At 35.4% G+C, this 57,671-nt stretch carries 61 protein-coding genes and 1 pseudogene (1 of these 62 running past the window's edge); 22 read left to right on the top strand and 40 right to left on the bottom strand.

The window, feature by feature from the left end; genetic code table 11:
- Positions 1 to 36 precede the first annotated feature (36 nt).
- From JUJ52_RS06705 to JUJ52_RS06765, 13 genes are all read right to left on the bottom strand, one after another.
- On the bottom strand, positions 37 to 204 hold the full coding sequence (locus JUJ52_RS06705; protein ID WP_228088848.1) for a DUF4372 domain-containing protein: 168 nt from the start codon (positions 202 to 204) through the stop codon (positions 37 to 39).
- 227 nt (positions 205 to 431) lie between these two features.
- Entirely contained in the window at positions 432 to 1,961 is a 1,530-nt protein-coding gene (locus tag JUJ52_RS06710; RefSeq protein ID WP_121605136.1) for an acyl-CoA carboxylase subunit beta, read from the bottom strand.
- A gap of 17 nt (positions 1,962 to 1,978) precedes the next feature.
- Positions 1,979 to 2,761: an enoyl-CoA hydratase gene (locus tag JUJ52_RS06715; RefSeq protein WP_034679972.1), complete on the bottom strand. Its 783-nt coding sequence runs from the start codon at positions 2,759 to 2,761 to the stop codon at positions 1,979 to 1,981.
- A gap of 47 nt (positions 2,762 to 2,808) precedes the next feature.
- Positions 2,809 to 3,018, bottom strand: coding sequence for an acetyl-CoA carboxylase biotin carboxyl carrier protein subunit (locus JUJ52_RS06720; RefSeq protein ID WP_034679970.1), 210 nt, complete (start codon positions 3,016 to 3,018; stop codon positions 2,809 to 2,811).
- Between the two features lie 12 nt (positions 3,019 to 3,030).
- Positions 3,031 to 4,386 carry an acetyl-CoA carboxylase biotin carboxylase subunit gene (locus tag JUJ52_RS06725; RefSeq protein WP_166530304.1) on the bottom strand — a complete coding sequence of 452 codons (1,356 nt, stop codon included), beginning with the start codon at positions 4,384 to 4,386 and terminating at the stop codon, positions 3,031 to 3,033.
- Between the two features lie 10 nt (positions 4,387 to 4,396).
- Positions 4,397 to 6,031, bottom strand: coding sequence for an AMP-binding protein (locus tag JUJ52_RS06730; RefSeq protein ID WP_166530305.1), 1,635 nt, complete (start codon positions 6,029 to 6,031; stop codon positions 4,397 to 4,399).
- 24 nt (positions 6,032 to 6,055) lie between these two features.
- Positions 6,056 to 7,198 (bottom strand): acyl-CoA dehydrogenase family protein, encoded by a 1,143-nt coding sequence (locus tag JUJ52_RS06735; protein WP_166530306.1) that lies wholly within the window; start codon positions 7,196 to 7,198, stop codon positions 6,056 to 6,058.
- 67 nt (positions 7,199 to 7,265) lie between these two features.
- Complete coding sequence (locus JUJ52_RS06740; protein WP_205389767.1) at positions 7,266 to 7,910, bottom strand: TetR/AcrR family transcriptional regulator; 645 nt, start codon at positions 7,908 to 7,910, stop codon at positions 7,266 to 7,268.
- A 592-nt stretch (positions 7,911 to 8,502) separates the two neighbouring features.
- A complete protein-coding gene (parC, locus tag JUJ52_RS06745; RefSeq protein WP_205388560.1) occupies positions 8,503 to 10,956 on the bottom strand; it encodes a DNA topoisomerase IV subunit A in 2,454 nt (817 codons plus the stop codon).
- A gap of 29 nt (positions 10,957 to 10,985) precedes the next feature.
- Positions 10,986 to 12,935 (bottom strand): DNA topoisomerase IV subunit B, encoded by a 1,950-nt coding sequence (gene parE / locus JUJ52_RS06750; RefSeq protein ID WP_034679985.1) that lies wholly within the window; start codon positions 12,933 to 12,935, stop codon positions 10,986 to 10,988.
- A gap of 639 nt (positions 12,936 to 13,574) precedes the next feature.
- Positions 13,575 to 13,991, bottom strand: a complete 417-nt coding sequence (locus JUJ52_RS06755) for a CoA-binding protein (RefSeq protein WP_026683167.1) — start codon at positions 13,989 to 13,991, stop codon at positions 13,575 to 13,577.
- Between the two features lie 13 nt (positions 13,992 to 14,004).
- Positions 14,005 to 15,534 (bottom strand): ABC transporter permease/substrate-binding protein, encoded by a 1,530-nt coding sequence (locus tag JUJ52_RS06760; RefSeq protein WP_205388561.1) that lies wholly within the window; start codon positions 15,532 to 15,534, stop codon positions 14,005 to 14,007.
- A complete protein-coding gene (locus JUJ52_RS06765) occupies positions 15,531 to 16,598 on the bottom strand; it encodes an ABC transporter ATP-binding protein (protein ID WP_121605140.1) in 1,068 nt (355 codons plus the stop codon). Before JUJ52_RS06765 ends, JUJ52_RS06760 begins: the two co-directional genes overlap by 4 nt.
- Before the next feature lie 587 nt (positions 16,599 to 17,185).
- Here JUJ52_RS06765 and plsY point away from each other — a divergent pair.
- From plsY to JUJ52_RS06785, 4 genes are all read left to right on the top strand, one after another.
- On the top strand, positions 17,186 to 17,767 hold the full coding sequence (gene plsY, locus JUJ52_RS06770) for a glycerol-3-phosphate 1-O-acyltransferase PlsY (protein WP_026683165.1): 582 nt from the start codon (positions 17,186 to 17,188) through the stop codon (positions 17,765 to 17,767).
- 83 nt (positions 17,768 to 17,850) lie between these two features.
- Positions 17,851 to 18,783 (top strand): GTP cyclohydrolase FolE2, encoded by a 933-nt coding sequence (gene folE2, locus JUJ52_RS06775; RefSeq protein ID WP_205388562.1) that lies wholly within the window; start codon positions 17,851 to 17,853, stop codon positions 18,781 to 18,783.
- 14 nt (positions 18,784 to 18,797) lie between these two features.
- On the top strand, positions 18,798 to 19,037 hold the full coding sequence (gene yidD, locus JUJ52_RS06780; protein WP_121605142.1) for a membrane protein insertion efficiency factor YidD: 240 nt from the start codon (positions 18,798 to 18,800) through the stop codon (positions 19,035 to 19,037).
- Between the two features lie 22 nt (positions 19,038 to 19,059).
- The gene (locus tag JUJ52_RS06785) at positions 19,060 to 19,356 is read left to right on the top strand and encodes a HesB/YadR/YfhF family protein (RefSeq protein WP_026683184.1); all 297 of its coding nucleotides are present in this window, start codon (positions 19,060 to 19,062) and stop codon (positions 19,354 to 19,356) included.
- A gap of 89 nt (positions 19,357 to 19,445) precedes the next feature.
- Here JUJ52_RS06785 and JUJ52_RS06790 read toward each other — a convergent pair whose 3' ends face one another.
- The 7 genes from JUJ52_RS06790 to JUJ52_RS06820 form a co-directional block, all read right to left on the bottom strand.
- Positions 19,446 to 19,745: a hypothetical protein gene (locus JUJ52_RS06790; protein WP_121605143.1), complete on the bottom strand. Its 300-nt coding sequence runs from the start codon at positions 19,743 to 19,745 to the stop codon at positions 19,446 to 19,448.
- Positions 19,746 to 19,747: 2 nt separating this feature from the next.
- Positions 19,748 to 20,170 (bottom strand): acyl-CoA thioesterase, encoded by a 423-nt coding sequence (locus JUJ52_RS06795; RefSeq protein WP_026683162.1) that lies wholly within the window; start codon positions 20,168 to 20,170, stop codon positions 19,748 to 19,750.
- A gap of 121 nt (positions 20,171 to 20,291) precedes the next feature.
- Positions 20,292 to 20,525: a small acid-soluble spore protein Tlp gene (gene tlp, locus JUJ52_RS06800; RefSeq protein ID WP_026683161.1), complete on the bottom strand. Its 234-nt coding sequence runs from the start codon at positions 20,523 to 20,525 to the stop codon at positions 20,292 to 20,294.
- A gap of 121 nt (positions 20,526 to 20,646) precedes the next feature.
- Positions 20,647 to 20,793, bottom strand: coding sequence for an FbpB family small basic protein (locus tag JUJ52_RS06805; protein WP_080668784.1), 147 nt, complete (start codon positions 20,791 to 20,793; stop codon positions 20,647 to 20,649).
- A gap of 48 nt (positions 20,794 to 20,841) precedes the next feature.
- Positions 20,842 to 21,435, bottom strand: coding sequence for a redoxin domain-containing protein (locus tag JUJ52_RS06810; protein ID WP_026683160.1), 594 nt, complete (start codon positions 21,433 to 21,435; stop codon positions 20,842 to 20,844).
- Between the two features lie 206 nt (positions 21,436 to 21,641).
- Positions 21,642 to 24,353: an aconitate hydratase AcnA gene (gene acnA / locus JUJ52_RS06815; RefSeq protein WP_026683159.1), complete on the bottom strand. Its 2,712-nt coding sequence runs from the start codon at positions 24,351 to 24,353 to the stop codon at positions 21,642 to 21,644.
- Positions 24,354 to 24,704: 351 nt separating this feature from the next.
- Positions 24,705 to 25,826, bottom strand: coding sequence for an ATP-binding protein (locus JUJ52_RS06820; protein ID WP_034679965.1), 1,122 nt, complete (start codon positions 25,824 to 25,826; stop codon positions 24,705 to 24,707).
- Positions 25,827 to 26,081: 255 nt separating this feature from the next.
- On the opposite strand from JUJ52_RS06820, the gene JUJ52_RS06825 reads away from it, so the two are divergent.
- The gene (locus JUJ52_RS06825) at positions 26,082 to 26,555 is read left to right on the top strand and encodes a DUF2621 family protein (RefSeq protein WP_205388563.1); all 474 of its coding nucleotides are present in this window, start codon (positions 26,082 to 26,084) and stop codon (positions 26,553 to 26,555) included.
- Positions 26,556 to 26,583: 28 nt separating this feature from the next.
- Here the strand turns inward: JUJ52_RS06825 and JUJ52_RS06830 are convergent, their stop codons facing one another.
- From JUJ52_RS06830 to JUJ52_RS06870, 9 genes are all read right to left on the bottom strand, one after another.
- Complete coding sequence (locus tag JUJ52_RS06830; RefSeq protein ID WP_026683156.1) at positions 26,584 to 27,063, bottom strand: CcdC family protein; 480 nt, start codon at positions 27,061 to 27,063, stop codon at positions 26,584 to 26,586.
- Positions 27,064 to 27,093: 30 nt separating this feature from the next.
- Entirely contained in the window at positions 27,094 to 27,465 is a 372-nt protein-coding gene (locus JUJ52_RS06835) for a response regulator (RefSeq protein ID WP_026683155.1), read from the bottom strand.
- Positions 27,466 to 27,479: 14 nt separating this feature from the next.
- The gene (locus JUJ52_RS06840) at positions 27,480 to 27,908 is read right to left on the bottom strand and encodes a Na(+)/H(+) antiporter subunit B (RefSeq protein ID WP_026683154.1); all 429 of its coding nucleotides are present in this window, start codon (positions 27,906 to 27,908) and stop codon (positions 27,480 to 27,482) included.
- A 62-nt stretch (positions 27,909 to 27,970) separates the two neighbouring features.
- Complete coding sequence (locus JUJ52_RS06845) at positions 27,971 to 28,675, bottom strand: cytochrome c biogenesis CcdA family protein (protein ID WP_026683153.1); 705 nt, start codon at positions 28,673 to 28,675, stop codon at positions 27,971 to 27,973.
- A 180-nt stretch (positions 28,676 to 28,855) separates the two neighbouring features.
- On the bottom strand, positions 28,856 to 29,077 hold the full coding sequence (locus JUJ52_RS06850) for a YneF family protein (RefSeq protein ID WP_026683152.1): 222 nt from the start codon (positions 29,075 to 29,077) through the stop codon (positions 28,856 to 28,858).
- 45 nt (positions 29,078 to 29,122) lie between these two features.
- Entirely contained in the window at positions 29,123 to 29,581 is a 459-nt protein-coding gene (sirA, locus tag JUJ52_RS06855) for a sporulation inhibitor of replication protein SirA (protein ID WP_026683151.1), read from the bottom strand.
- A 596-nt stretch (positions 29,582 to 30,177) separates the two neighbouring features.
- Complete coding sequence (gene tkt, locus JUJ52_RS06860) at positions 30,178 to 32,178, bottom strand: transketolase (RefSeq protein ID WP_026683150.1); 2,001 nt, start codon at positions 32,176 to 32,178, stop codon at positions 30,178 to 30,180.
- A 106-nt stretch (positions 32,179 to 32,284) separates the two neighbouring features.
- Positions 32,285 to 32,521 (bottom strand): DUF896 domain-containing protein, encoded by a 237-nt coding sequence (locus JUJ52_RS06865; protein ID WP_026683149.1) that lies wholly within the window; start codon positions 32,519 to 32,521, stop codon positions 32,285 to 32,287.
- A 117-nt stretch (positions 32,522 to 32,638) separates the two neighbouring features.
- On the bottom strand, positions 32,639 to 33,277 hold the full coding sequence (locus tag JUJ52_RS06870; protein WP_121605147.1) for a YneB family resolvase-like protein: 639 nt from the start codon (positions 33,275 to 33,277) through the stop codon (positions 32,639 to 32,641).
- 282 nt (positions 33,278 to 33,559) lie between these two features.
- On the opposite strand from JUJ52_RS06870, the gene lexA reads away from it, so the two are divergent.
- The 4 genes from lexA to JUJ52_RS06890 all read left to right on the top strand — a co-directional run bounded on the left by lexA (position 33,560) and on the right by JUJ52_RS06890 (position 35,294).
- Positions 33,560 to 34,183, top strand: a complete 624-nt coding sequence (gene lexA, locus JUJ52_RS06875) for a transcriptional repressor LexA (RefSeq protein ID WP_121605148.1) — start codon at positions 33,560 to 33,562, stop codon at positions 34,181 to 34,183.
- A gap of 174 nt (positions 34,184 to 34,357) precedes the next feature.
- Positions 34,358 to 34,537 (top strand): polysaccharide deacetylase family protein, encoded by a 180-nt coding sequence (locus JUJ52_RS06880; RefSeq protein ID WP_034679961.1) that lies wholly within the window; start codon positions 34,358 to 34,360, stop codon positions 34,535 to 34,537.
- A 182-nt stretch (positions 34,538 to 34,719) separates the two neighbouring features.
- Positions 34,720 to 34,905 (top strand): hypothetical protein, encoded by a 186-nt coding sequence (locus tag JUJ52_RS06885; RefSeq protein WP_121605149.1) that lies wholly within the window; start codon positions 34,720 to 34,722, stop codon positions 34,903 to 34,905.
- A gap of 95 nt (positions 34,906 to 35,000) precedes the next feature.
- Positions 35,001 to 35,294 carry a hypothetical protein gene (locus tag JUJ52_RS06890; protein WP_226983517.1) on the top strand — a complete coding sequence of 98 codons (294 nt, stop codon included), beginning with the start codon at positions 35,001 to 35,003 and terminating at the stop codon, positions 35,292 to 35,294.
- An 89-nt stretch (positions 35,295 to 35,383) separates the two neighbouring features.
- Here JUJ52_RS06890 and JUJ52_RS06895 read toward each other — a convergent pair whose 3' ends face one another.
- Positions 35,384 to 35,947: a CBO0543 family protein gene (locus tag JUJ52_RS06895; RefSeq protein WP_205388564.1), complete on the bottom strand. Its 564-nt coding sequence runs from the start codon at positions 35,945 to 35,947 to the stop codon at positions 35,384 to 35,386.
- Positions 35,948 to 36,189: 242 nt separating this feature from the next.
- Between JUJ52_RS06895 and JUJ52_RS06900 the strand changes: the two genes are divergently transcribed.
- The gene (locus tag JUJ52_RS06900) at positions 36,190 to 36,789 is read left to right on the top strand and encodes an undecaprenyl-diphosphatase (RefSeq protein ID WP_026683143.1); all 600 of its coding nucleotides are present in this window, start codon (positions 36,190 to 36,192) and stop codon (positions 36,787 to 36,789) included.
- Between the two features lie 854 nt (positions 36,790 to 37,643).
- Here JUJ52_RS06900 and JUJ52_RS06905 read toward each other — a convergent pair.
- From JUJ52_RS06905 to JUJ52_RS06915, 3 genes are all read right to left on the bottom strand, one after another.
- Positions 37,644 to 37,955 (bottom strand): DMT family transporter, encoded by a 312-nt coding sequence (locus JUJ52_RS06905; protein WP_026683141.1) that lies wholly within the window; start codon positions 37,953 to 37,955, stop codon positions 37,644 to 37,646.
- Positions 37,937 to 38,293: a DMT family transporter gene (locus JUJ52_RS06910; protein WP_166530310.1), complete on the bottom strand. Its 357-nt coding sequence runs from the start codon at positions 38,291 to 38,293 to the stop codon at positions 37,937 to 37,939. Before JUJ52_RS06910 ends, JUJ52_RS06905 begins: the two co-directional genes overlap by 19 nt.
- Before the next feature lie 516 nt (positions 38,294 to 38,809).
- The gene (locus tag JUJ52_RS06915; RefSeq protein ID WP_166530311.1) at positions 38,810 to 39,163 is read right to left on the bottom strand and encodes a YxeA family protein; all 354 of its coding nucleotides are present in this window, start codon (positions 39,161 to 39,163) and stop codon (positions 38,810 to 38,812) included.
- Between the two features lie 376 nt (positions 39,164 to 39,539).
- Between JUJ52_RS06915 and JUJ52_RS06920 the strand changes: the two genes are divergently transcribed.
- From JUJ52_RS06920 to JUJ52_RS06940, 5 genes are all read left to right on the top strand, one after another.
- Positions 39,540 to 40,022, top strand: a complete 483-nt coding sequence (locus JUJ52_RS06920; RefSeq protein ID WP_121605152.1) for a MarR family transcriptional regulator — start codon at positions 39,540 to 39,542, stop codon at positions 40,020 to 40,022.
- The gene (locus tag JUJ52_RS06925) at positions 40,015 to 40,422 is read left to right on the top strand and encodes a nuclear transport factor 2 family protein (protein WP_166530312.1); all 408 of its coding nucleotides are present in this window, start codon (positions 40,015 to 40,017) and stop codon (positions 40,420 to 40,422) included. Before JUJ52_RS06920 ends, JUJ52_RS06925 begins: the two co-directional genes overlap by 8 nt.
- Before the next feature lie 534 nt (positions 40,423 to 40,956).
- The gene (locus JUJ52_RS06930; protein WP_166530313.1) at positions 40,957 to 41,208 is read left to right on the top strand and encodes a hypothetical protein; all 252 of its coding nucleotides are present in this window, start codon (positions 40,957 to 40,959) and stop codon (positions 41,206 to 41,208) included.
- A 235-nt stretch (positions 41,209 to 41,443) separates the two neighbouring features.
- Positions 41,444 to 41,677 carry a hypothetical protein gene (locus JUJ52_RS06935; protein ID WP_121605154.1) on the top strand — a complete coding sequence of 78 codons (234 nt, stop codon included), beginning with the start codon at positions 41,444 to 41,446 and terminating at the stop codon, positions 41,675 to 41,677.
- A gap of 591 nt (positions 41,678 to 42,268) precedes the next feature.
- Entirely contained in the window at positions 42,269 to 43,126 is an 858-nt protein-coding gene (locus tag JUJ52_RS06940) for an AraC family transcriptional regulator (RefSeq protein WP_121605156.1), read from the top strand.
- A 228-nt stretch (positions 43,127 to 43,354) separates the two neighbouring features.
- Here the strand turns inward: JUJ52_RS06940 and JUJ52_RS06945 are convergent, their stop codons facing one another.
- Both JUJ52_RS06945 and JUJ52_RS06950 read right to left on the bottom strand, forming a co-directional pair.
- Positions 43,355 to 44,113: a class I SAM-dependent methyltransferase gene (locus tag JUJ52_RS06945; protein ID WP_121605157.1), complete on the bottom strand. Its 759-nt coding sequence runs from the start codon at positions 44,111 to 44,113 to the stop codon at positions 43,355 to 43,357.
- 416 nt (positions 44,114 to 44,529) lie between these two features.
- Positions 44,530 to 45,411, bottom strand: coding sequence for a sulfite exporter TauE/SafE family protein (locus tag JUJ52_RS06950; RefSeq protein ID WP_226983518.1), 882 nt, complete (start codon positions 45,409 to 45,411; stop codon positions 44,530 to 44,532).
- A 115-nt stretch (positions 45,412 to 45,526) separates the two neighbouring features.
- On the opposite strand from JUJ52_RS06950, the gene JUJ52_RS06955 reads away from it, so the two are divergent.
- Positions 45,527 to 46,414, top strand: coding sequence for a LysR family transcriptional regulator (locus tag JUJ52_RS06955; RefSeq protein WP_026683129.1), 888 nt, complete (start codon positions 45,527 to 45,529; stop codon positions 46,412 to 46,414).
- Positions 46,415 to 47,193: 779 nt separating this feature from the next.
- Here the strand turns inward: JUJ52_RS06955 and JUJ52_RS06960 are convergent.
- From JUJ52_RS06960 to JUJ52_RS06970, 3 genes are all read right to left on the bottom strand, one after another.
- The gene (locus JUJ52_RS06960) at positions 47,194 to 47,466 is read right to left on the bottom strand and encodes a hypothetical protein (RefSeq protein WP_026683128.1); all 273 of its coding nucleotides are present in this window, start codon (positions 47,464 to 47,466) and stop codon (positions 47,194 to 47,196) included.
- A 465-nt stretch (positions 47,467 to 47,931) separates the two neighbouring features.
- Complete coding sequence (locus JUJ52_RS06965) at positions 47,932 to 48,747, bottom strand: lipid II flippase Amj family protein (protein WP_026683127.1); 816 nt, start codon at positions 48,745 to 48,747, stop codon at positions 47,932 to 47,934.
- Between the two features lie 282 nt (positions 48,748 to 49,029).
- Positions 49,030 to 49,491, bottom strand: a complete 462-nt coding sequence (locus tag JUJ52_RS06970) for an aminoacyl-tRNA deacylase (RefSeq protein ID WP_026683126.1) — start codon at positions 49,489 to 49,491, stop codon at positions 49,030 to 49,032.
- A gap of 154 nt (positions 49,492 to 49,645) precedes the next feature.
- Here JUJ52_RS06970 and JUJ52_RS06975 point away from each other — a divergent pair, with 154 nt between their 5' ends.
- Positions 49,646 to 50,089 (top strand): cell wall hydrolase, encoded by a 444-nt coding sequence (locus JUJ52_RS06975; RefSeq protein WP_205388565.1) that lies wholly within the window; start codon positions 49,646 to 49,648, stop codon positions 50,087 to 50,089.
- Positions 50,090 to 50,286: 197 nt separating this feature from the next.
- Here JUJ52_RS06975 and JUJ52_RS06980 read toward each other — a convergent pair whose 3' ends face one another.
- Entirely contained in the window at positions 50,287 to 50,538 is a 252-nt protein-coding gene (locus tag JUJ52_RS06980) for an alpha/beta hydrolase family protein (RefSeq protein ID WP_205388566.1), read from the bottom strand.
- Between the two features lie 969 nt (positions 50,539 to 51,507).
- Here JUJ52_RS06980 and JUJ52_RS06985 point away from each other — a divergent pair.
- The gene (locus tag JUJ52_RS06985; protein WP_205388567.1) at positions 51,508 to 52,287 is read left to right on the top strand and encodes an alpha/beta fold hydrolase; all 780 of its coding nucleotides are present in this window, start codon (positions 51,508 to 51,510) and stop codon (positions 52,285 to 52,287) included.
- A 447-nt stretch (positions 52,288 to 52,734) separates the two neighbouring features.
- Positions 52,735 to 54,066 carry an MATE family efflux transporter gene (locus JUJ52_RS06990; RefSeq protein ID WP_026683123.1) on the top strand — a complete coding sequence of 444 codons (1,332 nt, stop codon included), beginning with the start codon at positions 52,735 to 52,737 and terminating at the stop codon, positions 54,064 to 54,066.
- A 351-nt stretch (positions 54,067 to 54,417) separates the two neighbouring features.
- Here JUJ52_RS06990 and JUJ52_RS06995 read toward each other — a convergent pair whose 3' ends face one another.
- The gene (locus JUJ52_RS06995; RefSeq protein WP_034679495.1) at positions 54,418 to 54,633 is read right to left on the bottom strand and encodes a hypothetical protein; all 216 of its coding nucleotides are present in this window, start codon (positions 54,631 to 54,633) and stop codon (positions 54,418 to 54,420) included.
- An 803-nt stretch (positions 54,634 to 55,436) separates the two neighbouring features.
- On the opposite strand from JUJ52_RS06995, the gene JUJ52_RS07000 reads away from it, so the two are divergent.
- The 3 genes and pseudogenes from JUJ52_RS07000 to JUJ52_RS07010 all read left to right on the top strand — a co-directional run.
- Positions 55,437 to 55,820, top strand: a complete 384-nt coding sequence (locus tag JUJ52_RS07000; RefSeq protein ID WP_026682507.1) for a four-helix bundle copper-binding protein — start codon at positions 55,437 to 55,439, stop codon at positions 55,818 to 55,820.
- A 591-nt stretch (positions 55,821 to 56,411) separates the two neighbouring features.
- Positions 56,412 to 57,083 carry an ArsR/SmtB family transcription factor gene (locus JUJ52_RS07005; protein WP_121605158.1) on the top strand — a complete coding sequence of 224 codons (672 nt, stop codon included), beginning with the start codon at positions 56,412 to 56,414 and terminating at the stop codon, positions 57,081 to 57,083.
- Between the two features lie 332 nt (positions 57,084 to 57,415).
- Positions 57,416 to 57,671: pseudogene (locus JUJ52_RS07010) on the top strand (MFS transporter); it runs 1,008 nt beyond the window's last position.

Here is a 57,671-nt window from a genome sequence, read left to right on the forward strand (position 1 = left end):
TAATTTTTTCTTGTGTCGTACCTTAAAACTAATCTCTTAAAGACTTGATAACTGTTTCAATTGAGCATAAATAAATAATTTGGTGAAGGTGAGGCTATCTAGTTTTTTAACATACTTATCAATCTTCAACTGATTAGAAATGACTTTCATTTCTGTTGGTTGAATATATTCCTTAAAAACTGATTTTGTGTTATTCTTGTCCATGAGAACTCCTTATAATTAGTGTATGGACAGGACTTTGAACCTTCTGTCATCTAATTATAAGGATTTTTTTATATCTTTGAAGACTACAAATTCCCTTTAATTACATTTATTTGAAATTAATTAATACTTGACATTTTTGTTTTTTTAATGCAACGATAGTGAATTTCCTTAATTTCCTAAACCATTAAAATGACAGAGAGCATCAGTCTCTCTGTCTTGATAATCTATTATACCGGGTATACACCGTGTTTTCTCTCGGTAAACGTAACGTTCTTCGAATCATAGATAGAATAACGTTTAATCAATTCTTCTCTTAATTGCTCTGGTTCAATAACCGCATCAATTACCATCTCTGAAGCAAGTCGATATATATCAATATTTTCCTTATATTCTTCTTGTTTTTCTTTGATAAATGGAGGTCGTTCCGCTTCTGGTAGCTCTTGGATTTTATTTGCATAAACCGCATTAACTGCTGCTTCTGGACCCATAACAGCTATTTGCGCGGTAGGTAGTGCTAAACAACAGTCTGGTTCAAATCCAGGCCCAGCCATTGCATATAAACCCGCTCCATATGCTTTTCGAACAATAACGGAGATTTTCGGGACGGTTGCTTCACTCATTGCTGCGAGCATCTTTGCTCCATGTCGTATAATTCCTGCTCGTTCTACTTTTGTTCCAATCATAAATCCAGGTACATCAACTAAGAATAATAATGGTATATTAAAAGCATCACAAAGCTGCATAAACTTAGCCGCCTTGTCCGCAGAATCAGGAAAGAGCACGCCACCTTTCATTCGTGGCTGATTCGCGATAATGCCAATCGATTTTCCTTGCATTCTAGCAAGACCAGTAATTATTTCTGGAGCAAACTTTTTCTTGATTTCACAGAAGCTATCCTCATCAATAATGTGCGTTATTAAATCATGCATATTGAAAGGAGCATTCTGATTTTCTGGAATCAAATCTGTAATACGCTTCTCTAACTTTTTGCTGTCTTTGGGAGTTTTGACATTTGGCTTTTTTCTAAAATTAGCAGGAAAATAATTCAAGTATTTTTGTGTGTATTCGATTGCCTCTTGCTCGCTTTTAACTAATACATCACCAACGCCAGAAACGGAGCAATGCATGTTTGCTCCACCCATTTCTTCAAGGGTTACCTTTTCTCCAATGACTTTTTCTGCCATTCGTGGCGACCCTAGGTACATGGAAGCATTCCCATCAACCATAATGACAATATCACAGAATGCGGGGATATACGCTCCTCCTGCTGCAGATGGTCCAAATAATAAGCAGACCTGTGGTACACGGCCAGATAACTTTATTTGATTATGAAAAATCCTTCCAGCGCCTCTTCTGCCTGGAAACATTTCTACTTGATCTGTTATTCTCGCACCAGCAGAGTCAACTAGATAAATCATCGGAACCTCTAATTTTTCTGCCGTTTCTTGAATACGTAGTATTTTTTCAACCGTTCGCTTCCCCCATGAACCAGCTTTAACTGTAGAATCATTTGCCATCACACATACCGATTGACCATTAATCTTACCGATACCAGTAACAACGCCATCTGAAGGAAGTGATCCATCCATACAATTGGCGAAAAAAGCATCCTCGATGTCTATATCTTGATCAAATAATCGCTTTAGTCTTTCCCTAACAAACAATTTGCCATGTTGTTCATTTTTTTGATGATATTTTGCTTGACCACCTTTTTCAATTTTATTAACTCTTTCTTGAAACTCTTCCAAATACGACATTTTGTAGCCTCCTGGTTTTAGTTTCCTTTGTAATTTGGAGTTCGTTTTTCACGAAATGCTTGTAAACCTTCTAATCTATCATGCGTGGGTATGGTTTGCTGATAAGCAAGGTTTTCCAGCATTAATCCTGTTGTAATATCCGTTTGTACACCCTTATTGATCGCTGTTTTGGCTTGTTTTAGAGCAATTGGTCCGTTTTTAGAGATGGCCCTTGCCAGTTGAAGTGCAGAATTCATAAGTTCGCTTGATTTTACTACCTCTTCAACTAGTCCTATTGCTAATGCTTCGTTCGCGTTTATACGCTGAGCACTGTAGATTAATCGTTTTGCTTGTCCGATACCAATTAATCGAGGCAGTCGCTGTGTTCCGCCTGCCCCCGGGATAATCGCCAACGATGTTTCTGTGAGTCCCATATTTACATGGTTAGCGGCAATTCGAATATCCGATGCTAATGCCAGTTCTAAACCACCACCAAAGGCAACGCCATTAATCGCGGAAATAACAGGCATGGACATATTCTCAACCATTGTGACTGTTTTTCCTATATATTCCACAGCATGAATGACTTCCTGATTAGACATTCCTGATCTTTCCTTCAGATCTGCACCTGCACAGAAGGCTTTTTGACCAGCTCCGGTAATTACTGTACAAGTGACTGTTGGATCTTGTTCTATGGTATGGACGGTGGCTTGCAGTTCTTGCAATAACTTTTTCGACATTGCATTCGCTGCTTCTGGTCGATTTAGAGTCACCATAGCTACTCCGTTATTGATGTCTAAGTTGACTAGACTAGTACTCACTGAAATCCCCCCCTACGAATAATTTTTCAGATGCTATCACGGAATTATTATTCGATGATAGCAATAATATCCCCTTCATTAACAAAATCTCCTTCGGCTACTTTCATTTCCTTTATCGTGCCTGAAGACTCTGCAATAATAGGTATTTCCATTTTCATAGATTCTAGGATTACAACATCCTGTCCTTCTTCAACCGCTTCTCCGTGTGTCGCTGTAATTTTCCATACACTACCTGCCATTGATGCTTTTAATTCCATTATTTATTCCTCCTATTTTTTATTCAATTGAGTTAAATAGTTTGTTTCTACAAAATTTGTTGTTGTATTTCCTGATCTAAATGCTTGATGTTTCATTATTGAAAGAAGCATGGGGAGATTTGTTTTAATCCCTTCAATCTTATATTCTTGAAGAGCTGTTTGAAGTAATGAAATTGCTTCGTTTCTCGTTTGACCATGTACAATTAATTTTCCAATCATCGGGTCGTAAAATGGTGTGACATCATAATTGTTACAAACCGTGATTTCATTTCTTATTTTTTCTCCTTCTGGAGGTTCAAACCTATGAATATGCCCCGGTGAAGGGAAGAAAGTAATTGGATCTTCTGCATAGATGCGTGCCTCAATTGCATGCCCGTTTAAGTGGAGATCAGCTTGTTTTATATCTAACGCTTCTCCATTAGCAATTTGAATCTGTTTCTCTACAATATCAATACCGGTTATTTCTTCTGTTATTGGGTGTTCTACTTGAATACGTGTGTTCATTTCTAAAAAGTAGAAGTTTTCTTGTTCATCTACTAAAAATTCAATGGTCCCAGCATTTGTATAACCTAATGTCTTAACCGCTTGAATGGCTTTATCTCCCATGTTTTTTCTTGTCTTTTCGGAAATAAACGGGGAAGGGGCTTCTTCAATAACCTTTTGATTTCTTCGTTGAATCGAACATTCTCGCTCAAACAGATGAACAGCATTACCATAATGATCTGCCAGTACTTGAATTTCAATGTGTCTAGCATTTTCTACCTTTTTTTCTATAAACATAGAGCCATCCCCAAAAAAATTCAGAGCACGTTTAGAATTGTTTTCAAAGGCCTTTGAAAGCTCTTCCTTCGAGTGAACCATCTGCATCCCGATACCACCACCACCAGCGGATGCTTTCAGCATGATTGGATAACCGATAGCTTCTGCAATGGATGCTGCTTCTTCCGCAGATGTTACCGCTCCTTCGGTGCCCGGTACTACAGGTACACCAGCTTGCTGCATCATGGTTCTTGCTGCTATTTTACTACCCATTTGACGAATAACCTTGCTCTTTGGGCCAATAAAGATGATATCCTCCGATTCGCATTTTTCAGCAAATATATCACTTTCACTCAAGAAACCGTAACCAGGGTGAATGGCATCTGCTTTGCATTCTTTTGCAACTGAAATAATTTTTTCGATATTTAAATAGCTCTCGTTAACTCTAGGTGGTCCTATTAAGTAGCTCTCATCAGCCATTTGTACATAAGGAGCATCTTTATCTGCTTCTGAATAGATACTAACAGCTTGTATATTTAGCTGTTTGCAAGTTCGGATTACTCTTGCCGCAATTTCCCCACGATTAGCAATAACTATTTTGTTTATCATACGGTTCCCCCTATCGTTGTAACTGTTGTAAAGCTAACTCTTTAAGTTTATATTTTTGAATCTTGCCACTTGCAGTCATCGGATACTCCTGGACAAACTCAATATATCTTGGGATTTTATGTTTCGATATTTTCCCATAACAAAATTTTTGTATGTCCTTTGCTGTGTGTACTTTACCTTCTTGCAAGATAATCCAAGCCATAATTTCTTCCCCATACTTTTGGTCTGGAACACCAACGACTTGTACATCAAGTACATCGGGATGCTGATATAAAAATTCTTCTATTTCTCTCGGATAAATGTTTTCACCACCACGAATAATCATATCCTTCATTCTTCCGGTGATTTCTAAATAACCGTTATGATGGATAACGGCTAAATCACCTGTATGTAACCATCCGTGTTCATCTATTACTTCATTTGTTGCAGCCGTATTATTATAATAGCCTTTCATGACATGATAGCCTCTTGTTAGTAACTCACCTGGTACGCCAATTTCTTGATCATCATCTGTTCCTGGTATAATTACCCTAACTTCTACATTTGGGTGTGGCTTTCCTACGGTACTTACGCGTAATTCAATAGGGTCGTCTGTTTTCGTTTGTGTAATTACTGGGGAGGACTCTGTCTGTCCATAAGCAATTGTTATTTCTTTTGCACCCATCTTTTCCATTACATTTGTCATCACTTCCATTGGACAGGTAGACCCTGCCATTATGCCAGTTCTTAGACTAGATAAATTATATTGCTTGAAGTTTGGGTGATTTAATTCAGAAATAAACATCGTTGGCACGCCATGAAGTGCCGTACATCTTTCGCTAGAAACAGCGGATAAGACTTTCTCAGGATGGAATTGTTCTAATAAAACCATTGTTGTTCCTTTTGATACAGCAGCTAATACTCCTAATACACAGCCAAAGCAGTGAAAAAAAGGAACAGGAATACAAAGTCTATCTTCAGACGTCAGTTCCATACAATCAGCAATCTGCTTTCCGTTATTGACAATATTATAATGTGTTAGCATGACACCTTTAGGGAATCCAGTTGTGCCAGATGTGTACTGCATATTAATAACATCATTAACTTGTAGACTTTCTTTCCGTTCAAGTAGCATTTGCTCACTAATGATGTTTCCATATTGCATTACTTCATTCCAGTTGTAGGCAAATGAATACGTGTTCTCACCAATAACGATTATATTTTTAAGATTTGGTAAGGTTTTTGATTGAAGCATACCTTTTTCAGCCATTTCTAGCTCTGGACAAATCTTTTTAAGTATATCGATATAAGATGTGCCTTTATAACTTTCCGCGAGAATTAGCGTTGTCGATTCTGACTGTTCTAGTAAATAGTGAAGCTCGGATGCTTGATAACTGGTATTTACAGTAACTAATACTGCACCCATCTTTCCGGTTGCAAATTGAGTTGTCAGCCACTCAGGCTTATTATCTGCCCAAATCGCTACATTTTCTCCTTTTTCAATACCTAATGCCATAAATCCCTTTGCTGCTTCATTCACCATTTCATTGAATGCTTTGTAGCTTTTTCTCAAGTGTAGTTCTGGATAAATAACGGCTTCATGATCAGGATATAATTCTACTTGCTTTTCTAAAAGCTCTCCAACAGTAAAATTTAAAAGTGTCATGGACGTTTTCCTCCCCCTACTAAACTAGCAACCTAATTGTCTAGCGATAACTAAACGTTGAATTTCTGAAGTACCTTCTCCAATTTCAAGTAGTTTTGCATCCCTTAGGTAGCGTTCTACTTCATACTCACGCATATATCCATACCCACCATGAATTTGAATGGCTTGATTCGCTGCACGAGATGCTGTTTCGGATGCAAAAAGCTTTGCATAGGCTGCTTCTTTACTAAATGGCTTATCATTATCCTTTAACCAAGCTGCTTTATGAACCATGTTTCGTGACAGCTCTACTTCCATTGCCATATCAGCTAATTTAAATTGGATAGATTGGAAATTAGAAATAGATTGGCCGAACTGTTTTCTTTCCTTTGCATAGTTTAATGCTTTTTCTAAAGAAGCTTGAGCAATACCTACTCCAAGTGCAGCTATTGAAATTCTTCCACCATCTAATGTATAGAGGAATTGCTTAAACCCTTTTTCCGGATCACCCAGTAGATTTTCCTTTGGAACACGTACTTGGTCAAGTACGATTTCCGCTGTATCGGATCCGCGTACACCCATCTTGTCATAATTGCTAGTAATTTTAACTCCTTTTGTATCTGTTGGAACGATAATCGCTGAGATAATATTTTTTCCTTTCTCATTTTTACCTGTGACAGCGGTTACAATTAATGTTTTAGCAAAACTAGCGTTAGTTATAAAGCACTTCTCTCCATTAATAATATATTCATCGCCCTCTAATTTAGCAGTTGTTTTTGTTCCACCTGCATCTGATCCGGCATTAGGCTCTGTTAATCCGAATGAACCAAGTGCTTTTCCTTGAGCTAAAGGAGTTAGGAACGCTTTCTTTTGTTTTTCTGTTCCGAAATAGTAAATGGGACTTGCTCCCAATGAAACTGCGGCAGCATAGCTTAATCCTGTACTACCACAAACACTGCCAATTTCTTCTACAGCTAAAGCGTACGATAATGTGTCACCACCGGAACCACCATACTCCTCAGGGAAAGGAATGCCGAGTATGCCAAGCTCTCCAAGCTGATCGAAGATATCAATAGGGAATTTTGCCTCCTTATCAATTTCGATTGCTCTAGGTTGAATCACATTTTCCGCAAAATCCTTTACCATTTTTTTAATCATTAATTGTTCCTTTGATAATTCAAAATTCATGTTTTCCTCCTATCCCATGCTGAAAGACCGACTGGTTGGTCTGTTCAAAGCATTATACATGTAATTATTACATATTATCGTCTATCAACGCTTCATATGCATCATCGTGTATATTTCCGTGATCTAAGACAGCATGTAAAATGAGATCTACGAAAATGTCACTGATTTCATTAATACTCTTCGCACCACCTTGCTTATACCATTTATATGTCCAGTTTACCATCCCTAATATTGCCATTCCTGTAATTTCAACCGGTAATGCCTGACGAAATTCACCAGTTTGCTTACCTTCATAAATGACTTGAAATATGAGCTGTTTAAACTGGTCACGCTTTGCTTTGATTAAAGACTCATACTCAGGTTTTAAATATACTGTTTCCTGATAAAACACGGAAATATGTGGCTTATAAATATCAAAAACCTTAACAAAATCCTTAATAATTACGCTTAGCTTCTCTGTCGGTGAATGATACATTTTATTGGCACGGATGGCTTTATCAAGTACATAAGATATAAACGTATCATGGATTAAGTATAGTAGCTCATCTTTAGAAGAGAAGTGATGATAAAACCCCCCCTTAGAAGTACCTACATCAGCGACAATTTGATTCACTGTTACTCCGTGATATCCATACTTTTCGAAATGTAGCAATGAAGATTGAATTATTTTTTCACGTAATTCCGTTCTAAATCCCTCCTCTTCATTAGATATTTTAACACTATCATATTTATCTGAAAATATAAAGTCTTGGCAAGAAATGCAAAGCGTTAGTTGAATAAAAAGGTATTTATAAATAAACCCAAACCACCAGTGGGAACTAGTAGCCTGCTCTGCGGCTAAAGGTTTTTATTACCGTTTTCAGCCTTCAATGTCCGCTGAAAGGGTTTCCTGTCTGCATCAAAGATCTCTTACTTTTCCTGTAAATGGATCAAAAGTCACTACAATATATACGCGTGTGCTATAAAAATACAATAGGAATTTAGAGAAAAGGTTCGTATCCGCTGCGGTTCAGAAACGATTATTTTAAAATTGCTTTATGAAGAATGGAATAGATGAGCGTATCTCCAGTAATACTTGCAGATTCCGTGTGTACTACGTACAATTCCATGCAAAATAGTGAGTCTAAGTACGGGTTGAATACTTAATTGTATGCTATTTTTGTTCTCAAAGTGAGGGATAATAATTTCGACCCTTTGTTTTAAAGTAGGCTAGCAGAGACAGGGAGACTTCTCAGCCATTAAAAAAATGACAGGCAACCTTCTTGGCTTACCTGTCATATGAATAGCTAGAAAATATTACTACATTATGCTTTATTTGTATCTTCAAATGGTTTCTGATAATGAGCCTGCTTCCATGCTTCTACTACCTCACCATGCGTGTCAGCATCAATAATAAATGAACCATTACTGTATCGATCACTATTGGAAAGTTCTAGTGGAAATATACTGTGTGTCGTACCGTCACTTGTTTGGAAGTCTAGTGTATCATCTTCATTAATAAGGAAAAATCCTCTAATTCGATGAGGTTTACTCTTCAGCTCACGAAGCATCAATAACCCACGCTTCGCACGTGTCGATTTTTCAAACTCTTGCAATCTCATACGTTTGCATGCCCCTCTTTGTGTTAGAACCACCAGAGATGGATCAGAGAGATCATCAAATACCTGTCCGTTAACAACGTATTCATCTTTTTTCAGTTGAATTGCTTTAACACCAGCGGCTCGTTGCCCCACTATCGATATATCTGCTTCATGATACCAGAGGCCGTAACCTTTATTAGATGCTATGAATACATCTGTATGACCATTTGTTTTGTGGACATTCACTACTTCATCATCAGCTTTTAGGTTTAGGGCAATTAAAGCCTTCGAGTATCGCTGAGCGTCATATAACTGTAATGGACTCCTTTTAACCATGCCGTTTTTTGTGAAAAACAATAGGAAGTTATCCTCTTTAAAATCACGGACAGGTATGCATTCAATAATACGTTCATCCTTATCGATGGAAACTATATTAGATATATGCTGTCCAATATCCTTCCAACGTATATCTGGAAGTTCGTGAACAGGTAAATATAAATACTTTCCTTTATTCGTAAAGACGAGAACTTTATCCGTCGTATTTAATTCGATTAAACCAACAATATGGTCATCTTCTTTCATTGCAAAATCTTCGCCATTTGATGCACTATACGAACGAAGGCTAGTTCGCTTTACATAACCATCTCTGGTAACAGATACAAGAACATCTTCACTAGCGACCATAACCTCGATATCAATCTTTAATTCCTCTATCTCATTTTCAACAATTGTTTTTCTAGGAGTTGCAAATGTTTTTTTGATTTTTCTCAAGTCTTTTTTGATCGTTTGAAGCAGCTTTTTCTCGCTCTGTAATATATGCTCTAGTTCCTTAATTTTTTCTCGAAGTGTTTCAGCTTCTTGCTGAAGTGTAGTGATGTCAGTGTTTGTTAAGCGATAGAGCTGAAGCATTACAATAGCTTCTGCTTGTGCTTCTGTAAATCCATAGTTTGCGATTAATCGTTGTTTAGCGTCTTGCTTATCCTTAGATGATCGAATAGTTGCGATAACTTGATCAAGGATGGATATAGCTTTCATTAGCCCCTCTACGATATGTGCACGGTCCTTGGCCTTCGTTAAATCAAATACTGTTTGTCTAGTTACAACTTCCTTTTGATGTCTAATGTAGGCATCAAGCATTTCATTTAATGAAAGGAGCTTAGGGGTTTTGTCTTGAATGGCAACCATATTAAAGTGATAAGTAACCTGTAAATCTGTATTTTTGAACAGATAATTAAGAACACCTTCACTATTTACATCCTTTTTTAGTTCGACGACTACCCTTAACCCGGTACGATCTGTCTCATCACGGACTTCGGCAATTCCCTCTACCTTCCGATCGATTCTCAATTCATCAATTTTTTTAACCATGTTGGCTTTATTTACTTCATACGGTATTTCATCAATGACTATTTGCTGACGATTGCCACGTACCTCTTCTACTTTTGTTTTACCACGAACTACTATTTTGCCGCGCCCTGTTTCATACGCCTTTTTTATGCCCTCCACACCTTGAATGATTCCTCCAGTAGGAAAATCGGGACCTTTAATAACTTCCATTAATTCTTCTGTAGTGACTGCAGGCTTATCAATTTTTAATATAACTGCATCAAGCACTTCTTCTAAATTATGTGGAGGTATATCCGTAGCGTAACCTGAGGATATTCCTGTTGAACCATTAACTAGTAAATTCGGGAACTTTGCAGGAAGGACCACAGGCTCCATAATGGTATCATCAAAGTTTGGAATAAAATCAACCGTATCCCTATCAATATCACGTAATAACTCAGAAGCGATACTTGATAATCTAGCTTCTGTATAACGCATTGCAGCAGGTGGATCGCCATCGATACTACCATTATTTCCGTGCATTTCTACTAAGACATTCCTTACCTTCCATTCTTGACTAAGACGAACCATCGCTTCGTATACAGAGGAATCACCATGTGGATGATAATTCCCAATTACGGTACCAACGGTTTTTGCTGATTTACGAAAATTTTTATCATGCGTGTTTTTCTCTTCATGCATAGCATAAAGAATTCTTCTTTGAACAGGTTTCAACCCATCTCTTGCATCAGGTAATGCTCTGTCTTGAATAATATATTTACTATACCTTCCAAATCTGTCTCCAATTACTTCTTCTAACGGAAGGTCTAAATACGTTTCTGGTTGTGACAAACCAACCCCCCCTTATGGTTATACTTTAATTATTGTTGTTGTTCTGTATGAATTTTATCATTTTCTAAAATATTTGATTCATCATCTAAGCCAAACTCTACATTGCCTTCAATCCATTTTCTCCGCGGCTCTACCTTGTCCCCCATTAATGTTGTTACACGTCGTTCTGCTCTAGCTAAGTCATCAATGGTTACACGGATAAGCGTTCTAGATTCAGGATTCATGGTTGTTTCCCATAGCTGATCTGCATTCATTTCACCAAGACCTTTATAGCGCTGCAGCGTATACCCATTCTTGAACGTAAGTGTCGCTTTTTTCATTTCTTCCTCATCCCATGCATATACAACCTTCTCTTTTTTTCCTTTTCCTTTAGAGATCTTATATAAAGGTGGGAGAGCGATATAAATCTTTCCTGCTTCCACTAGCTGGCGCATATAGCGGTAGAAAAACGTTAGTAATAATACTTGAATATGTGCCCCATCTGTATCAGCATCCGTCATAATAATGATTTTATCATATTGCACATCATCTAAATCAAAATCTCCGCCTACTCCCGCACCAATGGTGTGGATGATGGTTGAGATTTCTTCATTTTTAAATACATCTTGAAGCTTCGCTTTTTCGGTATTGATTACTTTACCACGTAGAGGTAATACAGCTTGGAATTTCCTATCTCTACCCTGCTTTGCAGACCCTCCAGCCGAATCACCCTCAACTAAATATAATTCGTTACGTTTTGGATTCTTTGATTGCGCAGGTGTTAATTTCCCGCTTAATATGGTATCTTTTCTTTTTCTTTTCTTACCAGTACGTGCCTCTTCTCTCGCTTTTCGGGCAGCTTCTCTTGCTTCTTTCGCTTTGATTGCTTTCTTTATTAACAGTCCCGAGACGTCCGGATTTTCTTCAAGGAAATAGGATAACTTCTCAGAAACAATGGCGTCAACAGCTGATCGTGCTTCAGGTGTACCTAATTTTCCTTTCGTTTGACCTTCAAATTGAAGTTTTTCCTCTGGCACACGAACAGAAACGATTGAAGTAAAGCCCTCTCGTATATCTGTTCCTTCCAGATTCTTATCTTTTTCTTTAAGTAATCCTGCCCGACGCGCATAATCATTAAACGTTCTAGTAATTGCTGTGCGAGCACCAGATTCATGTGTTCCACCGTCCTTTGTTCGGACGTGATTAACAAAAGACAGCATACTTTCGGCATAGCCATCGTTAAACTGAAATGCAAAATCAACTTCTATCCCTTGTTGCTCTCCTTCAAATGCAACTACAGGATGAAGCGTGTCCTTTTCCTCATTTAAATAATGTACAAAAGCCTTGAGACCATCTGGAAATTGATATTCTTCATGTTGATTATTACGAAGGTCAGATAGTTGAATTTTTAGCCCTTTTAACAAAAAGGCTGCCTCGCGTAACCGTTCCGACAAGGTTTCAAAATCATATACAATGGTTGTAAAAATACCAGGATCTGGTTTAAAGTGAATGGTCGATCCTTTCTTTTTCGTTGTCCCCTTTTTTTCAAGGGAACCAACCGGCTTACCACCGTTTTCGAATCGTTGAAAATAGGTGTGCCCCTCTCGATGAATAGTTACCTCTAACCATTCAGAGAGTGCATTGACAACAGAAGCGCCAACCCCATGTAGTCCACCACTTGTTTTATAGCCTCCCTGACCAAACTTTCCTCCTGCATGTAATACTGTAAAAATGACCTCAGGTGTGGACTTTCCAGTACGGTGCATTCCAGTTGGTATACCTCGACCCTTATCCACTACTGAAATACTATTATCTTTATGTATGGTTACTTTTATCGTTTCACCAAATCCTGCTAAAGCTTCATCTACAGCATTATCAACAATTTCAAATACGAGATGATGTAAACCACGGAGATCTGTACTTCCTATATACATTCCAGGTCTTTTTCTGACTGCTTCTAATCCTTCAAGTACCTGTATTGAGTCATCACTATATTGCATAGGTTGTTGAGCCAATTCAAAACTGCTCCCTTCTTACGTAGATTACTTTGTTCGAATCATTACCAGTGAGTAACGCTCTGCCCTTTGCTCATGCAAAACCTAACTTTCATTTATTTAAGTCGTAGTATCTTGCATCTGTTCTCAACTAAATTCATTATGTTGCGCACATTCATCTATTAATTCTTAGTATAATATAAAAAGTATATCCAGATTTTCTCTCACTATAATAGAACGAATGTTTGTTTCTGTAAAGACTAATTATATTTTGCGTATATACTATATCCTTAAGAAAGAAAAATGATAGGTATCCCTATCTGTCATGCCGCATCAATTTTAAATTTTTACCAACTTGTAAAGCCTAAGTCTCCTCTTTACGTAGCCAACATCGCTTACCGAGGTTTTGTGCTATCTATCATATGATGAGCTGATAATGCTTTGTACTTGCCAGTATTAACCATAAGCGGTGTACTTAAGTATACTACACTTCCTTTTATCTTGCATGGGTCAACTATAGTTAAGTAGCTTTGAGACACTATTTTAACTTACTACATCTCTTTAATGGCATTATAGCATTCCAAAAGGTGTATACCTTTTGGAAAAGGAAGAGGATGGCATGAATATGCCATCCTGTAAGCTTCGTTATTTTACTAATACGGCATGTACAACTTTAATGCATAAATCCATAATAACCGTGAAATCATGTTTCTTCAAATAATCATAGGCATCCTCATTACTTATCCCTTGCTGTGCCCAAAAAACACTACAATTGGTTTGTACAGCTTCTTTAGCGATATCAAGTAAATGCTCTGGCCTACGAAACACATTAATAATATCGATCTGCTCTTCAACATCTGTTAATGAAGGATACGATTTTTCTCCAAGCACCTCACTTATTGTAGGATTTACAGGAATAATTCGATACCCTTGCTTTTGCATAATTTGAGCAATTTGATATGAGGTTCTATCTGGGTTAGAAGATAAACCTACAACAGCAATTGTTTTTGCAGTAGTCAAAACTTGCTTTAGTCTGTCATTTGATGGATTTTCCCAACGCATAAATATCCCCTTTCTACTCCGTTACAATGAGGTCATGTTCTTCTAAGAACTGTTCAGCGACCTCTTCTGGAGATTTGTCTTCATAATCTACTTGATAATTCATTTTTCTCATTTGTTCATCTGTAATTTTCCCTGCGAGCTTGTTTAATATCGTTTCTAATTCTGGGTGTTTATCTAATGTTTCATTCTTCATTAGTGGTGCTCCTTGGTATGGGGGAAATAGATTCTTCGGATCTTCTAGAGTAACTAAATCTAATTCAATCATATAGCTATCTGTAGCATAGGCATCAATGATATCTACATCGCCTGTCGTTAATGCATCTTGTCTTAACCCAGGATCCATGGTGCGTACATCGTTTATATTTAAATTATATTTGTCCTGCATACCTACATACCCGTCATATCTGTCTTTAAACTCTAATGTAAATCCTGCAGTTATATTATCCTCTATTTGTTTAAGATCACTAATATTTTTTAGACTATATTGTTCAGCTAATTGCTTGGTAGTAGCTACAGCATACGTATTATTAAATTTCATCGGTTCTAAATATGCCATATCATATTGTTCGTTCATACCCTTTTTTGCCTGTTCATAGACTTGATTTGCTTCATTACTATTCGCTTGGTCGCCTAAATGGGTTACAATGGCTGTCCCTGTAAATTCAGGAAAAATATCGATGCTCCCTTCCTTTAGTGCATCAAATACCAATGAAGTTTTCCCAAAGCCTGCTTCTAATTCTACCGTAAGATCCGTGTCTTGCTCAATTAGTAATTTATACATATTGATTAAGATAGCAGGTTCTGCACCCAGTTTACCGCCAATTACTAAATCAGCTTGTCTGGAATTACTAAAAATAAATGGAGATACAACAATTAAAACAGCTATTAATAGCATGGAAAGAAAAGCTTTAAAGCCTGCCCTTCTGGAGATGCGCTCAAACCCACGTAGTATAAAATCCAATATGATTGCTAATAAAGCTGCGGGTATTGCACCAAGTAAAATGAGGTTAACATCTGCTCCGCGATCAAGACCGAGAAGAATTAACTCCCCTAATCCTCCTGCCCCTATAAGCGCTGCAAGTGTAGTAGTACCGACAATTAAAACCATTGAAGTACGAATTCCTGCCATGATAACGGGCATTGCTATCGGAAGCTCTACCTTTGTTAATCGCTTAAACGAATTCATCCCCATCCCAGTAGCAGCTTCTTTTAATGCAGGGTCTACTTCTTTAATCCCTGTATAACTATTTCGAAGTATCGGTAACAATCCATAAGCAGTCAATGCAATGATGGCTGGTAATGTTCCAATACCAAAAAAAGGAATTAAAAAAGCAAGCACAGCTAGGCTAGGGATCGTTTGCATGACTGCAGATATGCCAATAATTGGTTCAGCAATTTTAGGATACCTTGTTAAAGCTAAACCTAATGGTACAGCAATGACAATTGCAATTATTAATGATAGTAATGAGATTTGCAAATGTTCCCAAATGGTTTCCCAAAACATATCTTGTCTGTTTTGAAATACTGTAATGAAATCGTTCATGATTGAACCACTCCATTCGCTACTACGGCTTTACTTTTTAGATATGCCACGATATCGCGATAACTAATGACCCCTACCAGTTTATTTGCTTTGACTACTGGATAAATCGTTTGATTTGATGATTCAATAATTTCCACAGCTTTAATTAAGGGCAGGTCATTCTCTAACCGAATTCCATCTGTTAGAATGCCAGATTGTAACAAGCCCACATACATATTATTTTCATCACGCACAATATAAGTTTGTAACTTAGAGTAATTACAGTTATTATAGGATGATTGAGAAAGGACGTGTTTTTGTGATGGATCAGCTATAATATCTACCGCTGTTTGCCATGGAGATTTCCTTTCACCAATAAAGTCTTTAACAAATGGAGATTGTGGATGCAAAATAATATCTTGGGGCCTATCAAGTTGGACAACTTTTCCATCCTTCATCAAACAAACCCTATCCCCTAATGCCATCGCTTCATCAATATCATGGGTAACAAAAAGAATAGTTTTTTTTATTTCTTTTTGCAATGAACGAATATCTTTTTGCAATTGCTCTCTGCTAATAGGATCTAATGCACTAAAAGGCTCGTCCATTAGAATGATATCAGGATCTGCAGCTAATGCTCTAATGACACCTATCCGTTGCTGCTGACCACCAGATAGTTCTCGCGGCATTTTGTTTTGAAAAGTTGCAGGATCTAACCCAACCATATCTAACAATTCTCGATTTCGTTGTTTAATCGCTTTACGTTTCCACTTTTTCATTTCTGGAACAACTGCTATATTCTCATCGATCGTTAGGTGGGGAAATAATGCAATTTGTTGCAGTACATAGCCTATATTCCATCTTAGTTCATGGATATTATAGGAATCAATGGCTTTGTCATTTATGTATATTTCACCTGACGTAGGTTCAATTAAACGATTTACCATTTTCATTGTGGTTGTCTTGCCACAACCACTAGGTCCGATTAGAGTCATGATTTCCCCTTTTTCCACACGAAAGGAAATATCTTTTATCGCTTCCGTTCCATCTGGGTAGATTTTTTTAATATGTTTAAATTCAATCATGGCTTCCTCCTTAGCTATTCCTTCTCTAATTATTCCCTATGTTAAAGCAATATAGTTATTTCCCCTAATGAAACGATCTCAAACATAATAAACTTATCATGAAATATGGTTCTTAAAACGCTGTGTTCGTGCTAAAATAAGAAGCAGCTTATTTTTTATGATTGGAATCAATTTCATACGTGCTCACTTCCACCAATCCCCCTTACAATTCTATAAAATGAAAGGGAGGCATAAATTAGTGGAAAGTCTCTAATCTCTCCTTACCCTCTATGGTTTTACTCGTAAGGGCCTTGTAACCAGTTAATACTGGAGAAACTCTAATAATCCGTAAATGGAGAAGAGCGGTTTCATTTTATAATCAGAAAGTAACAACAGCTGCGGAGAAAAAGTGTGTCCAGATAATAGTCTGGGGTAACGAAGCTGCTCGGAACTTTCCGTTTATAGCGTGGAAAATCAACTGTATGTATTTTCCTTATATTCATGCAAATTGAATGATGAAATTGCAGCAACAGTTTTAAAAATAAGCCTCATCTATCGTATCTCCTGTTTGTTTGATACATACATAAATGAAGAAAGAAGGAATTTATATGGAGTACATTTTGTTTGCTATTATTGCTTATTTATTAGGTTCTATTCCTTCAGCATTAATTGTTGGCAAGCTGGGATATAATAAAGACATTCGCCAACATGGTAGTGGGAATTTAGGCGCGACAAATACGTTTCGTGTATTAGGAATTAAAGCAGGAATAATCGTAACACTTGCAGATATCTTAAAGGGAACAGCAGCAACATTAATTCCGCTTATATTCGATGCTGATGTTTATCGTCTCGTAGTTGGCTTATTTGCCGTAGCTGGGCATACGTATCCTATTTTTGCAAAGTTTAAAGGTGGGAAAGCAGTAGCAACATCAGGGGGAATTATTTTAGGAATTAATCCATTATTATTTATTATTATGATCACCACATTCTTGCTAAGTCTCTATCTGTCCAAATACGTCTCCTTGTCCTCGATGATAACAGGTATCGTTACAATTGTTTTGTCGATCCTTTTTAAGGATATTGGGCTTATCATTGTTACGACAATACTTACAATTTTCGTTTTTTATAGACATAGAGAGAATATTAAGCGGATAAAGAATAAAACAGAACCGAAAATTACTTGGATGTAATTCTTTCCTATCAAAACCTATACATTGAATCTTTATAACACCTACAGTATACTTTTATTAGCAAAGAGAAAGGGGACGATGTTATGGATAATACACAGACATTCCCAAAGAAGAAATTGCCTAACAAAGAACAACGTCATAAATTATTTGGTTCTGTAATGCCGGTCCCGAGAACAAAACCTGTCGATAAAGTGCATATGGCAGATTTGCAAAATACGAAAAAGGACTTCTTATTTGATTTGGATGCAGTTGGAATTACTAAGGTAAAACATCCAATAACCATATACAGTTCCTTAACTCCAGCCAAGCAAACTACAATTGGTGAATTTACCTTTACATCTAGCTTGAAGCAATCAAACAAAGGAACAAATATGAGTCGCTTTACGGAACAGTTAGCAAATTATCATGCTAATGGGTTTGCAATGGATCTTCATACATTAACATCGTTTGCAAAAGAATTAGCGGAACGATTAGATCAACAGGATGCCTCCCTTAAGGTGAGCTTTCCTTGGTTTTATGAGAGACATGCCCCAGATACCAGACTTGCTGGAATGAATCATGCCAATGCTACCATTAGCATTAATTATGATAGACAGCTCGGTTATCAATTGGCTGTATCTTTAGCTGCGTCGATTACAACGCTATGTCCATGCTCGAAAGAGATTAGTGAGTATAGCGCACATAACCAACGAGGTAACGTCAAGATCGAAGTATCATTATCAGAAGACTATGATGAATCTTTATCAGATTGGAAAGCCATATTATTAGAGGCTGCTGAGAGCAATGCAAGTGCAAGATTACATCCAATCTTAAAAAGAACAGATGAAAAAATGGTTACGGAACAGGCATATGAGAATCCAAGATTTGTAGAAGATGTGGTAAGGCTAGTCGCAGCGGATTTGTATGAGCTTCCATTTATAACGAAATTTAAAGTTAGCTGTCGGAATGAAGAATCCATTCATATGCATGATGCTATTGCTACAGTCAGCTATGACAAAGAAAATGAAACTTATTAGAGAAGGTCATATCTATGAAATATCTCTTCATTGGATTAATAAAATTTTATCGATCAGCTATTAGTCCATTCACACCACCAACTTGCCGGTTCTACCCTACTTGTTCGGAGTATGGACTTGAAGCATATAGACGTTTTGGCGTATGGAAGGGAACGTATTTGACCGTGAAGCGAATTAGCAAATGCCACCCGTTTCACGCTGGTGGAGTAGATTTAGTACCGGAAAAGAGAAAAAAGCAAGATGATAATAGATAGAGAAACAAAGGAGTTGTCTTCATTGAATATACAAATTAGTAAAGAAGCTGCAAAATGGTATAAAAAAGAGTTAGATATAGACGAAGATACTTCCTATGTTCGATTTTTTGTAAGATATGGTGGCATTGGAGGAAATGTGCCCGGCTTTTCATTAGGTGTAAGCAATGAAAAGCCGGAAGATCTACATACCTCCATTGAGGTTGAAGGTGTCACCTTTTTTGTTGAAACAAAAGATGAATGGTATTTTGAAGATAAGGATCTTAAGATCAGCTACAGTAGAAAAAAACAGGAGCCCACTATGAAGTATATTACGAACTAAACATAGCGGTTATTAGCAAAAGGGAACTCTCTAGGAAGTTTCCCTTTTGCTTGTTTATCTATACAAGTAAGGATGGAATTATTTCTATGTTATAATCGAAATCTTTCTATTTGTTCCCATTGCTCCTCTTTACGTAATATTTCACTTTGCTTTTCACCAAATAAGTCAAAATGGGGGTAATTTAATTTACGATCAATCCATTGAGGCATTAGACCATATGGTTCACCCCAAGAAATCAACTGATCTACATTTTTGCAGCCCACCTTTGTAACTGTAGTACATCCTGGAAAACGATTATCTATCCAATAATGAGTTAGGAATGCTATTTTTCCAGCGTTAATCTCATTTTTCCACCTCAATATTTCCTTACGATCTATTCCAAAAGCCATGATTATTCCTCATTTAATTGTTTTGTATAAGCTTCATGCCAATCAGGAAAAGCTTTTCTTAAGGATAATGGTCTAAACGTATCTTTTTTCACTATAACATGCTCTGTTGTTCCGCTTACAGCTACTTCTTCTTTATGATTTAAAATCTGATAGCCATATACCGTTCGAATACCATCGTATGTTTCTAGCCATGTCTTCACAAATGCATCCTCACCATAACGAATTGGCTTTTTAAACTGAATCGTTGCGTTTGTAACGGGAGACACGATTTGATGCTCTTCCATATCTGTATAATGAAAACCAAGAGATTCGATAAATTTTGTTCTTCCAATCTCAAACCATACAAGATAATTAGCATGGTAAACAACACCCATCTGATCTGTTTCTTGATATCTGACTGCAATTGGTGTCCTGACTGATTGCACTGATTATTCCTCCCAGCTTCTTTTTCTCTCAACATATAGCTTAACATATTTCTTCTAAATATTAAGTGACAGCGACTTAAAATCCCCCGATTCACTTTAACCTAGTATCGGGGGAATTCACTTAATTCAACTCATTATGCTCATGTTCGTCCTTTATCTCTTTTCGCATACCTTCAATGGCTTGCTCTCTTCTTTTATTTTTTGCTTTTATAGCTTCTTTCTCTTCACCGGAAGAAAATTGCATCGTTTCATGTGCTTGTTCCATATTTTCAATTGTATCCTGAACCATATCCTGTAACTTTTCTACATTATCACTACGATCATCTGGCTTTGGCTGGTATTTATCTGTCGTCATGAATAAATCCCTCCTTTCTTTTGTCTGCACCTATTATTTCTTGTGAATGCATCTATATACTAGAAAATTTATCCAAAAAAACACTTCCCACGAATGGAAAGTGATTAAACTTCTATCTATTTTATTGAACTTCTTTTTGAATAGGTTTTCTTTTTAATTCCAATTGCTTTTCGATCTTGTCCATGAGTGATCTGTCTTTTAATATTTGCTGACGATTTTCACTCACTAATTCATCAAACGTACGTTTTTTCTTTAAAGAAATGGTAATTCACTCCTTTTTAGAAGAAGCTTTACCAGTTTAGCTTAAATATATACCTTAATTAGCAGAATTAATAGTATCTTTCATAAATTCATATGTCATTGGTCCGGGCTTCACTTGATGGATTTTTCCTTTTGTATCAATAAAATAAGTTGTTGGAACACTAAATACTTGGTACATATTACGTGCCTTCGATTTTCGATCCAATGGTATAGGATATGTATAGTCATACTTATTAATATATTTGTGAACATCCTTTTCCTTTTTTTCTGAGTCAGTTAAATTAACGGCTACAACCTCTACATTCTCTTTATGTTCATTATAGAAGTCTTGCATTGCTGGCATTTCTTTACGACAAGGTGGGCACCATGTTGCCCAGAAATTAAGAATAACCTTTTTACCTCGTAAATCAGACAGTTTTAGTGTATCTCCACTAAGTGTCTCAAGTTGAAAATCAGGTGCAGTATCACCAGGTTGAAGTACTTTGTCCTTTTCTACTGAAGAAATAGCACCACCTTCAGCATCTGTATCACCGCTTACATTATATTCATTATCTTCTTTTGAAACTTCGTTTCGTTGTTGAACATAGTTAAAAAGTACAATTCCAGCTAGCACGATGATCACAGTAATTCCAACTATTTTTTTTAACATACACGATGTCTCCTTGCTAATCATTATAAATGCGATTTTCTATTCTATTTTCCTATCCTTATTAAATGGTATGTAAAATAATTGGGTTTGTAAAGCTACATACGTTATCGTTCGTAAAAAATTCACCATTATCTCTTCATAATATTATAGAAAAAAGCCTCTACAATTATGATCGTTGTAGAGGCTTTTTAAGATATAGGTGAAAATTATACTTCTAACTTGTTACGTAATACCATCTGTAAGATGCCGCCATGACGATAGTAATCAATCTCTACATCACTATCAAATCGTGCAACAGCTTTAAATTCTGTTTTCGTACCATCTTCACTTACCGCTGTTACATTTACTAAATCATGTGGTTTTACATCTTCATTAACTTCAATACTAAAGCTTTCTTTACCAGTTAAACCTAATGAATCTGCACTTTCTCCATTTTCAAATTGTAATGGTAGCACACCCATCATAACTAGATTAGAACGATGAATTCGTTCGAAGCTTTCGGCAATTACGGTTTTAATTCCTAGTAAATTTGTTCCTTTAGCGGCCCAATCGCGAGAAGAACCCATTCCATAGTCCTTACCGCCAATAACGATAAGACCAGTGCCATCTTGCTGATACTTCATTGCTGCATCATAGATAGGCATAACTTCTTCTGTTGGCCAATACGTTGTAAAGCCGCCTTCTGTACCTGGAGCAAGTAAATTACGAATACGGATATTGGCAAATGTGCCACGCATCATAATTTCATGGTTTCCACGACGAGATCCATAAGAGTTAAAGTTACGAGGTGAAACGCCTTTATCTTGTAGAAATTTACCTGCTGGCATATCTTTTGCAATAGCACCTGCAGGTGAGATATGGTCTGTAGTTACAGAATCACCAAATTTACCAATAGCACGTAAGTTATTCAGTGGCTTGACTGAGTCAGCCTCTTTCGCTAGACCTTCAAAGAATGGTGGATTTTGAATATATGTCGATTCACTATCCCATTCAAATAATGGTTCATCTGTCGTATCAATTTCATTCCAGCGTTCATTCGAACTAAACACATCTTCGTATTCTTTACGGAAAATCTCAGGTTGAACAACTTTTTCTACCTGTAACTTGATTTCTTCCATGGATGGCCAAATATCATTCATGTATATTGGATTTCCATCTTTATCGGCCCCCAAAGCATCTTTCGTAAGATCAATGTCTACCGTACCTGCCAACGCGTAAGCTACTACTAAAGGTGGAGATGCAAGGTAGTTTGCTTTTACTAATGGATGGATACGTCCCTCAAAGTTACGATTACCAGAAAGAACAGACGATACTGTAAGGTCATTATCAATAATCGCTTGCTCAATTTCTTCGCGTAATGGTCCAGAGTTACCAATACATGTTGTGCATCCATATCCTACTAGGTTAAAGCCAAGTTTGTCTAAATAAGGCATTAGTCCAGCATCCTCTAAATATCTGGTTACTACTTTTGAACCTGGTGCTAATGAAGTTTTTACGTATTCAGGTACGAGGAGCCCTTTTTCTACTGCGTTTTTCGCCAATAGACCAGCACCTAACATTACGTAAGGATTGGACGTATTTGTACAAGAAGTGATTGCTGCGATAGCAAGTGCTCCTGTTTTCATAACGGATGATTTCCCATTTGGATGCTCGACAACTGCTTCTTTTTTGAATTCAGATTTATCAAGTCCAAAGCCTTGGTTTCCAGCGGGTGCTGTAATCGCCTTATTAAATTCTTTTTTCATATTTGATAGCGCGATTAAATCTTGAGGACGTTTCGGTCCTGAAAGGTTAGGTTCTAGTTCTGATAAATTAATCTCAACAAGATCCGTGTACTCTGGATCTTTCTGATCTGCAGAATACCATAGGTTATTTAGCTTACAGTATTTTTCTACAAGATCAATTTGCTCTTCGTCTCTACCAGTTAGACGTAAGTAGTTCAATGATTCCTCATCCACTGGGAAGAAACCACATGTTGCGCCATACTCTGGTGCCATATTAGAAATTGTAGCACGATCTGCTAATGGCATATCCTTTAAACCAGGGCCAAAATACTCAACAAATTTGCCGACTACGTTTTTCTCACGTAATACCTGTGTTACTTTCAATGCTAAGTCAGTAGCTGTTGTTCCATTCGGAAAACTTCCAGTGAACTTAACTCCAATTACTTCAGGAGCAGGGAAATAAGAAGGTTGCCCAAGCATACCTGCTTCAGCTTCGATACCGCCAACACCCCAGCCAAGAACGCCTAATCCATTAATCATTGTCGTATGTGAATCCGTTCCCACAAGTGTGTCTGGGAATGCAACGTACTCACCATTTTCGTCTTCTAAGCCATGTACTACATTTGCGATATACTCTAGATTCACCTGATGCACAATTCCTGTAGCCGGTGGTACAGCACGATAATTATCGAAAGCTTTTTGCGCCCAATTAAGAAATTCATAACGCTCTGCATTTCGTTCAAATTCTAAATCCATATTGGCTTTTAGCGCATTTGCTGTACCATATTGATCTACTTGTACGGAGTGGTCAATAACTAGATCTACTGGTACTTCTGGATTAATTTTACTAGGTGTTCCACCCATATCTACCATTGCTTTGCGTAAAGAAGCAAGATCTACTACTGCTGGTACACCTGTGAAATCTTGTAAAATAACGCGCGAAGGCTTGAATGGAACATCTACACCCTTCCCTGCTTCTGTGCCCCATTTAGTTAGGCGTTCGACGTGCTCATCTTTGATTTGATGTCCATCATGTTGACGAACAAGTGATTCTAGGAGAACACGAACAGAAAATGGCAAGCGTGAAATTTCTCCTAATCCAGCTTCTTCTAAAGTTTTCAGTTGATAATAGTTGTAGGTTTTTCCATTGAGTTCAAATTGCTTTTTAGCATTAAATGAATTACTCTTCCCCATGTTTGTACCCCTTTCATCATGCATGTCATACAAATTACAACGTACGACATCTTTTTCACTTTCATTAACAATATAATATAAACCTTACCCACTTACTCTATATTAAAGGAAAATGTGACATAAAACAAACCATTGAAACAACACTTTATATAGTAAAAATTTATGTGAAGTGATAATTTTTTCTTATATAAAAATCAAGATACATCAACTACTAGTTATAAATTATAATGTAATAATGCAATTCAGTTTTATTTGTCACCAAGGCTCACCAAACTTCGCACTAATTTGTATAGTACGTATTCTTCAAAGAAAATCACTATCTGTTATTTGAACATTAAAAAACGATCGGGATTATTTATTGGATAATGGAAAAATAATGCGGAAAGTACTCCCCACTTGTTCTTTAGCTTCAATTTCTAAGAAAGCTTGATGCCTTTCGAGAATTTGTTTCGTTATCATAATACCTAGACCAGTCCCGCTTTGCTTTGTTGTAAAAAATGGTTCTCCGAGCTTATGTATGATTTCATCTGGAATACCTGGTCCTTCGTCAATTATACTGATTTCCACATGGGTATCACTAGATGTAGATGTTAAATAAATTTTACCACTCTCTTCCATTGCTTCAATTGCATTTTTCACCAAATTGATTAGTACTTGTTTAATTTGCGAGCGATCGCAAAATACGCTTTCATGCCTGGATACGGAATATTCAATATGAATATTTTTCATCTTTGCTTGAGGTTGTAGTAATACGACGACATCATGAACCATATCTAAGATGGATTCCATTTTCTTATTATCTGTCAGTGGTTTCGAGATAAAAAGTAACTCAGAAGTAATTGTCTCCATTTTTTCAATTTCATCAATCATGATATTATAATATTCTTCTTTTCTGTTTACACCTGCTTGAAGCAACTGCAAAAATCCCTTTAACGATGTTAGCGGATTTCTGATTTCATGCGCAATTCCAGCTGCTAGTTGTCCAGCAACTGACATTTTTTCTGAACGTATCATCATTTCTTCCGCTTCTTTTTTATCTCGTATATCAGCAATAGTAGATAAATAGAAAATTTCATCTTTCTGTGGATCTTGTAATTTTACTACAGAACATTCTGACCAAATATACTTGCCATCACTGTTTAGTATATTCATGGTATAAAGTTGGTTTTGTGAAAATCTTTGCTCAAAATTGTCTTTAATATAACTTGCGTCATCAGCAGAAATCAACTCATGCCAAAACTTTCCCGCTAATTCAGACGGGTGAAATCCTAGTAAATGCTCTGTTGACTTAGAACTAAATATGACTTTTCCTTCTTCATCTAAGACAGTTATGATATCATGACAATTGTTTTCTACCCATGCAAGCATAAATGAAGGCAGTGAGGATAATTGTGGGTAGCGCAATTGCACCGGCTTTGTTTCGGCAATGTGGATAGCTTCCTCATTATTTTGGGTTCCGTGATCATACCCCATCATTTTTCCCCCTTTTTTCGCAAATTTCAACAATTCCTTTCTTCTACAATTTATATTTATGATCTATTCTCTGATAGTATGACGCTTGTTTGTAAATCTGTTTCAGCTTATAATATAGTTGACTATGTATTTTCAAAAAAACATCCAATTATTGTTAATCTTACTATAAGTGATGGAAAAAATAAATTAAATAGTTAAAAATTTTGTCACATTCCTGCGAATTTTTGGTAAAAAAGAGGAGAATAAGGTGAAAATATGTCGGTTATTGTTGATTATTTAATAATCATTTGGGGATTCATTATGATTGGATTAATGGCCATTGGTGGTTTTTTTATGTTTCGTAAATTCCTCAAGCGGTTACCAAAAGAAGATGGCAAATCAATCATGGACTGGGAAGAATATTATGTTAATAAAACAAAAAATATGTGGAAAGAGGAAGAGAAGGAGCTACTTGATGAATTGGTTTCGCCAGTTCCTGAATTATTTAGAGATGTTGCAAAGCATAAGATCGCGAGCAAAGTAGGAGAAGTCGCTCTTATGAAAGATAAGACTACCATTACGCAGGATGTTTTAATAGAAGGCTACATTATTGCAACTCCGAAACGTGACCATAAGTTTTTGCGTAAAAAGTTAGCTCAAAAGAATATCGATACAAAGCCCTATGAAGAATTTTTTCAACTATCTCAAGATGACTATGAGCAAGATTGGAAACGGAAACACCAAAAATAAAAGCGTCAGACTGCTTGGTCTGACGCTTTTATGTATTCATTTTCATGTTCAACTGTTTCTCTAGCTGTAAGTACTTGTACAGCATCGATAATCGCCATGTAACAATCATGCCGAAGGCTAACAGAAAGAACATCCCGCTTGTTTCTCCAACAGATATCTGACTTCCTATCGCTAGCTTTATAATAATCCGAAAGATAAGTAAACCAAATAATATAAATACAAATGATTTCGACGGAACCAAGTATATATCCTGGTTACGAATTTCGAATTTCGATGTCTTTATCAAAAATATGGAGCAAAAAATTCCAACTCCTACAGCTTCAAGTACTTGATACCAGCTAATATGAAACATTGGAAATAGAAACATAAGTGCTCCTGTACTCATAAAAAATGGCGGTAGGATAATTTTCTTTACGGAAGCTGGTTTCTTTGATGCCTTTAACCGAATGAAAATCATTGTTATCGCCATGAATGCTGCAACTAACGTACTTGCTATGAACCAAAACATTATGTAGTCACACTCTCTCTTATCGTCTAATTACTCATTCTTTAGGTTCAACACTCTATTTACAGTGTCTAACACACGATCTTCATCAAATGGTTTTATGATAAAATCTTTGGCACCTGATTCAATCGCTTCAACCACTACCTTTTGCTGACCCATTGCTGAGCATACGATAATCATTGCATTTTTATTTATTCTACAAATTTCCTTAATTGCATCAATGCCGTTCATCACAGGCATTGTGATGTCCATTGTAACTAGATCAGGCTGCAATTCTTGATACAGCTTAATTGCCTCCTCGCCATTCTCAGCTTCCCCGACAACTTCATGCTGTTCACTTGTCAAAATGGTGGAAAGGGTTACGCGCATAAATTTAGCATCATCGACCACAAGTATTTTGGCCATAGCTTTTCCCCCTTTTAATCTTGGTCATTGGCAATTGTTAATATAATTGTCATCATTACACCAACAACTGTCAAGTAAACACCTATATCAAAGATCATTGCAGTTGCAAGTTCTATCTTCCCAAAGATCGGAAACGTATAATAATCATAGGTCTGTGATAAGAAAGGAGCTTTAAAAAGGAATGATCCAACTCCAGTACCTACAGCGATTGCAAGACCTATTGGAATTAACTTTGTAAAATCGATTGGCAACACTTTTTTTACAACATCTGCTCCATAAGACATATTCATTAATAAAATAGCGCCAGATGTCATGAGTCCACCAACGAATCCTCCACCTGGAGAATTATGTCCGGCTAATAATAAATAGACAGCGAAGCCTAAAAGAATAAAGGCAATCAATGATGAGGTAGTGCGTAATATAAGATCATTTGGTTTGTACATGGTTATTGCCCCTTTATAGCATATATACTACTTATTTTAATATAAAACATATAGAAAATCCATTAAAAGCCAGAAAATCCAAACAATCCTGCTAAATATGAGGTTAATGCCGTCATCCAATTAAAAAATAAAGCAACCCCCATAACGATCATGATGTAACCGCCTATTTTTACAAGTCTCGTACTGTACTTCTTTATCCAATTGAGCTTTCCGATAAAAAAAGATAAGACAAAAAACGGGACGGAAAAACCTAATATATAGCTTACCATCATAAGCACACCAATGTCCGGATTATTAGCTGCTAAAGTTAAGACGATACCTAGAATTGGACCAGTACAAGGTGTCCAACCTAAAGAAAATGCTAATCCAATTAAGAATGATCCAATAAAACCGGCAGGCCTATTTTTGAACGTTATTTTCTTATTTTTCATCAAAAAATCAAAATTTAATACACCGACAATAACAAGCCCGAAGAAAATAATAATAATGGCGCCTACTTGTCTTATGATATCTTGATACATAATTAAGAATTGCGAGATGCTTAAGCTTGCAAATCCCATCATAATAAAGACAGCAGAAAATCCTAATAAAAAGAATAAGGTATGTAAGATACTTTTCAGATTGAGCATTTTATTATCATCTTTTAGTTCACTTACACTCATTCCAGTAATATAAGATAAAAAAGCTGGATAAAGTGGTAACACACAAGGCGAGATAAACGAGAGAAAACCAGCCCCGAAAGCGATAAACACATTTATGTCAGACATGATATACCTCCTATTTGCATGAATGCATCTATTGTATCAAATCAAGCGATTACATAGGACTCCTATTTTTGACAATAAACCAAAAGTTTAAAGTTGTTATACGAAATTAGAATACCCCTTACCATTAGAGCAAGGGGTATGGTTGCAGCTATGAACGCTTCTAAGTATATCAATAAGTGCCTATTTTCCTGATTGATTGTTCATTGCACGCATCATTTGATTAATTTTCTTTTGTGATGGTTTTTGACCCATTTGCATCATTAATGTGCGAAGCATCTGTTCATTAATCGGTGGATTCTTTTTTAAGTAGCTCATCATATATTTTCTAGCAATGAAAAATCCAAGAGCAACACCAACAATTAACGCTGCTATAGCAATTAGTACGACCCAGATCGTGTCCATGTAAAGCTTTCCTCCTTCGTGTTGTCTCTTATACAGTATAGTAAATCAAAGAAAAGAATACAATACTTGTTCTTCCTGATTTTTGCTATGTGTAAGAATAGGAGCTAACCATCCAAAATTTTGAATATTATCTCCTATTACAAAAAGCAATCGCTGCATTTGTCTTAGAACAGGAAAAAGCAGCTCTTCTGCATCCTGTAGTGATTTACAACGAAATTTTAATTGATTTTCATTTATATGTAAAGAAATAAACGCATCCCTACTATAAATTTTCAATCCCTTCTCTTCATTTTGCTCCAAAATTCTTAAATGTCGATAGTTTGTTAAATGGTTGATAATTTCACTATAACTAAATGGATACGTAATATAATTAAACTGCATAGCTAAGTCTTTTCGATCTGAGTTCATTTGATAATCCTTTAAGAATCGATATAGAACTCCACTTTTATGGAAGTAATGGTTGGCGACCTCTTCTTTAATCCAATAGATAGAATACGTATACATAGGATCTCCCCCTCTATATAATCTATTATACGGATTCTATTTCAAAATTATGTCAGATTGTATTGTAAAAATGCACTTCTTTTGTCGATTCAGAAAAAATAAGATTGTTATATTTACTATGCGTAACGTCAAATATATTTCCTAAAAGAAATAGCAGCCAAATCGGTCGCTTTTCGTTGGACTAAAGAAGTTAGACTAGCTGGACGCGGCTTAACACGTCCATATTTACCCACATGGGCAAATTTTACAATTTCCTAGACGATAAAAAAGAGGCTCGGACAAAACACAACTTTTCTTTACTCATAATAAGCATAATCATGTTATCAATAGGAGGATCTTCGCCGCACCGTGAACATATACGCGTTTTCCGCTGGAACGCCCACAGCTAACTTGGTAAAGAGAAACACGTTACCACGTGGATCTTCGGACTCGTGCTGTTCCCGCTGGAGTCTCACTTATTTCAGGTGCTAATTTAATTTTTCTAATCAAAAAATGAGCGATAATTAATTTCAACTAATTATCGCTCGTTTTTAATTGTTTCTTCATTCTTTTGTCTCAGCCTCTTTGGCTATAAACGTGTTATATCTTATTTAAAGTTATTCCATCATTGATTCAACGTGTTTCACAACATTTTCCACAGTAAAACCATACTCTTCGATGACTTTTTCTCCTTTTGCGGATGCACCAAATGTATCAATTCCAATAACCTTACCGTGATCACCGATATATCGTTCCCAACCGAATGGGGAAGCCATTTCAATTGCAACCCGGCGTTTTACTTCAGATGGGATAATTTGTTGCTTATATGAGTCAGCTTGTACATTAAAACGATCCCATGACGGCATGCTGATAACCCGGACATCGATCCCCTTCTCTTTCAGTTCAGCTTGTGCTTGAATTGCCAATTGAACTTCAGATCCAGTTGCTAATAGCAAGGCATCAGGTGTTGCCTTCTCCGCATCACTTACAACATAAGCACCTTTTTTCACACCCTCGTAAGCATGCTCTTTTGTACCAGATAATGTCGGTAGATTTTGTCTCGTAAGAACAAGTGCTGTAGGTGTATCTGTCGATTCCAGAGCCAAGCGCCAAGCAGCTTGTGTTTCATTTCCATCAGCTGGACGAATAAGTGATAATCCAGGCATTGCGCGTAATGAAGCTAATTGTTCGATCGGTTCATGAGTTGGCCCATCTTCACCAACAGCAATCGAATCATGCGTGAAAACATACGTTACCGGTGTATTCATAATAGAAGATAGACGAACTGCCGGACGCAAGTAATCACTAAATACAAAAAATGTTCCAGCATACACATTTAATCCACCATGTAATGCCATACCATTCAATGCTGCTCCCATTGCATGTTCTCTTACGCCAAACCATATATTTCTCCCGGCATAATTGGTGCGTGAAAAATCATCTTCATCATTTATTGTAGTTTTATTCGAGCCAGCTAGATCCGCACTTCCACCAAAGAAGTTCGGTACAGCTTTTGCAATTGCATTCAGTACTTTACCTGAGGAAGCTCTTGTAGCTAGTGTATCCTTATCAGGCTCAAATACTGGAAGGTCTTTTTCCCAATCGACAGGTAATTCACCATTTAAAGCGAGTTCAAATTCGCTTGCTAATTTAGGATATCTTTCTTTATATACTTCTAGTAGTTGATTCCAATTATCTTCTACTTCAGCACCATGCTTAACAATTTTTTCGTTAAAATCTGCGTATACTTCCTGTGGTACATGAAAATCATCATGTCCCCAATTATAGAATTCTTTTGTTAATTTTACTTCATCTGTGCCGAGAGGAGCCCCATGGGAAGCAGCAGATGCTGATTTGTTGGGTGACCCATATCCAATTACTGTTTTTATCTCAATTAGTGTAGGTTGCTCACTATTCGTTTGCGCAGCTTTAATAGCATTTCGAATTGCGTTTACATCATTGCCATCCTCAACAGTTAACACTTGCCATCCATAAGCCTTGAAGCGTTGTTCTGTGTTGTCAGAGAATGAACGATTTAGATCACCATCAAGTGATATATCATTCGAATCGTATAAAGCAATTAGTTTACCTAAGCCTAAATGACCAGCAAGTGAAGCGGCTTCGTGTGAAATTCCTTCCATTAAGTCTCCATCACTTACAATGGCATACGTATAATGGTCGACAATATTTATATCTTCCGTATTAAATTTTGCAGCAAGATGAGCTTCTGCCATTGCCATTCCAACAGACATAGCGATACCTTGTCCGAGCGGTCCTGTGGTGGCTTCTACACCATCTGTATGATGAACTTCTGGATGTCCAGGTGTCTTAGAACCCCATTGACGGAATGATTTCAAGTCCTCAATGGTTACATTGTATCCTGATAAATGTAGTAAACTATAAAGCAGCATTGACCCATGCCCTGCCGATAGTACAAAGCGATCACGATTAAACCATGTTGAATGTTTAGGATTATGATTCATAAAGTCAGTCCATAATGTATATGCCATCGGTGCAGCTCCCATTGGTAATCCTGGATGTCCAGAATTTGCATGTTCAATGGCATCAATGGATAACGTACGAATGGTATTAATTGATTGTTGTTCCATATTCGACATAAGATTACTCCTTCCACTATTCCAAGCTTTTGTATACTCTTTTTATTCTATAACGAAACATAGTTTGCCACAAGCAAAACAATGTGTGTGTCAAGTACCATGACACTTACTCTTTATCTTTTTCTTGATTTTGCATGTCCTTTACCTTTTGTGGTGTTACATCATTGCCATTTGGGTCAACAACTGTCATCGATTTAAATTGATTTTTAAATGAGCTTCGAACGTTTTGCAAGTACTCTTGACGTAACTTTTCTTGCTCCTTCTTTTCAACTGCAGATAGACCTTCTTCTTTTGCTTTTTTTGCTAATACATTTATACGTTCTATTTTATCTTTAGATAGCATCTAATAACCTCCAGTTTCATATAGAAAGTTTTGAAATTGTAGTTGTACGAAAATAGAAAAGGCAAGAACATAATTAGTGTTCTTGCCTTTTTATCTTACCTCTACCATATCATATATTCAAGTATTTTGAAATTCCTGATACCTTCTATGGACCGTAGCCTTCGAAACGGAATAACCTAATCCATTTAATGTAGTGGCAATCTCTTCGAATGTCAGATTGTTTTCCCGCAGACGTACCACTTCTTCAATAGGAAAAGTCTTTCGCTCACGACCAGGTGCCTTATCTTGATTGGATAAATTGTTACTAGGATTATAGCCGTTTTTAATAGCTCTTTGAATACCTCTTTTTATTTTAGCATTATGTATTTTTCGCTGATATTCTTCCACAATGCCAACAATTTGAAGAACCATGGAATCTGCTTCAGATAGTTCTAACTTACCATCATGGTAAGAAGTATAGATGGGTATGTTTAATTTATGTAGTTGATGGAACAGCGCTATTTTTGTATTACCTCTACCTAGACGAGTTTCGTCCTGAATGAGTAAACAGTCTGCCTCTCCATCAGAAAACAGATCAAGCAACTGAAAAATGCCATCTCTATCAATCTTATAGCCACTCTCTTGTTCTTGGATGCAACAACTAACCGTTAAATGATTGTTTGTTGCTAATTCCATTAATTCATGCTTTTGTCTTGCAAGTGACGTTTCCTGTGTTTCCTTATCTGTACTAACTCTGCAATAAATAATTGCCCTCAACATACTATCTCCCTATGAAAATAATTAACTAGTGATAATAGAATAATATAAGAATCCGAGCGTTAGTGCAAAAGCAATGAGGTAGAATGCGTCTGTTTTTGTTATTTTTTGGAACATTGAAACAGGCCTCCTTATCAGTATAGGAACTTTTGTTCGCTTGTTGTTTTAAGTATTACACGAACATACGATCTTGTCAAGGTGTTTTTCGAACGAACGTTTGCATTTCCAACAACCCGATGGTAAACTAGTTATAATTAATCCTATGTGCGAGGTGATCAATACATGACTAAACTATCGAAAAGGCAGCAAATGATACTTGACTACATTAAAGATGAAGTAACAAAAAAAGGATACCCACCTTCTGTACGTGAAATTGCCGAAGCCGTTGGACTAGCATCTAGTTCAACTGTTCATGGTCATCTTTCCAGGCTAGAAAGTAAGGGTTTTATTCGCAGAGATCCTACTAAGCCTAGAGCTATAGAGGTATTAGATCTTTCTCAAGATAATAATATACCTAGAAATGAAGCGCGCTATGCACCAGTCATTGGAAAAGTTACTGCCGGTCTTCCAATAACAGCAGTAGAGAATATTGAGGAATTTATTCCATTGCCATCCAATAGTGCGAGTCCAGATGATAACTTATTTGTACTTGTCATTGAAGGTGAAAGTATGATAGAAGCCGGTATTTTGGATGGAGACATGGTAATAGTAAAGCAACAGAACACTGCTATCAACAGTGATATCGTTGTAGCGATGACAGATGAAAATGAGGCAACGGTTAAACGTTTCTTTAAAGAAAAGGATCATATTCGTTTACAGCCTGAAAATTCAACAATGGAACCACTTATTTACGATAACGTAACGATTCTAGGTAAGGTTATCGGTCTATATAGAAACATCCATTAAAAACTGCCAATTGGCAGTTTTTTTATAGTCTAGGAAATAAAATTTGTCTATGTGGATAAAGATGGGCGTGAGCCATGTCTAGCTCCTGCACCCAGAAACGAGGTGATTTCACGAATCGCCCTAAGACCGGAGAAGACCAGGGGCTAAAAAATTGCCAATCATGTGAAGTCAAATGTGACACCTGGGGATATTATTTTACTGGATGACTCTGGTGGAAATCGTAGTCAAACAGTTGAATCATTAGAGGACATATTGGCTTATTTTCAAAGATTGAATTACCAAATGGTAACGGTCTTTGAATTACTCCTCTATGGTAGTACTAATCAGTTTAATCCATTGCTCTTTTATCCATAAAATCAAGACTATTATACATAGCCTTCTGAGTAGAAGGCATATTTTTTCCTTCATAAACATGATTGTTACCGCATTTAATTGGCTATCAGACAAAATAAAACGTTTATCATAAGACACAAGCCATCTCAAATATATGAACATTGAATATATTAGCATTATATCAATGAAAAGAAGGAAATAATATGTGGAAAAATAGTAGATGTGGTGGAAGAAATGATGATGTAGCAGGTGTGACAGACGCAAACGGCGATGACTTCGGTGGTGACGTTATTATAAATGATAATGACAACGATCTAAAATCGAGGAATCGAAATGTACCTTTGCAAAAATCTCTAATAGTGGGAATCCTATGTAGATGTCAGCTCTGATGCTGATTCAAGGAGAAAGAAGAAGAAAAAGAAAAAATATAGTGGGATATATTCTTATGTATCCCACTTATCCTTTAAAAGGTGAGTGATTTTTAATGGAGAGACCTAATCTATTTTCGTTAAAACCATATGACGACGGTTTTCCAGATCAACACATTACAAATAAATCCGTTGTTAAACATAGCGGTAATTCAGATGTCGATGTAAATGTGCATGTCGACACCAAACCGATCGCCTACGCTATGCTATGTACACTATTAGCTTCTAAGCAAATATCCAATGAAGAATTTGAAGAGGCGGTTAGTAGACTAGATAAATTAACAAATCGAGAGAAACGAAAAATGAAAAATGTAGATGACTTTATCAGGCCAAAGTTAAATAAGCGATGAAATTAAGAAGACTTTCTTCTTGATTTCATCGCTAAATCTTTGACTAACTCTACAATACATATTTCATAAACTCAATTTGAATCCTTATATTATTTATCGGTTATTTTTTTATAGCTATCCATATTATAAAAAAGATACGCTATCATAATTAAAAATAAGTAGATAAAAAAGTCATAGAATGTTGACCAACCCTTTGGATTATAAAAATCAATTGCATTAAATAAATTCATTCCTCCAAATGCGGCGATTGCAGCAAAAATACTACCTTTTAATAACGGATTCCAGTTTGGCTTAATTTGTAGAACAAACATGACTGCAACGGGAGCCATTGCCAAGTGATATGGAAGAAATAATAAAGGTGATATTGGAGAGAATTTCATAGGATAAGACCATAAACCATATGATAAAGCAATAAGGTCAATTAACAATGAAAGAATGATGGTGATAAATCTCCCGATTAAAAGCCGCCCTGTACTTTTCTTATTCCTAAACAAGAACCAAATGAGCCAAGGTATGATAAATAATCCAATACCTAGCCACCATTGCCATGAAAACAAAAATGCGTTAAATACAGCATCTACCATTAAGCGATTCACTTCAACTAATTGATTATAAGCATTTTCTGTTTGTTGTAATCCTTCGTTAACTGTCACTATTATCCCTCCGTTATAAACATAGCTTGTGTAATTTATTACCATTTATGTATAGTCAAATGAACTTGATTAATTAAAAAATGCTCATAGTAATATATAAAGTAAATAAGCTCTCTTCAAATCCCCTTTTCAATTCGTCGACTCTATTCTTGCAAGATTGTAAGAATGATGTAAGGAAAATAAATACCATATTGTAAATAAAATAACTATACTTTCCTCAGAACCCTAAGGAGGAAAGTTTTATGAATCTTAATCAAATGAATATTGACTTGTTTCGAATGGTGAATAATCTAGGTAAGGAGTTTTCCATACTAAATCCAATTATGACGTTCATTGCTGAATATATGATATTTTTTTTAGTTCTAGGCATCGTCATTTTCTGGTTTAGAAGACAAAAAAACAATCAGCTTATGATTATTTGCGGCTCCATTACGTTTGTGTTAGCAGAAATAGTCGGAAAATTTGTAGGGAAATTCCATTCTAATCATCAACCTTTTGCTGAACTTGCTAATGTCCATAAGCTTGTAGAACATACGGTAGATAATTCTTTTCCAAGTGATCATACGATATTCTTCTTTTCTTTTTGTATGACTTTCTGGCTTTTCAAAAAGCAAGCGAAGGTGTTTTGGATGATGTTAGCCTTGATTTTAGGACTATCACGAATTTGGGTAGGTGTACATTATCCAGCAGATGTCTTTGTAGGAGCCATAATTAGTATTCTAGTTGCAATACTTGTGTATCAAATAGTACCGAAGCTTACTATTATAAGGAAATTGTTAGTTATTTACGAAAAAGGAGAGCGATTAATACTGCCAGCAAAAATGAAATCTAAAGAGCATTAACATATAAAAGGATAATAAAAATAAGCGATACTCCTCTTTCTTAACGTTTTTAATTTATACATAGAAATATAAGAAACAGAAGCTTACTCTCTTTATTGTGTCAGAGTTACAAGCTTCTGTTTTTCATTACTGTTTATTCTTCATATAACTGGCAGCAAGACCCCCACTTCAAGCAATAAAGTGAAAAACATTGGTAAGCGATGGATCCACTTCCAGTAAATGCAAAATTTTTTAAGTTATATCCTTGTGGTACTAACAATCAGTAGTGAAAAGAAAGTCCCCCCCACTGATTGAAGTTTCACCTTCTAAGAAGTTTGGTACATATTATCAGAATAACTAAATAGATCTATTGCTAGTTAACCGAGAAATTATGGAGTTTGCAAATCCCCTAAGATAAGGGTATTCATTAATAACACAGGCTGGTATAGAAAAAGTTTGAGCTTTATCCCTATTACCAGATGATAGAATCTAGTAATTTTTACATCTATAGACTTAAAAAGCCGATTTTCCTTACTACATTGATTACGTAATTTCTCCCCCTTGCCATTAACCTCATCAAGAATATAACTGGCTTGTTTGTACAAAACCAGCACAAAAGTTCTTTCTTCTATCATCCTGCTGATTCTTAAGAATTACTATTAGGAATATATACTATTGACATTTAAAAACTAAAGATATATAGTATAAATATATGCGATATGTGATCTACGTCTTAATTGACAGAAAATTACGTTAAACAAGAAAATTTCTTAGCACTTTAATAATCTACTATATGTCAACATAGCTTTCTAACTGACTATATTGACATATGTGAGATGTATGTAACGTAATTATTTTGGTTTTACCTTATTCATTCAAAAGGCTTCTAATATAACAACGCCTGCAATAATGAATAATAGACCTCTTAATTTACGAAAAGAAAATTCTTCTTTGTATACGATTATATTAAATAAATTATTAAAGACAATAGACAGTCCTGACCATATCGCAAAGGCTATACCCATATTCATGTATTTTATAGCAATGGATAATAGCGTTATAGCTGCCATAAACGAAACTAATGCTGACAATATGTACCTTATTTTTGTCATGCCATCTGTTTTTTTGACAAATATATGGCCAACAACAGCACAAATGGTTGATATCATTAAGAGAGATATTCCCATTTCTGCACCACTCCTTTTTGTTTAGGGTTTTTACTAAGGTTAACTACACCTATTAGGATCAAAATAATACCTATTAATTTAAGTGTGGAAATTTTTTCATCAAATGCAAAAAAACCTATTAAAAGGATTATAATCGTCCCAAGTCCAGCAAACAATGCCCCAACTACTCCTACTTCTTTTCCTCTAGTATTCCACATATATAATAAAATAGAGGATAAATAAAAAGTAATCGCAATGATCGTTGGGATAAGCTTGGTTAGTCCGTAGGAATAATTTAAAAAAATTACACCGATTACCTCAAAAATAACAGCTAGTCCTAAACCTATCCAAAATCTCAAATAATTACCCCCTTTATATAAAAATATATACATCTTCCAATATAACAATAGGTTTAATGAATATCAATAAACGAATAAAATGTCGGAATAGTAAGCATTACATGAAGATATTTACATCATGAATTCTATCATACGCAAAAAAACCGTAAATGAAAGATATTTACGGTTTTTACTATTCGCTACCAAATATCGTATTTTGATTTTCATTGCCTATCGTATCCAGCATTATCACAGGTAGTAACATTCCCACTTCAAGGAAAGCCAATATTAGTAAGTGAGGGATCGGCTGCCAGTAATTGTCCGATTGGTATAAGGGCCATTAGGTCATACCCTTGTGGTACTAACAATCAGTGGGGAATAAACAGAATCCCCACTGATGATAGTTTCATTTTATTTTTTACATATAGATCAATTTGTGTAACTTGTCTTTAGATCATTTTAGTGAGCAATCAAATTTACTTGTCAAGCTTACTTAGCTCCCATCAACATACCTGTGTATATTTAATAGAATGGAACTCACAGTTTTTCTTTCGCATCTTCTGGTATAGTATCATATGGAACTTCCTCCCATTCCTTTACATAACTACGTTTAGTTGTTAAGCGAATATAAGCTCCCTCCCGTAGTTTTTTACTAGCCGAAAATGTTACAGTTCGTACATCACCAGATTTTTCATACCCCGATAATGTATATTCATATCTTGGTCCTTCCATCTCTTTAGCAGTACCGTCAATTTTTACGTAAACACTCGTCTTAGGAATAAGAGGATTAAGCATATCTGCTACTTCATTTTTTACTAACGCAGTAAAGGCAAACAGAGCTATAACTATAATGGCTAGCAAAATGAATAGTATCCTCAACATATTCTTCATCTACATCACCCCACTTTTAATATCATATTTATTCATAGCTTAAAAGATCAGATAGCTACTAGCCATAGAATTACCTTTCATCTTGATGACATTATTGTAAGAATGAATGATCTACTGTCAATATTCACTCGAAATAGAACGCTTATGCTTTCCTCCTGTTCAATATACGTAAGCTCTTGTCCGTTATAGTTGGTATTTTATCCCGCATATAACTGGCAGTAACACCCCAACTGATTGAAGTTTCAATTTATCAGTATTTTGCTTTTCATTTTAGCTTTCACTTTTGCTCATGCGTACTCTTCATTGGAAAAATTGACATTTCATTCATACATGTTAAAATGTTGTTAACCGGTTAACAAAAATAAAGGAGGTACACATGAAAACTTCTGAGATAGAAAAAGCAATTGCTGCAATTGAAAATTTTATTGTACAACGTGAGAAAAAATTAAAGAGCTCTAACTATACTTCTTACAAAGATTCAATCGATGGAAATAAATGGACCTTAACACAAATGCATATTGTCTCTTTGATTAAGAATAATCCAACACGGGTTAACAATGCATTTTTAGCAAAAAGCTTAGGGATTTCTAGACCAGCTGTTTCTAAAGCGATTCACACCTTAATTGAGAAAAATATGATCATTGCAGAGAAGAAAATATCTAATCAGAAAGCCATTTATTACGCTTTAACTGATTCAGGACACAAGTTATCGATCATCCATGACAAACTACATCAAACAGCTAAAGAGCGGTATTCTAAATTACTTGATCAATTTTCTGAATCTGAATTAAAAGTTATCATAAGATTTTTGGACGCTTGGTCTGGTCAAATTATCCAAGGAGGAAAAGATGATGAATAAAAAACAAGCATATCAATTTTTTACGGAAGTTTATCAGGAAATTATTGTGAACTTAAATATTAATCAAATTCCTGAATATTTTAGTGAACAATACATTCAAGTAACCGATGGAGTGCGTACAAATATGATTGATTTCACAAATCATATCGTCACATTAAAAGAGCATGTAGCAGCCATGTCAGTTTCTCCTTTTTATGATTTTCTGTTTGACGAAGCCAAACAAACAGTAACTCTCAGATATATTGTTCATGTAAATAAGAAAAACGGAGAAACGGGCGATGTTGAAGTAATAGCGATTTTTGAATTAGCTAACAATAAAATCATACGTTGTAACGAAATGACTTGTCCTTTGAGCAACAATAAAGAACTTGAGAATATTGGAACTATAAATACTAATTAACGTTAATTTATTTTTCATACCGTTCAGAAAAGCCCCGTCCATTATTGAGACGGGGCTTTTCTAAACTAAAGTAAACGTAATTCATCATTATACATTTGCTAAAATCATACTGTTTTAGTGAATGTCAAAAACGATAATCAACTAGCATAATAACAGCATCCTATATTCGCAATTGAGATTTTGTTGCAATAATGATTGCAACATCAAGAATGGTATTCCTAGCTGCTAGACTGATACCAGTGAGTTGAAAAAAACATGATTTACTCCAACGTAACATTTACAATGCGAATCTACATTTGCTTGTAATAACCTTCTATATAAATTCTCACCTTTGCTTGCGCTAATAAGCTCGTTCATTGGATGTATGCCATATTAAAAAGCAAGAAAGTATTGTAGATATGTCATAGTTATTACTAAATATCTAAATTTTCAAACGAGTTTAATGCAGAAACAAACGACGATTTTTTACATGACGGTTTAGCCGCGGGAGAAACGGTTGTAGATTTTTACATAGAATCCATTCCTGCAGATGCAATGATCGATTATTCTGTACCCTTTTATAATCTAAGTGAAGAAGACAAACTTGTCGATAATTTTGACCAAGGTTCCATCGTTCACAAGGACAAAAAATGGTATGCTGTAAGTAAATCATATATTGGCCATAGTTACAGTGGTTGGAAATATGCTGCTGGTTCCACAATAAGTGGTGGTTTTTTAACTGCTTCCCATATTAAATCTGTTTCGAACACGTATTCTGGTTCTTTGACGGTAACTAAAAATGCGTAAACTTCATTTGTTGGTTTTAGTATTGGAAAATCTTATAGCAGAACCGTCAGTTATATATCTCCTTCTTATCCTTACGGAAGATACAGATTAGAATATAGACATGTATATAAAACCTATAAGGTGAAACAAGAGCAAAAATACGCTACAAAATATGTCTATGCGAAAAAATGGGTTGAACGTCAATATCGTGTAGTTAAGTTTTAATGTATATATTACTAAGGGAGAAATAAAAATTATGAACAAAATAAATGTGGGAATTTCGTTTCTATATATGGCTACCTTTCTTTATGGAGTACGTTATATTTCAGGCGCAATGGGGGTTATAAGTTCAACAGAATGGAGCGATGAAGTATTCGCAGAACATATGTTATTTATTCCAGACGGTTTAATGATTGCTACTGTAATTACTTTAATTTTAGGTATTGTTTTTTTTGTGTGGGGATTGGTAGATAATTTCAAAAAAAATTAAATCTATTCATTTTTATGTTCTGAATTATTGTATTAATCCCGTAGATTTTAAAGTTGAATAAAATGCATAGGCTGTCTCGAAAGTTTAAAGTACACTTTAGATAATAAATTCAATGTTACATAGACAACATCCCGCACTACTTTTTTAGTGATCCGGGATGTTTTTTCGGATCTAACCAACTCGGGCGAACCTTCTTGAGACAGTATCTTATAAAATAAAATGTCAGTTATGGATTCATAGAAGTGTAGATATACACTGCTGTCATTAGTGCCTGGTTGTTCTAATTTTGCATAAATTTTAATTATCCGTATCATCTCTCCTTGGTGGTACCCCATTTACTGTTTGTTTTTAAAGAAATGCCCCCTACTTAAAGGATTAGACCACAAAGCATGTATTCAAGCTGATACAATTAAACTTTAATCTTATTTCTGCACTTTTATTCGTAAAACTAAATCATATTTTTATGCTAAAATTAAGTAGCTCGATGATGCTAAATAGTAGTTTCTTTAAAGGACGACTTTTCGGTGCATCAATTGTCGGATATAGACATTCTTTTTTTTATATAGTAAGTATTGAAAGGGGAAAGAATACGTGGAATGGCTAGATAGAATGAATTATGCACTAGACTACATTGAAGATAACCTAGTTCAAGATATAGACTATAAAAAGATCGCACAAGCCGCTTGTTGTTCTGAGTATCATTTTTCTAGAATGTTTTCATCTATAGCAGGTATACCCTTATCAGAATATATAAGAAGGCGTCGTTTAACTCTCGCTGCATTTGAAATCCAACAAAGTGAGAGTCGCATCATCGATATTGCAATGAAATATGGTTATTCATCTGCTGATTCTTTTTCTCGTGCATTTCAAAAAATGCATGGAGTAAAACCTTCAGCGATAAGAAAAAAGAGCATACCATTAAAAGCCTATCCTAGAATCACCTTTCAAATAACGATTAAAGGAGATTCCGAAATGGATTATAGAATTGAAAATGTAGAATTTGATTTGAGAATTGTTGGTAGGAGTAATACTATAAAAACAAGTCGTGCGTTTAAAACAATACCATCACTCTGGAATGCCTCAAAAAAGAATGGTTTTACTAAAAAGTTAATCGATATGTCATGGGAAAATCCCAAATGTACATTAGAAGGTCTTCTAGGTATTTGTGGAAAAGAAGCTGCTATAACAGAGGAAAAGTTTAATTATTTTATGGGAGTAAGATATAATGAAGAGCCTCCCACTGAGATGGAAACGTTGATAATTCCTGCAAGTCTATGGGTGGTCTTTCCAAACATCGTAGATGCTTGGAAAAGGTTATATACAGAATGGGTCCCCAATTCAGGCTACGAACTTGCTAACCTGCCATGCATCGAGTGTTATTATGGACCAAAGCATAAACCAAGACACGAATTATGGGTTCCTATCTTAGCTAAACCACCTAAAAATTGAGTAACAGTTCTACCATAAGGAGGATAGGATCTAATAGAAGGATTAACGAAAGTATCTAATAAAAAATTCCCCGGTTTGCTAACATCACTATAGCGGTATTTATCTGAAAATAAGTAGCAACGTTTAAGGTAGAAGTCTTCTGTTTATGAAAGAACCTAAGCAAAAAGAACCCATTTTGAATAATATCCAAAATGGGTTCTTCAACTACTAGAACTATCTTTGTATGAATTATTTTTTTACAGCTTCAAAAGTAATTAATTTGGTTTGTTTCGAAGGTGGTTTTTGATAATTGTACTCTGCCGAACATGTTACTTGAGAGAATCCTATTTTCTCCAAAAGTAGTTTGAATTCTTCCACCCCATACCAACGTATGACAAACTTCTGTAATTCCGTGTCTTGTAATTCACCTTTTTTCCATTTTTCATACCTTAAGTGAGATAATGTATATTGTTCAACCCAATCAATTTCAATTGATTTGTTTTCCAATATGATACCTTCATTACTAGATAAAGAAAAAGTTGAAGTGAAAATTTCTCCTGTATTCCAATCACTTGGTATTAATAGATCAAGTATTAAGCGTCCATTTGGGATAAGATGATTATAGAAACACTTTAAAGCATTTTTAGCATCTTTTATATTCTCTATTAAACAAAAAGAACCAGTTGGAATCACAATTACCTCATATTTTAAAGGCAATGAAAAATCACATATATTAGCTTCATATAAATTTGGCTTTAATCCTCTTTTGTCACAACGTTTACGACAAGAGGCTAACATCTCGCTAGAATAATCAATACCATCAGCATGATAACCTTTTTCTAACAAAGGAATTAAGAATCGTCCTGATCCTGATGCCGCCTCTAGTATCCGTCCCTTTGTACCTTTTAGTCTCTCAAAATAGTACTCAATATCACCTTGTACGGAATGACCAACTGGTTTAGTGAAATCATAAAGCTCTGTACTTAACTTACCATAATAACTAAACAATTCAATTCCTCCGATTTTTTATGCGGAAGAATATTATTTGGTTTATTAACTCTTCCGCACCTTTATAGTATTGGTTATGTAAAAAGAGCAGACTTTCATAATGTTTCACTCACTTTCTATTAAAATATAAACTAAGTATATATTTTAATGGATGATATTACAAATATTTTCAAATAATTCGACATAGAAATAGCTTTACCAGACATGTTATCCCAACAAATATATAACAAGTATCATTTAGTGCTTGTACCCTAAATATGCGTATAAATCGAACTTAAAGACTAAGCAAATAAATTGTTACAATAAAGCAATATATAAGAAATCAAAATAATTAATTTGTTTATAACAAAGAATATTAAAATATAAGGAGATTCCTGGATTAATCTAGTCTTGAATTGAGCATAATTACGTGCTATTTATTTTAATTTATAAATCATCTGTATAATTAATAGGCAGATGATTATCAGTAAAAGATTTTCAGCTATTTTTTGAGGGATTTTAGGTAGAAGTAGAAGACCTATCTGCGAACCAATAATAGAACCAATAGCCATTGAAATTGCATAAGACCATATGATAAATCCTGTTTGAAAAAATACAATAAATCCCCCTGCACAACTTCCTAGGATTAGAACCCTCGTCATTTGGACAGCCTTCATATAAGTATGGCTGTTTTTCATATAATAAATAATACTAAATGTAGAAGAACCTGGGCCAAATCCCCCATCATAGGCAGCCACAAACAAAGGAATATATAAATTCATCTTATATGTAAGAGGCTGTTGATTAAATTGGATATTAGCTGTCCATTTCTTATTTATCAATGTCACTATTAATGCAAGATTAAGTAATAAGAATGCTACAATATTCATCGTCTTTTCATGAATATGGGAAGTTAATAACGATCCACCCATTCCTCCTAAAAATGCTACTAATAAATTACTCATTATAGACCTTATTGAAAGCTCCTTATGACGAATGAGATAAAATACACTTGAAAATGCAGCTATGCCAGAGGAGAACTTGTTCGTAGCAATACTCGTTTGAATTGGAATACCAGTTAACATCATACCTGGTATAGTAATTAAACCAGCTCCTCCCGCTAAAGTCCCCAAAAAAGAGGCTCCTAATCCAATAAGAATTAAAACGAAGAAATGATAGCTGCCTCCTTTTATTTCCCATATCCATGTTCCAATGCCAATTATTGACATAACAGTAAGGAAGGAAATGACATATATTTTTCTATGCCTCTTTTGTTTTCTCTGGTGTGTGAATTCTTCTTCACCGATTGGTGTATTCAATATTTCTCCCCCCCCCTTTACTACCCTTTATATAAATGGTATACATTATATAATGATAAATCTAATATATATTTTAAATTTTTTTATAAGATTTTTTTATGAAAGGGTTTTATCAATGAATCTTCACTCACTTCGAATATTTACTACTGTGGCATCTATAAGGAGTGTTACCGAGGCTGCAAGAGTTCTTTCTATTAGTCAACCTGCTGTAACCATTCAAATACGTAATTTAGAAAAAGAAACAGGATTGAAGTTAATTAAAGCAGAAGGAAGAGGAATAAAACTGACTAAAGAGGGGCAATTTTTATTTAAACACGCTGAACGTTTATTTGATATGGAAAAAGACATTGAATATAAACTGAGGCAATTAGAAAATGGAAAACAAGAAAATTTACGGATAGCATCAACTTATTTACCAGCTAATTTTTTATTACCCTTATGGCTAGCTAAACTAAAAAAAGACTCACCCCTAGTAAAAGTAGAACTATATAGTGGTAATTCAAATGAAGTAATTGAACAATTACTTCACTATAAGGCAGACATTGCTTTTGTAGTAAACGAAGATTGGAACCAATCCGACTTAAACCTCCACCACCTAGTGGATATCGATTTTTGGTTTATTGTCCCGATAGGTCACAAATACGATGGAAAAGAGATATTACTATCCGATTTAGTTCAAGAGCCATTTTTATTAAGAGAGGAAGGGAGCTCTACAAGAGAAATTCTTTTTTCATTATGTAGGGTTCACGGTGTTACACCTCCCCGTGTAGGTTTGCAGTTTCATGGTTTAAATGAATCTATTCGTTCAGTTATAGCCGGATATGGTGTAATGCTAGCACCCTCTCTCGCTATACAAGAACACTTGAATCGTAAAGAGGTGGGGAGAGTTAAAGTTAAAGGCGTTGATATTAAACGACCTGTATACCTTTGCAGTCGGAAAGAAGATAAGGAATTATCCCCCAATATAAAAAATTTTCTTGATTTAGTAAAAAAATACTATTAAAAAACTCAATTACTAAAATAACAAGCAAATAAAAGACAAAACGAAAGGGCATGCGTCCAATAAAATACGGTGTCCATCCCCTAACTATAACTAACTATTAGATTACTTCACTAAGTTTAGAGTTTCTAATCATCATCTTTCGTTTACACTTAAAACCTTTAAGTCAGTGTATTACACATTTAGGCTTTTCTCCTTATTTTTCTGTATTTTGTGTAATTTTTCATAACAAATCGTGCCGTCGGCTGTGCAATCAAAACTTCAATCCAAAAAGCTATGAAAAAATTTCGGGCCAGGCATAAAAGAAGTTTTGAATCGGTTCTAGACTTATCTCTTTCATGCCAATCCAAGATCCGATCACTGTTAGTAAAGTAGATAAAATCGTTACACTAAACAATATATGGAATAAAACTCTAGCATTAAAATCGTCTGTTGGTTCAATAAATTTTTCTACTAGCTTATTAACAATCGGATTAAAGTATTTATCACATAATCACCTGAACAATTTCATTTGAAGAATCAGTTCAATGTATAGATTCTATCATCACTCCTTTAAAATAATACGTTTTCAGCGATGGCTTCAGTTCCTTTGGAAAGCAAGACCGTTTTTCTGCGGAATCTTCAGCTCAGCTGTTTCCGAAGGATAAGGAAGATTTCGCAGCGATACATCGCACGCAGAAAAAGCGTTCTTCTTTTTCAAGGAGTCACGTTTTTTGACTATGCTTTTTTATCGTTCAGCTTTGGGGTTAACTATGTTAGTTTCGCCCTAGACCCTACGACTATTAATTTTTAATTAATATTATTACATCATAGTCTACTTCATCTATAAAGTAGCTCCCGCTAAAACTAACTTCAAATCCGCCTGGTCCAGTTAACTTCAAATCTGTTACTATTACCATACTTCTGAATAATCTGCTAAATACTTTAAATATCGAATGATCAAAGTCAGTAATATGTAAGCTATTATCGTATTTAATATAATATCCTTCACCAAAATAACTATCACCATTTATAATAAATTCGCTAATTTGCTTAATAATATTCCCTCCCCTCATCTTCTACTATTCGACAAAAGGGAATATATTCCTGCGTAATTTTACCCAAAAATAAATTACATAACCAAATCTAACAAACTACAATGTAAAGAGAAACGGTGGTACAGGTTCTGATTAAACACATACCACCTTTTTATGGAACCATATATTTTTAAAGACTCCGATTCTAATTCTTATAAAGTAAAATCTAGTTTACTTTACACTTGTCACTGAACGGATTGGCAGTAAGCTTCCGATTAACGCAATAGCTGTAGCTGCTAGAAACATTTTTTCAAAACCAAATACTGCAATTCCCTCCCCACTGCTGAAACAGATTTAATAATAGATAGTAACGAAGTTATCGTCGCTTTTACATTTTGATGGAATGATAGCCGCAAATAACAATAGAAAGCCCTCACTGATTATAGTGAGAGCTTCAGCATAAAATGTGTTTTTCTAACTATTGCACGTAGCTTTTACCGAACATTAAACAATAAAATGAGTAAACCAAGCGATATATTTCGCCCCTGGTATAAACAACAATTGTGCAAGCAGCGTTCCTAATAGCCTCGAGATAATCATCAGCAAGGAAATGTTTTTAAGTGTTTGATAACTTCCTCTCCGGTTAACTACATCGTCAGCTACTATCGAAACCTTTGGATCTACGAAGATAACTAGCAGTATTGTTGCAATCCCATTTATTAAACCTGATGCCATAATTGCTGTGGACGAACGCTCAGGAGCCAGTAATGCTGCGTATAAGGCAGATAGCACGCCAATTGTATAAATTGCGGTTATTATCATATTTACAAAAAACAATCTAATTGGAATATCCTTGAGCGTAGTACCTTTCAAGTATGTAAATCTTGGTAAACTAACATGCTTTAATCCACGCTTCATATACTCTAAAGAAACAATTCTCTTAAATAAAGATGGAACAGAACCTCTCTCTTCAGATAGGTAAATGATTGCCCTTGAGAAGAGTGCTATAAAAGTAGGAAGTAATAGGATTCCAAATACTGTCCCAATTGTTGACGCACCTATGAGAATGCGAAATTGTGTTTCTACAAATTCTTGAGCATTATGAACTGGTGCGGTATCGATTAAACTACCTGTAAAAGGTTGCTGCATCATATTAGCTAATCTTGAAACCATTACCATTATATTAAAGAGAGATAACGCTGAAGCAATCATCTTTACTCTCGCCCCAGATAACCTAACAGCATAAGCGAGCGTTTCAATAGAATGAATGATAAAGATAAATAAAGCTATAACTATTAGTTTTTCAGTTAAAAATTCCAACTCCATACCTTCTTTTTATTCACTAGTGGTGGTTATTACATCTAGTAAAATTCTATAATATAGCATTATAACATCTTATATCACGATGTCTTTATTGATACGAAAAACATACTATGGCTAGATTTATTAACCATAAAATTAATCTTAGCACAAATATTGGTACAATCATAAATCCTTGTTTTTAAAGCGTATTTAAAGGGAAATTTAACGTATGATGATTTTATCCCACATATAACTGGCAGTAAGCCCCCCCCACTGATTGAGGTTTCACTTTATAAAATATTATTTTCGAATTCTTGCAATTATCCCCTTATTAACTTCTATTAACGTTCTAACGTTTATCTTTACTAATGAATTAATGGAGCCTCCACCTGTATAAACATATTCTAATTCTGTTACTTTTGGATCGATTAAAAAGGTTGCAGCAAAACCAAAAGATGGAACTCCTCCTATTGGATAACCTGTTTGTCGTAATACCTCATCCTCATCCGCTAGACGTGGACGATCTATATGTAATGCCTTGCCTACCCTTGATGTACTTGCTCTGTCTTGACCATTGACAATTGCTACAATTAATTGACCTTCTTTACTAATCATGCAAATATTCTTAACAAACTCGCAGATTCTACCTCCTACAGCATTTGCAGCTTCCCGAACGGAGTGACAGGACTCGTTTACTTCCAGATATTCTACATCTAAATGATTATCATCAATATACTGTTTTATTTTTTGACCTGATTTCATCCGAATAGTCCCCCTTGTCATGTTAAGTTATTTTACTAATTACTAGCTATATTGTCTAGTTTCTTTACGAAGGTACAGTAAATACTGGAACATTAATCTTTATAAATGATAATTTTAATGTAGTTTTTTTCATACAATAAACTGAGGTGAAAAAATGGCAAGAGTAAATTATCGAAGTTCTGATGTTGACTTGATGGCAAGGATGATGAGAGCAGAGGCTGAAGGTGAAGGAAAACAAGGAATGTTATATGTTGGAAATGTTATCGTTAATCGTGCTAAAGCAGATTGTCTAGATTTTAGAGATGTTAAAACCATTTCACAAGTTATATTTCAAGTACAAGGAGGGAATTATTCTTTTGAAGCTGTTCAAAAAGGAAATCTCTTTTACAATAGGGTAAGATCTGTTGAAAAAAAACTAGCAAAAAAGAATTTGGATTATTGGAGGGAACATCCAGGGAAATATGCTCTTTGGTATTTTAATCCATATGCACCGTGCCCTCCAACATGGTATGATCAACCTTTTTCTGGTCAATATAAAAACCATTGTTATTATGAACCGGCAGCGGGAAGCTGTGAAAGTGTTTATATCGGAGGCTAAGTTACATTTTCTAACTAATTTTTAACATAATATAATCAAACAAAATATTGAAGCTTTGTAATATCCTCTTAACGTTCCTTTCTATACTGTTCTTTCTCATACGGCTCACAACCTTTCGCATTATGAAAAAGCTGTTTTCCTAAAATGTACAGGAAAACAGCTTTAATGATTCCAAGCTGCTTTTTTAAACGTATTTCTTAAAGAATCTTGCCAAAAAACGCTGTTAACTTAGGTACAGCTTGATTTACATATTCAGGGATATCATACAAAGCAACATGTGTTGCACCTTCAACCCAGAACAATTCCTTTGGACCATTTGATAATTCGTAGAATTGTTCACTATAACTGCGTGTGTCAGCTTCTGTTCCATTTGTCTCTACAGTACGCTGCTTCGCAACGACTTCAAGTGTTTGCAATTGCCTTTCAGCACTATCTTCTCCACGTACCATTCACCGAAATCCACTGCACTAACAGTTGCAACTGCTTTGATACGATGTTCCGTTTGAACTGTAGCTACGGAATAACCTCTATGCCATAACAAATAGGCACTATATGCATTGTGAAAAGCCTAACAATTCCTTTTCTCTTCTTTTATAAAGCTAAAATAGAAATATTTTTGCACCTTTAACTTAGGAGAAACATACAATATAAATATAGTACTAGCAACAAGTAAAAGCCCCCACCATGGTGAGGGCTAGACCGTTTTAATAATTCCAACATTTAATAATATGAGTCACAAAAGCGACATTTCTTTTTAAATTTCTTTTCAAATTTCTTTCTACAATGATCACAGCAGTCATGGCTTTCATCATGGAAATAATAAAAACATTCTTTCTTTTTGCAATGGAAACAATCACAATGGAACTTCTTTTTACACCAGTCACAAAGATGATGGTGTTTTTTATTACAAGAATGACAATAACACATAACCATCCTCCTTTCTTTTATTTCATTTTATGAACATACAAAGGAAAATGATTGGACAGGTCTCATAGTATAAATTCCACTAATTTTTAATATATTCCTAAAGTTATATCTTACGGATGAATTACCAAACGTAATAAGGATGGTTTAAATAATCTGTGTTTTTATTCCATCCATAGTTTATTAGATAAGAATAAGACTATATGATACTAGACAACAAGCCAGTTTTCTGTACGTCCAGAGATAAAATGGCTTGTTGCAATTCGTTTGTTTTCTATATAGTTCTTTAGAATGACCTCAGAATCGTCACCCAGTTAACATGGGTGGCCTTTATTTAGTTAAGCTAGTTATAAATAATCTGCTTCACTTTATAAATGGTATAATATAGCAATCGAGAAGAAGTATCGTTTAAAATAATTTGATATAGTTGACAGGATTAAGAAAAATGGTAATAAAATCGCTTAAAAGAACAACTAAATAAAGGGGGATAAATCATGAAAACAACCCGATCAAAAGATGGTACAATGCTAGCTTATGATACCTATGGTAAAGGACCTGCTCTAATTTTTATAACAGGAGCCACTTGTTTCCGCTCATTTGCACCAGTCTTGCATGATGCCAAGGTGTTTGCAGAAGAATTTACAGTCTACAATTATGACAGACGTGGGCGGGGTAACAGTGGTAATACAATGCCATACGCAATGGAACGTGAACTAGAAGACATTGAAGCGATGATAGACGTAGCTGGAGGTAGAGCTAATATATACGGACATTCTTCTGGAGCTATTCTTGCGCTAGAAGCTACAATCCGACTTGGCCAGAAAGTAAAAAAGCTGGTTATGTATGACCCTGCCTATTCAAACGATGAGGCAAACCAAGAAGAATTCAAAGCGTTAAGTCAGGGATTATATAGATTGCTTGATAGTGGTAAGCATGACCAAGCAATCCGTATTTTCTTGGAAGGGATCGGTACACCTAAAGAAGTGATTATGGGTATGCAGCAATCACCACAATGGGAAACGATGGTAGCACTTGCCCCTACCCTTGCCTACGATACTACATTAGCTTTGGATTTACCACCTGTTACACGAGCTGCTCGTCTAACTACACCAACACAAATAATTGTTGGCGAAGAAAGCCCTACCTCTATACATGATACTGCCAACCAACTTAGCAAGGCGATTCCAAACTCATATTTTCAACTAGAAGGACAGGACCATATGCCTAACCCTGAGATGTTGTTACCAGTACTATCAAGATTTTTAAAACCATAGGCTTTAAATAAATTTGCCTCAGGAATAAAAGGTGGAGGATAGTAAATAGTGTTGATCAGCTATAAAAAAATATGAAAAAGTGAGTAATTTATAACAAACATGCAATAAACGTATTACGTAAACTAATACACAAGATGATTTTAAATTATCTTCTATATGTTTACCTTCTCTTTTTCCTCCTTTTTACGGGGGACTTTTTATGTTTGAAAACATGTGTAGCTTACTAAACTATTGTCACTCGACATGAGTAGATCTCCTTTCTATATATAGAGTCGGTTTGACGGCCAACTCTATTATATCGAAAGGAGATTTTTCTGTTACAACTCTACAAGTTTAATTCTCACACAGGCAGAGCCTGTGGTTTAAAAAACATCAATAAAAGATTGACCTTCAAGTAGCTTGAAGGTTTATACTTTCTTTTGTAAGTAGTTGTAGGAGGAATGACAGATGAGTGGAGCACATGCAAACTTGAAACAACAATCCGTTAAGAAAGTATTTTTTCAGTATTTCTTTCCTTCATTATTAGGAATGATGCTGATGTCGATAAATATCCTTATCGATGGAATATTTGTAGGTAACGGGGTCGGAGCTGAAGGGCTAGCTGGTGTCAACCTTGCCATGCCAGTTTTCTCGTTAATATTCTCGATCGCACTATGGATCGGTATTGGTGGGGGAACCATTTATTCGATCTATACCGGAGGCGAGCAGTTGACTAAAGCAAGAAGTGTATTTTCATTGGCTATTGTCAGTGCGTTATTGCTGCTATTAATCGTTGGCGTTTTCGGTTATGTTAATGTAGAGGCGATTGCAAAACTGCTAGGCGCAAATACAGATACCCTTACTCATACCGTCGAATATTTGAAGATTATGTTCTTGCTTGGTTGGCTAATTGCTTTACAACAGCTGCTCAGCATCTTTGTCCGAAATGATGGCAGCCCAACCTTGTCGATGGTTGCGCTTGGTGCGACTGCAATTATTAATATCGGGCTAAATTACTATATGATTTTCGTCTTGGAGTTAGGAGTCTTAGGCGCCGCGCTTGCAACTGCCCTTGCAAGCTTCGCTGGTTTACTCGTCCTATTGCTCCATTTCTTTAAAAAGCATTCGAATCTAAGAAGCCCTTCGTTCCAGTGGTCATGGAAAATGCTTGGAAGCATCTTCTCGATCGGCTTCCCAAGCTTTCTAGCTGAAGCGGGAACCCTTGTCTTCGTTGCTGGGTATAACTTAGCAGTCGTTGGTTTGCTTGGCACAGAAGGAGTCGCTGCTTTTTCAGTCGTCAATTATTTGCACGGCTTCATGTTCCTTTCATTTTTTGGAATAGAGTCAGCACTACAGCCATTAATTAGCTTTTACCATGGAGCAAAAGAGAAAGTGCGAATCAAAGAGAGTGTAAGGATTGGCGAGAAGGCATCGTTCACGCTGGGGGGAATCCTACTTCTCATCGGCTTGTTTGCTGCACCTTTACTCGTATCACTCTTCGGACTCGAATCTGATGAGGTACGTAAATTGGCTGTGCAGGGCATTCGATTGTTTTTCATAGGCTATATCTTCCTTGGATTTAATTTCGTTTACATGACTTATTTTCAGTCCATTGGAGAAATTCGCCCATCGATCATTATTATTTTGTTAAGAAGCTTTGTTTTTATCTTGGTTTTACTATGGTTATTACCAAAGTTCTTTGGTATTGCTGGTGTGTGGTTAGCACTTCCAATTGCTGAAATGCTCGTTGCATTGCTACTCTTTTTTATCACAAGAAAACATGTGTTAAAGCACCGGTAAAAGGCACATCTAAAATAGACGGATCAAACTAGAATTCGGCACCTTTTTAATTTTGATTCTCCTGCTTGATATTTACTACGTTACTCATCAAGCAGGAGTGAAAATTGAGTCAGTGAAATAACAGGACTTATGACTTCCTATATAGAATTATGGAGTTAAAGTAATTATATAAATAAACTTAATTATTCAGAGGTGTGAAAACAGGCAAAAAAACTGAAGAAATAAGAGACTAAGACAGCTTGCATGGAAAACACCTCACACTATAGTTACTTTAATAATGTACTAGAAAAAAAGGTACTAATAGAAGCCTAGTTGAGATAGTATGTGGTTTAGGCTGGATAGCTCAATCCATCAAGAATCACCCGTACTTTTTGCATATTTTATTCCAAAATAAACTAATGTAAGTACGAAAACCGATATCCAAATCCATTGATTTTCTACAATAAAAATAAGCATAGCAGCAATAACAATTACGGTTAAATCTAATTTCTTTTTTATATTTTTTTGAGTTAGTATAAAAATTATTATTAAAACAGCTATAACTGAAGCAATTATATGAAGTTTCATTATTCTAGATCCCCTCCCACCTTCTATTTTTATAGTAAGCCGATTAGTGGATATTATCAACAAAAAAGAGGAAGGAAAAAATTTTAAAAAGAGGTTTTATCATTTTGGCTTGCGGTAATTTTTCATCCCCCTTACATAAATTATTTCGTTTTTCTTTAATTGAATAGTAATTCCAGAATTGCAATTAATATAAAACGTTCTCATATTACCCCAACGAGTATAAATGAATTCTTATATTATTAATTAACAACTGAATTATCAATAACATATTCATATAATTCTACCTTCTTTTTAATCAGTTCTCCACATATTTTTCTGTATACGGCGGTTATATCTAAACTTCGTTAGCAAAATGCTCCTCAAATTCCTTTATTTTCCCCTCAACATTCTTAGTATATCCCTTTAGCCTCATAGACTTTTTCAATACTCATTGGCTTTTTGGAGTCAAATAAGCCATTATAAGCAAATACTGTTAAATCCACTTTGAAGGAACACTTATTAGAATTACAATGCTTTTCTTTTTTATTTTTATGGTAATCATCTCCTATATATCTTGTCTTCTTTTATAATTAATAATGTGAGAACTTTTATTCATTTATTTATGTTTTTTAGCAAAAGTAGATAACTATGAATTTTGTGGAATCGATATTTATGCAACTATGTTTGAAGTTTTGTGAACCAACTGAAAAGACCAATTAGGTTAGTACTAATTTTAAAAAGTAGGCTTATGTCTTAAACATAGGTAGATATCCATACATATCATAAAACTGTTATGAAATTAAAAAAACTCTGGAGGAATTTATATGTACGATACAATGTTTAATCAGAATCATTTGTCCTATCAAACGGATCAGAGTCATTTGCCTTATCATAAAATTATTAAAACAATCCAACATTGTGAAGCTGTTTGTGAATCTACCATATATACAATTCTACAAATGGATAGTTCTAGCCATAGAAATGAACAATTAAGACTACTGAGGGACTGCGCTGATATCTGTACGTTAACTGCTAAGAGTATTGCACGTAACAGTTATTTTGCAAAATCTATTGCATCGTTATGCGCACAGATTTGTGAGGTTTGTGGAAATCATTGCTTACAACACCCTGATCAGCAATCACAATATTGTGGTAAAACTTGCTTACATTGTGCTCAAGAGTGCCGTAATTTTGCAATAAACATGTAGTTTTGCACATATTCTAATCAGATATCTCCTGAAGAGGGAGAGTTAAGGGTTAAGGGAAGTTTAGATAAGGAAACTCTGAACTAGACTCTGAGTATACAAAGTTATATTGAAATCCACCCTGTCAAGTCAGTCAGTGTAAATAATAAAGGTTGTCTAGGCGGCCATTGCCCTATATTCCATAGGGCTTTTTCCATTTAGTCGTTTTTGTTGATATTTTTTCGTGATAACATTGGATATAAGCATAATAGTTTTAGTCAGTGTTTCATACGTGTGATAATCCTTTTGATGTAAATAACACTTTCTACACTTTAACACCCTAACCTGTTGACGAATAGATCTTGGATAAATGTCCGATTGGTTCAAAGGCCTTTAGGTCATACCCTTGTGGTAATAACAATCCGTGGTGGATAAACAAAACTCCCAACTGATTTAAGTTTCACTTTATCATAATTAATACATAAGACGCTTGGACACCAAAATAATTAAATCCAATTCTTAACTAACGGAGCATAATTGTTGAAAAGAATAATCATGGCGATTATAATTCAATTATTCAATTAAATAGTTGAATAGATAAGAAGGTGATTTAAATTGTTAAATGAAAGAAATCTAAAAAATTTATTGTATCAAGAATTTGCAAGAATAGGTAAAAGTCTTTCGAGCCCAAAGCGCTTAGAAATTCTTGACATACTATCTCAAGGTCCTAAGTCGGTGGAAGCATTATCAAAAGCAACTACTATGTCTGTGGCAAATGTATCTCAACATTTACAAACTCTTACTAATTCCAGGTTGGTAACGTTTCAGAAAAAGGGGAACTACGTAATCTACGAATTAGCAGATGTAGCCATTTCGAACTTTTTAACTTCTCTTCATAATTTGTCAGAAAAACAGTTTGTACAGGTACAACAAATAAAAGAAGAATTTTTAAATGCTCATCTTGGTATGGATGGGATTACTCTTTCAGAACTTAAAGAGCGACTGGAAAAAGGTGAAGTAGTATTATTAGATGTTCGACCAAAAGAAGAATATGAAAAAGCTCATATTCCAGGTGCTATTTCGATACCAATTGAAGAATTAAGGGAAAAACTCTCTTCTTTACCAACCAATTATGATGTTGTTGCTTATTGTAGGGGGCAGTACTGCCTGATGTCGGTCGAAGCAGTAGAAATTTTAAAGAATAACGGTATAAATGCCCATCGTTTAGAAAACAGCGTTCAAGATTGGCATCAATTCCAAGACAAATCAACTGGGGAATTAAAATGAAATTAGGAATCATTTTAGAAACAAAAGAATCAAAAAAATTCTGGAATGCTTTTAGGTTTGCCAATACTGAATAACAAAAGATCATAACGTTCTTTTTAATGGGTGAAGCCGTTGATTGTGAAAGCATGGAACATGGGAAATTTAATGTAAAAGAGCAAATGAATAAATTTGAAGAGTTAGATGGCGAATTATTGGCTTGTTGAACATGTTTGAAATTAAGATTTTTAGATGAAACAACTTCTTGCCCAATCTCTACGATGAATGATTGTGTAGAGCTTGTAGAATGGGCTGATAAGGTTGTGACTTTTTATGAGATAAAAATTGGAAAGAAGGTGTTTCATTTGTCTACTAAACTAAATGAATTGGCACAAGGTTGTTTAGATAATCCAGAGAACCAAAAAAAATTATATAAACGCACATTAATCATTGTAGTTATCTCTCAAATGTTTGGTGGAGCAGGATTAGCTGCTGGAATAACAGTTGGGGCGTTACTTGCAGAACAAATGCTTGGTACCAACTCATTTGCAGGGTTACCAGCTGCTTTATTTACGTTAGGATCGGCAGGAGCTGCATTAATAGTAGGAAGAC

This window comes from Virgibacillus sp. AGTR (assembly GCF_016919725.2).
GTDB lineage: Bacteria > Bacillota > Bacilli > Bacillales > Amphibacillaceae > Virgibacillus > Virgibacillus salarius.

Bases quoted from the DNA above. Each gene is read 5' to 3' on its own strand.
- JUJ52_RS06975 (WP_205388565.1), top strand. From the start codon at position 49,646: ATGGCAAGAGTAAATTATCGAAGTTCTGATGTTGACTTGATGGCAAGG.
- JUJ52_RS06730 (WP_166530305.1), bottom strand. From the start codon at position 6,031: ATGACACTTTTAAATTTTACTGTTGGAGAGCTTTTAGAAAAGCAAGTA.
- JUJ52_RS06955 (WP_026683129.1), top strand. From the start codon at position 45,527: ATGAATCTTCACTCACTTCGAATATTTACTACTGTGGCATCTATAAGG.
- JUJ52_RS06765 (WP_121605140.1), bottom strand. From the start codon at position 16,598: ATGATTGAATTTAAACATATTAAAAAAATCTACCCAGATGGAACGGAA.
- tlp (WP_026683161.1), bottom strand. From the start codon at position 20,525: ATGACGACAGATAAATACCAGCCAAAGCCAGATGATCGTAGTGATAAT.
- JUJ52_RS06720 (WP_034679970.1), bottom strand. From the start codon at position 3,018: ATGGAATTAAAAGCATCAATGGCAGGTAGTGTATGGAAAATTACAGCG.
- lexA (WP_121605148.1), top strand. From the start codon at position 33,560: ATGACTAAACTATCGAAAAGGCAGCAAATGATACTTGACTACATTAAA.
- JUJ52_RS06985 (WP_205388567.1), top strand. From the start codon at position 51,508: ATGAAAACAACCCGATCAAAAGATGGTACAATGCTAGCTTATGATACC.
- yidD (WP_121605142.1), top strand. From the start codon at position 18,798: ATGAAATATCTCTTCATTGGATTAATAAAATTTTATCGATCAGCTATT.
- folE2 (WP_205388562.1), top strand. From the start codon at position 17,851: ATGGATAATACACAGACATTCCCAAAGAAGAAATTGCCTAACAAAGAA.
- JUJ52_RS06735 (WP_166530306.1), bottom strand. From the start codon at position 7,198: ATGAATTTTGAATTATCAAAGGAACAATTAATGATTAAAAAAATGGTA.
- JUJ52_RS06845 (WP_026683153.1), bottom strand. From the start codon at position 28,675: ATGTCTGACATAAATGTGTTTATCGCTTTCGGGGCTGGTTTTCTCTCG.
- JUJ52_RS06960 (WP_026683128.1), bottom strand. From the start codon at position 47,466: ATGAGGGGAGGGAATATTATTAAGCAAATTAGCGAATTTATTATAAAT.
- JUJ52_RS06760 (WP_205388561.1), bottom strand. From the start codon at position 15,534: ATGAACGATTTCATTACAGTATTTCAAAACAGACAAGATATGTTTTGG.
- JUJ52_RS06825 (WP_205388563.1), top strand. From the start codon at position 26,082: ATGTCGGTTATTGTTGATTATTTAATAATCATTTGGGGATTCATTATG.
- JUJ52_RS06840 (WP_026683154.1), bottom strand. From the start codon at position 27,908: ATGTACAAACCAAATGATCTTATATTACGCACTACCTCATCATTGATT.
- JUJ52_RS06970 (WP_026683126.1), bottom strand. From the start codon at position 49,491: ATGAAATCAGGTCAAAAAATAAAACAGTATATTGATGATAATCATTTA.
- JUJ52_RS06850 (WP_026683152.1), bottom strand. From the start codon at position 29,077: ATGGACACGATCTGGGTCGTACTAATTGCTATAGCAGCGTTAATTGTT.
- parE (WP_034679985.1), bottom strand. From the start codon at position 12,935: ATGCAATATAGTGATGACTCAATACAGGTACTTGAAGGATTAGAAGCA.
- JUJ52_RS06930 (WP_166530313.1), top strand. From the start codon at position 40,957: ATGATCGATTATTCTGTACCCTTTTATAATCTAAGTGAAGAAGACAAA.
- JUJ52_RS06925 (WP_166530312.1), top strand. From the start codon at position 40,015: ATGAATAAAAAACAAGCATATCAATTTTTTACGGAAGTTTATCAGGAA.
- acnA (WP_026683159.1), bottom strand. From the start codon at position 24,353: ATGGGGAAGAGTAATTCATTTAATGCTAAAAAGCAATTTGAACTCAAT.
- JUJ52_RS06915 (WP_166530311.1), bottom strand. From the start codon at position 39,163: ATGAAGAATATGTTGAGGATACTATTCATTTTGCTAGCCATTATAGTT.
- JUJ52_RS06820 (WP_034679965.1), bottom strand. From the start codon at position 25,826: ATGGGGTATGATCACGGAACCCAAAATAATGAGGAAGCTATCCACATT.
- JUJ52_RS06885 (WP_121605149.1), top strand. From the start codon at position 34,720: ATGTGGAAAAATAGTAGATGTGGTGGAAGAAATGATGATGTAGCAGGT.
- JUJ52_RS06810 (WP_026683160.1), bottom strand. From the start codon at position 21,435: ATGTTAAAAAAAATAGTTGGAATTACTGTGATCATCGTGCTAGCTGGA.
- JUJ52_RS06830 (WP_026683156.1), bottom strand. From the start codon at position 27,063: ATGTTTTGGTTCATAGCAAGTACGTTAGTTGCAGCATTCATGGCGATA.
- JUJ52_RS06755 (WP_026683167.1), bottom strand. From the start codon at position 13,991: ATGCGTTGGGAAAATCCATCAAATGACAGACTAAAGCAAGTTTTGACT.
- JUJ52_RS07000 (WP_026682507.1), top strand. From the start codon at position 55,437: ATGTACGATACAATGTTTAATCAGAATCATTTGTCCTATCAAACGGAT.
- JUJ52_RS06990 (WP_026683123.1), top strand. From the start codon at position 52,735: ATGAGTGGAGCACATGCAAACTTGAAACAACAATCCGTTAAGAAAGTA.
- plsY (WP_026683165.1), top strand. From the start codon at position 17,186: ATGGAGTACATTTTGTTTGCTATTATTGCTTATTTATTAGGTTCTATT.
- JUJ52_RS06995 (WP_034679495.1), bottom strand. From the start codon at position 54,633: ATGAAACTTCATATAATTGCTTCAGTTATAGCTGTTTTAATAATAATT.
- JUJ52_RS06725 (WP_166530304.1), bottom strand. From the start codon at position 4,386: ATGATAAACAAAATAGTTATTGCTAATCGTGGGGAAATTGCGGCAAGA.
- JUJ52_RS06905 (WP_026683141.1), bottom strand. From the start codon at position 37,955: ATGGGAATATCTCTCTTAATGATATCAACCATTTGTGCTGTTGTTGGC.
- sirA (WP_026683151.1), bottom strand. From the start codon at position 29,581: ATGTATACGTATTCTATCTATTGGATTAAAGAAGAGGTCGCCAACCAT.
- JUJ52_RS06890 (WP_226983517.1), top strand. From the start codon at position 35,001: ATGGAGAGACCTAATCTATTTTCGTTAAAACCATATGACGACGGTTTT.
- JUJ52_RS06710 (WP_121605136.1), bottom strand. From the start codon at position 1,961: ATGTCGTATTTGGAAGAGTTTCAAGAAAGAGTTAATAAAATTGAAAAA.
- tkt (WP_026683150.1), bottom strand. From the start codon at position 32,178: ATGTCGAATATGGAACAACAATCAATTAATACCATTCGTACGTTATCC.
- JUJ52_RS06900 (WP_026683143.1), top strand. From the start codon at position 36,190: ATGAATCTTAATCAAATGAATATTGACTTGTTTCGAATGGTGAATAAT.
- JUJ52_RS06935 (WP_121605154.1), top strand. From the start codon at position 41,444: ATGAACAAAATAAATGTGGGAATTTCGTTTCTATATATGGCTACCTTT.
- JUJ52_RS06790 (WP_121605143.1), bottom strand. From the start codon at position 19,745: ATGGCTTTTGGAATAGATCGTAAGGAAATATTGAGGTGGAAAAATGAG.
- JUJ52_RS06835 (WP_026683155.1), bottom strand. From the start codon at position 27,465: ATGGCCAAAATACTTGTGGTCGATGATGCTAAATTTATGCGCGTAACC.
- JUJ52_RS06865 (WP_026683149.1), bottom strand. From the start codon at position 32,521: ATGCTATCTAAAGATAAAATAGAACGTATAAATGTATTAGCAAAAAAA.
- JUJ52_RS06705 (WP_228088848.1), bottom strand. From the start codon at position 204: ATGGACAAGAATAACACAAAATCAGTTTTTAAGGAATATATTCAACCA.
- JUJ52_RS06980 (WP_205388566.1), bottom strand. From the start codon at position 50,538: ATGGTACGTGGAGAAGATAGTGCTGAAAGGCAATTGCAAACACTTGAA.
- JUJ52_RS06920 (WP_121605152.1), top strand. From the start codon at position 39,540: ATGAAAACTTCTGAGATAGAAAAAGCAATTGCTGCAATTGAAAATTTT.